Origin of the sequence: Streptomyces sp. NPDC059679, assembly GCF_042734105.1 — a bacterium.
GTDB lineage: Bacteria > Actinomycetota > Actinomycetes > Streptomycetales > Streptomycetaceae > Streptomyces.
The window spans coordinates 1-50,228 of record NZ_JBHWES010000080.1 but is presented as its reverse complement, the minus strand read 5'-3'; the positions used below and the strand labels follow the sequence as shown (position 1 = coordinate 50,228).

The following is a 50,228-nucleotide window of genomic DNA, read 5'->3' as shown; positions in this document are numbered from 1 at the left end:
CGCCTTGGCCGACCAGCGCAGCGTCAGCAGATCCGCGCCGGTCGTCCGGGCCCGCAGATCGCGGGCGTCGGCGAGGCCGGGCTTGGGGGTGAGCTCCGCCTGCGCGATCAGGGCGCGCACCGCCGCCTGCGCCAGAGCGTGGTCCATGGCATCCACGGACCGGGACGCTAGCCGGTGAACCTGTCGGGAAGGTGAGTCCTACCTGTGCACGGGCCGTGCGGGGGCGGCCCCGGCCGGATGGGTGCTGTCGGTGCTGTCAGTGGGAGCGTTGAGATCACGGTCGACCGTCTCCGGCGCCATCCGGGTGGCGATCAGGCTGACCGCGGCGACCAGTGACATATAGGCGGCCACCGGTATCCAGGACCCGGAGAAGGCGCTGACCAGCGCGGTGCAGATCAGGGGCGCGACCCCGCCGCCGATCACGGAGGAGAACTCCCGGCCGAGGGTGACCCCGGCGTAGCGGTAGCGGTTTCCGAACAACTCGGGGAAATAGCTCATCTGCACCCCGACGGCCCCCTGACAGGCCAGGATGAAGCCGATGACGACGGCCACGGTGATCGCGACCCTGGAACCGGAGTTCAGCGCGACGAAGGTGGGCGTCGGCAGCAGCACCAGGGCGCCGACGATCAGGGAGTACACCGGGCGCCGCCCGAAGCGGTCCGAGAGCGTGCCGAAGCAGACCGCGGCGACACCTCCGCACAGGGCGCCCAGCAGCAGCACTTCAGGGACGAAGTCCTTGTCGACGCCCACCGAGGACACCAGGTACGAGGCCATGAACACCTGGTAGGTGTACGACTGGGTGCTGATGCCGAAGTTCATGAAGAGCACCAGGAGCGTCGGCTTCCTGCCGTGCTTGAAGACCTCCTTCACCGGGGACGCGGGCCGCTCGTGCTGCTGCTTCAGCTCCTTGAAGACGGGGCTCTCGGTGAGCTTGCGCCGGAAGACCATGGCGACCACGGTGACCAGGAGGCTGCTGCCGAAGACCAGCCGCCAGCCCCAGCTCATCAGGGCGTCGTCGGACAGCCGCTGGGCGAGGATCCAGGCCACGGCCCCGAGGGCGGTGCCCAGCGCGGCGCCGGTCATCACGAGGGAGGCCAGTCTTCCGCGTCGCCCGGTGGCCGCCGTCTCGGTGAGCAGGGTGGCGCCTCCGGACTGTTCGGCGCCCGCGCCGAAGCCCTGGGCCATCCGGCAGAGCAGCAGCAGGATCGGGGCGAGCAGGCCCACTTGGCCGTACGTCGGCAGCAGACCGATGGCCAGCGTGGATCCGCCCATCAGCAGCAGCGTCGCGACCAGCACCCACTTGCGGCCGAGCCGGTCCCCGTAGCGGGAGAAGAAGAGCCCGCCCAGCGGCCGGGCGGCGAAGCCGACGGCGTAGGTGCTGAAGCTGGCGAGGATGCCGACGGAGGCCGAGACGTTGGGGAAGAAGAGATCGCTGAAGATCAGGGCCGAGGCCGTGCCGTAGATGACGAAGTCGTACTGTTCCAGCGCGGTGCCGATCAGACCGGCCCACGCGGCACGCCGTACCGCGCCCGGGTCGGCGGGCGGCTCCCCGGGCGGGGCGGTGGTGGTCGGGGTGGTCGGGGGCGCGGTGGTGCGCGCGGTGTTGTCCATGATCCATGCCTCCTTGAACGGATCGATTTCCGGAGCGGTTTCAGGGCAGGGCGGGGCGAGGTGAGGGGGGTGGGGACAGGGCGGGGCCGGGCGGGGACCCGGCTACCCGAGAAGGTGAGAGAGGACGGCCCTAGGCGCCGGGGCGGGCGGCCGTTTCGACAGGGGAGGTGGCCCCCAGGGCATCGGCCGCCGCGGCGGCCGGGCCGAAGCGCACGATGACGTCGATGAGTTCGGCGACCCGGGCCGCGAACGCGGGGTGTTCGGGCAGGCCGTCGCCGAGCAGCCCGCTGTCCAGAACGGCCTCGACGAAGGGCGCCCCGGATGAGGTACGGGGCCGGCCGGCGATCGCGGCGAGCGTGTCCCGGGCCGGATCCACCATCGCGGTGGCGTGCGGACCCGGCGAGAAACCGGGCAGGGGCGCCACACAGCACAGATACGCGGCCACGGTCAGCGCCAGATGGTGTGGCATCCGCCCGGCACGCAACTGGAGGAGGGCGGGTTCCGGCACCCGCTGCCGGAGCTTGACCGAACCGTCCGAGCCGACCTGCCGGGTGCGGTGGCCCAGCGCCGAGTTGGCCCAGCGGTCGAACAGCCGGCGGACGTAGTCGTCGAGGTCGATATCGGCGGGCACGGTGAGACTCGGCAGATACTCGTCGTGCAGCACGCTCCGCGCCGCCTCGGCGATGAAGGGCCGGGCGATCGCGTCCGGAATGGTGTCCCGCCCGTCCAGGGCGCCCAGATAGGCGATGAGCGAGTGGGTGCCGTTGAGCAGCCGGAGCTTGAGCAGTTCGTACGGCTCGACGTCTTCCGTGAACAGCGCCCCCGCCAGCTCCCAGCGCGGACGTCCGGCGGCGAAGCGGTCCTCCATCACCCACATGGAGAACGGTTCGGCCGGCACCGGTACGGCGTCCCGCACCCCGAGGTGGGCCGCCACCGCCTCGCGGTAGGCGTCCGTGGTGGCGGGGACGATCCGGTCCACCATGGAGCCCGGAAACGCCACCGAGCTCTCCAACCACGGCACCAGGCCGTCGCGTTCGGCCGCCGGAAGCGCCTCGGCGAACTCGCGCACCAGCCGCCTCGTCAGCTCACCGTTTCCGACCAGGTTGTCGCAGCTCAGGACGGTCACCGGCCGGGCATGGGCTCGGCTGCGGCGCTGCAGCCCGCGCACGATCCGCCCGATGGTGGTGCGCGGCGGCGCGTCGCCGCGCAGATCGGCCCGTACCGCGGGCGCGTCCAGGTCCAGGCCGTGGGTGCGCGGGGAGAAGGTGTACCCGTGCTCGGTGACCGTCAGGGTGATGACGGCCGTACCGGGCGCGGCCAGCGCGTCGAGCACGGCGTCCGGCTGCTCCGCGGCCACCAGCGCCCCGGTGTGCACGGCGGGGACGGTGACCCGGGTGCGGCCGGGGGAGATCTCCACGACCGCGTAGCGCAGATCCTGGTCGCGCATCGCCCGGACCACGCCGGTGGAACGGCCGGCGACCCCGAGGATGCCCCAGGGGCCGTCGGCGCGGGCCAGCGCCGCCGCGGTGTGCACGGCCTGGTGGGCGCGGTGGAAGTTGCCGAGGCCGAGGTGCACGATGCCGGTCTCGGCGGGTGGCCGCGCGAGGGTCAGCGCGGCCGGGGGAACGGTCGCGTGACCGAGGCGGGGAACGGTGGTCGCAGGCATCGTCACCAGTCCGTCATCGAGCCGTCGCGGCGCCGCGCGATGGGCAGATAGGCGGGCTCGTACGGGAACCGGGCGGCCAGCGTCTCGTCGACCTCGACCCCGAGCCCGGGCTGGTCGCCGGGGTGCAGATGTCCGTCGGCGTAGCTCCACGCATGCCGGAACACCTCGTGCACGAGCGGCTCATAGCCCATGTACTCCTGGATGGCGAAGTTCGGCGTCGCCAGGCCCACATGCAGCGATGCCGCGAGGGCCACCGGCGAGATGTCCGAGGGACCGTGCGGGCCGAGCCGCACCTGCCAGACCTCGGCGAGCGCCGCGATCCGCCGCAGATGGCTGATCCCGCCCGCGTGGGTCACACAGGTCCGTACGAAGTCGATCAGCTGCTCGGTGATCAGCGTCTGGCACTCCCAGACGGTGTTGAACACCTCGCCGATCGCCAGCGGAACGGTGGTGTGGTGCCGGACGTGCCGCAGCACCTCCTGGTTCTCCGCAGGGGTGACATCCTCCAGCCAGTAGAGGTCCACCTCCTCCAGCGCGCGGCCGAGCCGGGCCGCCTGGCCTGGGGTGAGCCGGTGGTGGGCGTCGTGCAGCAACTTCAGCTCGGGGCCCACGTGTTCGCGTACCGCCGCGAGAACACGCGGGGCGTGCCGCAGATACGAGTCGGTGTCCCAGACCTCCACCGCAGGGGCCGCGCCACGGTCGGCCGGCTCGTACCCCGCTTCGCCGCTGCTCACCCCGTACACCGTGTCCAGACCGGGGATGCCGCTCTGCGCACGCACCGCGAGAAAGCCCTGTTCGCGCCGCTCGTCGACCGCGTCGAGCAGTTGGGGGATCTCCCAGCCGGAGGCGTGGGCGTACGTCAGGATCCGGTCGCGCACCGCGCCGCCCAGCAGCTGGTACACCGGCTGGCCGGTGGCCTTCCCCTTGATGTCCCACAGCGCGAGGTCCACCGCGCCGATGGACGTCATCGTCACCGGACCGCGCCGCCAGTACGCCCCGCGGTAGAGGAACTGCCAGGTGTCCTCGATCCGCGCCGGGTCCCGGCCGATCAGCAGCGGCGCCACATGGTCGCGCAGATACGACGCGACGGCGAGCTCACGGCCGTTGAGCGTGGCGTCGCCCCAGCCGACCAGGCCCTGTCCGGTGGTGATCTTGAGCGCGACGAAGTTGCGGCCCGGGCTGGTCACCAGCACATCGACCGCGACGATGGTGTCGGTCGTGGGTGCCGGCCGGCTCATGGGGCCACCGCCACGACGTTGTGCAGCGGCTCGCCCGCGACCAGTCGGCCGATGTTGGCGGCGATGTCATCGGCCCGGCGCGCGAAGGTCTCGCGGGTCAGGCCCGAGGAGTGGGGTGTCATCAGTACGTTGTCCAGCGTCTCGAAGGGATGGTTGCCGGGGGCCGCGGAGTGTCCGCCGACCGGGTAGCGGTACCAGACGTCGAGCGCGGCCCCGCCGATCGCGCGCTCGCTCAAGGCCCGGTAGAGCGCGTCCTCGTCCACGACCGGGCCACGGCCGACGTTGACCAGTACCGCCGACGGGCGCATCCGGGACAGCTCGGCCGCGCCGATCAGCCCCGTGGTCTCGGGGGCCAGCGGGGCCGACACCACCACCACATCGGAGCTCTCCAGCAGCGAGCCGAGGTCGGCGATGGTCCCGGACCAGGCCAGCCCCTCGGCCGCCGCGTTCACCTCACCGCGCCTGGTGACCGCCACGCCCTGCGCGCCGAACGCCCGGAACCGCTGCCAGCAGCGGGCGCCGATATGCCCGAAGCCGACGAACCCGACCGTCGCCGCGCCCAGCGTGTCGACCCACGGGGAGCCCGGGTCGTACGCGGGGGAGTGCCACTGCCCACGGCGCAGCGCGTCGTGCTGCCGCAGAAAGCCGCGCCGCAGCAGAATGGCCGCTGACACGGCGTACTCGGCGATCGAATCCTCGTGGTGGAAGGTGTTGGCCACCTGGGTTCCGGAGGCCAGCGAGGCGATGTCGATCCCGTCCGTGCCGGCACCGGCCGCGTGGACCAGCCGGAGCCGGGTGGCGATCGCGGCCATCCGGGCGTCGCACTTCCCCGACACCAGCACATCCGCCCCTTTCATGGCGGCCTCGACCGCCGCGGTGTCCCGGGCGTCCGGCCAGCTGACGGACACTCCGTCCGGCAGCGCGGCCTCGAACTCGGCACGCAGCGGGTCGAGATTGGCGTCGATGACCACCACGGTCGATGTGTCGGCCCTCATGACCCGCCCTTTCCGGCCATGGGGCCGTCAGTCGTGGCGCCGTGTCCGGCGGGGCGGGTACGGGCCGCGCCGGTCGAGCCGCGCACGATGAGCTGGGTCGGCAGCCGGAGCGTCCGCGGGGTCTGCCGCTCACCCCCGATGGCCTTCCCCAGCAGCTCCAGGCTGAGCGCACCGGCCCGCACCATCGGCACCGAGATGCTCGTCAAGGACGGCTGTGACACCTCCGCGAACGGGATGTCGTCGACCCCCACCACGCTCAGATCCTCGGGGACACTCACCCCCAGCGCCCGCGCGCCTGAGATCACCCCGAGCGCCACCAGGTCGTTGTGCGCGATGACGGCGGATGCGCCCGAGGCCAGCACACCGGCCGCCGCCGCGGTCCCGCCCGCCACCGTCTCGGACTGCCAGCCCAGCAGCGTCAGCTCAAGACCGGCCCGCCCGGCCTCGGCGCGGATCAACTCCACGCGCTGGGCGTTGGACCAGGAGCGCTGCATGCCCTGGACATAGGCGATCCGCTGATGGCCGAGCGCGGCCAGATACTCGACGGCCTGGCGCATACCTTCGGCGGTGTCGGCGAGCACGCAGTCGGCGCCGGTCGTCTCGCGGTTGACCAGCACGGCGGGCGTACGGCCGCAGATGTCCAGGACCTCGTCCGCGTCGAGCCGGGGCGAGCACACGATCAGCCCGTCGGCCTGGTCGCGCAGATGGGCGAGGACTTCGCGCTCGTGGTCGGGGTCGAAGTCGGTGTCCGCGAGCACGACGGTCTGCCCGCGGCGCCAGCCCTCGCCCTGGGCGGCCTTGACGAAGGCGCCGAATACGGGGTTGGCGATATCGGGCACGACGACGGCGACCGTCGCGGTCCCCGCGCCGTCGGCCGGCTCGGCGGTGCGGACAGCGGACGATTCGTAGCCGAGCTCTTGCGCGACGGTCAGTACCTTGCGCAAGGTCTGCGGTCCGAGCCGGTTGGGGTCGCTGAACGCGCGAGAGGCGGTGGACAGCGCGACATTGGCGCGCTTGGCCACATCAGTGAGGGTGGGGGCCATGGGGGCTCCGCTCCTGGTGCGACGGAGTGGTGCAGATGAACGACATGTTTCATGGTCGTCACCCTTGCGCAACCTTGTCAACGCTTGCCAAAGCATTGGCAAGACCTTGGCCGGACGTTGTTCTCGACCTCTTCATCGGCGGTCTGCGCACACGACCGACCGGGAGCCGATCACCGGACTGACATGATGGCGCGCATGACCACACCACCTCTTACCGGCCCGCCGTCCGTCCCTCCGGGTGGGGGTGTGCCGCCCGCGCCCCAGGCCGTCGCCCGACCCGGAAACGGCCGGACCATGGTGGCCGTTGTGGTGTCGGTCCTGGTGCTCGTCGGCGGTGGCGTCACCGCCTGGTGGCTGACACGGGACGAGGACGGCTCCTCGCTGGCCGACCGGCCGCGGGTGACGGACGACGCGGCAGGAATCTCGTACGCGATACCCGAGGGCTGGCAGCGCAACAAGAAGGGCGACCTGGTGGACGCCTTCACCTCGTCGATCACCATGAAGTCCACCGGCGGCGAAGAAGGCGGCAGCGTCGTGCTGGCCGGGCGGAACGGGACCGTGCCCAAGTCCCAGCTGAAGGAGCAGACGGAGGACGCGGCCCGGTCGAATGCCGAGTACTTCTATCCGGACGGGCGCTCAACCCTCGAGGAGTCGCGAGCCACCACGGTGAGCGACCGCCCCGCGTACACGGTGGCGTTGAAGGTGAGCGACGGCGAAGGAGGCACGGGCCATCTGCGCCTGACCCTCATGACCGCGCGGGACGGCGGCTCGTCCTACCTCCTCGGGATCGCTCAGCCCACCGGGCCACAGGAGCAGCAGGAGGTCGACGCGGTGCTGGAGAGCGCATCGCTCAGCTGACCCCGGTATCGAGGCGGGGCCGGTTTCACACCCGGCACTCGACGGTGCAGCCGCGGAGTTCATAGCCGGCTATCTCGTCCTTGAAGCCGACCCCGGGCGGGGTCGCCATCCGGATGCCGGGCAGCGCGAACAGCCTGCTGAGGAAGATGTCGGTCTCCAGGATCGCGATATGGGCGCCGGGGCATTTGTGCGGGCCATCGCCGAAGGCCAGGCCGGCCGCCCCGGCGCCCTCGGCCAGGGGGCGGCCGGGGCGGATCAGCTCCGGCCGCTCGCCCACCGTACGGGCGTCGACGTTGGCGCTCTCCAGGTCCACATCGACCAGTGCCCCGGTCGGCACCGTCACCACACCGTCGTCGCCGGGCAGTTCCAGCGCGGCGGTGGTACGGCGGCGCAGTCGGCCGATGACCGGCTCCAGCCGCAGGATCTCGTGCAGGATCGCGATCCGGCCGGGCTCGTCCGCGGCCCGGTACCGCCCGAGCAGGGCGTCGTCGGTGAACAGATGCCAGGCCGCGACATTGACGAACTCCCGCGTGGTGACCATGCCCGCCGCGGCGAAGGTCAGACACTCGCCCAGGATCTCACCGGCCGAACACCCTTCGTCGAGCAGATGGGAGATCAGATCGTCCCGTCGCTGTCCGCGGCGAGCCCGCACGGCCGGGCGCACGTCGGCCAGATAGACCCGCAACCAGTTCACGTGTCGACGCAGCAGCCAGTGGATACCGTGCAGGCTGGTCAACCCCGGCGTCCCGAACTTCTCGGGGAAGAAGCGCTCCAGCCGGCGCCGGATGCCGGGCCGGCTCTCCGTCAGACCGATGACGGAGGCGGCCACCTCGATCGCCAGATGGAAACTCAGATCGGCCAGATGCGCCCGCCCCGCGGCGCGGGCCTTGTCGATCTGCGCTTCAGCGACCCGGACCATGACCTCGCGGTACCGCTCGTCGACGCGGCGAGGCGTGAAGAACCGGGCGGTCTGCCGCCGGTGTTCCCGGTGTTCGGGGCCGTCCCGGTACAGCACCGGCCGCCGGAGCCCCGACGGCAGCTTCTCCACGGTCTCGATGCCCAGGCCGGCCTGTACGGTGCCGGTGCTGCGCAGCACGGCGCGGGCCTCCGCGTATCCGCGCACCTGCCAGACCCCGTCGGGCCGCCGCCGTACCGGGCAGCCTTCCGGGGCCGCCGCTCGCTCGATCTTGCGTGCCCCGTATCCCATACGTATCCCGTCATGGCGCCGCATCGCGCGGTCTGGGCCCGTCCGTCAAGGACACTCGTCCCCCGCTCCGAACCGGACTAACCGGCTCTGTCTCCCGGCTTGCTGAGACGGGGCCTGACCCGCGTGGTGTCAGAAGCGGGCGCCGAGGGCCGAGCCGTCGCGGGGGACGAGGAAGGTCGAGGACGGGATCGAGCCGTCCGCCGCACGGGGTCCGGTGATCTTCGCCTGGTCGGTGCTCAGCACCGAGCCCTCGTTCCACACCCCGCCCAGGTCCCAGGAGTTGCCCTTTGAGGTGGAGCTGCCGAGCTGGACCGGCTCGGTGTCCAGTAGCGAGAGGTTCGCGGTGAGCGTGGCGCGCGACCGGTCCGTCCGGAAGCCGCTGCCGCCGTTGCGGTAGGTGGTGGTGCGGGAGATGGCGAGGGCGCCCGGGTTGCCGTTGTCCGTGATGCCGTGCGCCGCGTTGCCGAAGGCGAGGGCGTTGCGCAGCGAATGGTCGGCGGGCGGGTCCACATCGCCACCGCCGCCCATCTTGAAGCCGTTTCCGTCACCGGTGAAGTCGGGGAAGTTCCACCGGTTGAACCCGTTGCCGTACGCGATCGTGTTCTCGATGGCGATGGGGGAGGTGAACTCCCAGGCGTCGAAGCCGTCGTCCGCGTTGTTCCACAGCCTGGCCCCGCGGACCCGATTGCCCTCGCCCTGACCCTCCTTGATGGCCAGGCCGTCGGCGCTCTCGCCGTTTTTGCGCGGGTCGCGGTTGCCGTACGAGTCGAGGTTCGCGATCAGGTTGCGGCTGGAGGCGCCCTGGAGCTGGAAACCGGACTCGTAGTTGTCGCGCGTGGTCAGCCCGGTGAACTCGTTGTCGTTGCAGCCGGCGCAGTAGATCCCGTACGGCCCGTGGACGATCTCCAGACCCCGGATCCGCCAGTACGAGGCCTCCTGGTGGATGGCCCCGCGCTCGGCCCGGGGGATGGAGCCGCCGACCGGGGTGTGGCTGGCGGGCAGCCGTTCGCCGTCGATGACGACGTGCTCACCGGAGTAGTTGGTCAGCGTGATGGGGCTGCCCGCCTTACCGGAGGTGGCGATCGTGATGTTGTCGGTCAGCTCGTAGGTGCCGCCGCGGACCGCGATGGTGTCTCCGGGCCCGCTTCGGTCCACCGCCGCCTGGATGGTGGCCAGCGGGTCCTCCAGGGAGCCCGCGCCGGTGTCGTGCCCGCCCACGGCCACGACGATCTGCCGCGCCGCGGCGGCGGCGGGCGCCGCGGGTAATGCCCGCGGCGCGCCCACCGCCGCCAGGGACACCGCGCCGAGCAGCACCGTCACGGCTTTGTTGACCTTCACTGGGCCCATCCCTTCACCGGTCCGTCCTGGCCTCCGGCTCTACGTCGCCGCCCCGGCCCGATAGGTTGCCGCCTTCCGGAGAGACGGGCGCGCCGGCGCCGCCCGGGGCTTACAGGCCCTGCGAGAGCAGCAGCTCATGGGCCAGCCGGGCGCCGCGGGCCGCCGCCTCCGCCGCCGGTGCGTCGTCCTGCGTCGGAATGTTCTCCAGGCCCTGCGCCAGCGCCCGGACCGCGTCCGCCAGGGTCTGCACATGCGTCTCCAGCAGCCGCAGCCGCTCCTCCTCGCTGTGCGTGTCCAGGGTGCTCGGGCGGGTTCCGGCACCCTGCTCGGGGGTGTGGTTCGTCATCTCGGGGCTCTCCTCCCGGGTGCGTGGTCGCCAAGGAGTGGCGTCTCCTCTCAGCGTCGCACCTGGGGCGGCACGGCGGAACGCCGGTCCGGGCCCGCTCCGCCGTCCTCACGATCGCGGAGCGATCGGACCCGGCTCCGTGGCGTAGTCGAACCACGCCGAGATCATCCGCCGTCCGCCTCCATGTCCCGCAGGGCCGCCAGGAGATGCGGTGTCACACGCTGCTGGGTACGGGCCGACTCCTCGGGCGAATAGCCCCGGGGCACCGCCTCGACCAGCATGATCAGATAGAGATAGGCGCGGTAGAGCGCCAGGCGCAGCCGTACGGAATCGTCGAAGCGCGGCGGACCGGCGACCGCGGCGTATCCGGACAGGAAGTCCGCATCGTCCTCCACGTTTCCCAGCAGCGCCAGCGAGACGAAGTCGGCCACCGGATCGCCCCAGAACATCCGCTCGCCGTCGATGACGCCACTGAGCGTTCGGGCCCCGACCTCGCCGTCGAGCAGCAGGTTTCCGTCCCACAGGTCGAAATGCACCAGGGCGGGCGTGACCACGTCGTCGAGTACGCCCGCCACCGCGGCGAACAGCCCCCTGACGCGGGCCACTGGCACGGGCAGCGCGGCACGGTAGCGCTCGGCGTCGTCGAGTATCGCGTCCGTCATCCCCGTGAAGGCCTGCCGCCAGCTCGCCGCCGGCGGGCCGAAGGGCTCGGCGGGGTAGCCGAAGCCGGTTCCGGCCACGGTGTGGAGGCGGGCCACCAGCCGCCCGAGCTCTTCCCTGAGCCGACGGCGCTCGCCGTCCGGGATCGTCCCGGAGATCTCATGCCATGGTGTGCCGGGGCGCAGGGTGCTGATCAGATAGGGCCCGCCGGCCGCGTGCGGATCGAGTTCGCTGTGTACGACCTCGGGGACCGGGACGTCCGCCGCCGTGGCCGCCGAGGTGTAGAAGAGCACTTCGCCGCGCAGGAGTTCGTGCTCGTAGCCGAGCCGGGGGGTGTCCGTGGGCGGAGGGACCTTCACCACCCACTGCCGGTGGTTGTCGAGGTCGACGCGTACCACGGTGTTGTAGGTGCCGCCGGACAGGGGCGTGTAGCGCGCGGCGTCCGTGTCGGCGACGCCCGCGGCCTTGAGCGCCGCGGCGGCAGCGGCGACCTGGTCATCCTGCGGCTGTCGGCTCACGCGTGTTCCTCCTCGTCTCAGCCACGGGCCGCTCGCCCGGTGTGTGTGCTGCCCGGTGCGGGCCCACCGGGCGAGCGGGCGGCGCGCCGGGTGCGGGGCGCCGCGGGACGGCTTCCCGCGCCCGACGCCGGGCCGGACGGGTCAGACCGCCGAATCGTTGACGATCTTACGCAGTTGATGCCGGGCCATCGCCCCCGGTTCTCGGCCACCGTCAGATGGAGGAAGCGCCCAGGGTTCGCGGCCCGGCCGGGTCAGTGTGCTGCGGACCGCTCGGCGAGCCGGGCCATCTGGTGGCGCGCCAGTTCGGTGGTCCTGCGCATATGGCGCAGCAGCACGGCGAGATCGGCCTCGCTGTCCTCGTGGAACAGCTCCTCCCAGCCCGCGCCCAGCTCCCGCCACACGGCGCCGAACCGCTCCATCGCCCCGGGCACCACCTCCACCAGGACCCGCCGCCGGTCCTGCTCGTCCCGGCGGCGGGTGACCTGGCCCGCCTTCTCCAGCCGGTCGACCAGCCGGGTGGCCGAACCGCTGGTCAGCCCGGTCAGTTCGGCGATCCGCCCGGTGGTGACGGGACCGTCCTCGAGCGTGAGGAGGTTGAGACACTGCAGATCGGTGGGGTGCATCCCCAGGTGGTCCGCCACCGCCTGGTTGAACAGGATGTACGAGGCCATATAGCGCCGGGACGCCGACCCCAGCTCTGTCATCAGGTCTTCGCGTGCCATCGGCAGGGCCTCCCGCGCCTCTGTGTCGTTGTGCCGCGTCTCCGCGCGGTGCGTCTCCGTGCCGGGCGCGGCCGAAGTGCCCTGCGTCCGCTGCGCCACGCAGACATCTTAGTCACCGCCCTCGCCCGACGGTTCGGCGGATAAACATTTGCGTCACGCAGTCAATGTGCCGTACGTTATCTGCGTGACGCAGATGAATATCTCTCTCCCGGTGGCCGTGTCCGGCGCCACCGGTGCCCAAGGCGGCGCCGCGGCCCGCGCACTGCTTCAGCTCGGCCGTCCGGTCCGCGCGCTCACCCGCGACCCCGCCACACCCGCCGCCGCCGAATTGCGCGCTCTCGGCGCGGAGGTGGTCCGGGCCGACTTCGACGACGAGGCATCCCTGGCCACCGCGCTCGCCGACACCGGAGCGCTCTTCGCGATGTCCACGCCGTTCGGCAGCGACCTCTCCGCCGAGATCCGCCAGGGGACCGCCCTGCTGGACGCGGCGGTCGCCGTCGGGGTGCGGCACATCGTGTTCACCTCCGCCGCCAACGCCGACCGGTCCACGGGTATCCCGCACTTCGAGAGCAAGTGGCGGATCGAGCGACACCTGGCCACCCTCGATGTGACATGGACCGTGATCGGCCCCGGTGTCTTCATGGAGAACTATGCGAACGGCTGGACCATGGAATCGCTCCGCGAGGGTGTCTTCGCGCTGCCCATGCCCCCCGGGCGCCCGCTGCCGCTGATCGCCGCGAGGGACATCGGCGCCTTCGCGGCCCTGGCGCTGAGCCGCCCCGCGGAGTTCGGCGGGCGCCGGATCGACATCGCCGCGCAGTGGCGGACACCCGAGCAGATCGCCGCCGCGATCGGCGCCGCGAGCGGTCGCGAGATCCGCCACCGAGAGGTGCCGCTGACGGTCGCCGAGAGCTACTCCGGCGACCTGGCCGCCATGTTCCGCTACTTCCAGGAGACCGGGCTGGACGTGGACATCGACGGACTGCGCCGGGACTACCCCGAGGTCGGCTGGCACACCCTCGAGAAATGGGCCACCGACCGCGAGTGGAACCTCTGACACCTGCTCAGCCGCCCCGCGGCGGCGAAAGAAAGGGCGAGCCTCGACCACGGCCCCGCATGGCATGATTCGCGAGCATGGACACGACGAGTCAGGCCGAGGTCGCCGAGCGCCGCCGCTTCGGGGTGCTCAGGCAACGGGACTTCCGGCTGTTGTGGACGGGCGAGACCGCCAGTGGCCTCGGCAACAGCATCACCATGGTGGCGCTGCCCCTGATAGCGGTGGTGGTGCTACGGGCCGACACCTTCGCCGTCGGCCTGCTCACCGCGGCCGTCTGGCTGCCGTGGCTGGTGATCGGGCTACCGGCCGGCGCGTGGGTGGACCGGCTCCGCAAGCGGCCCGTCATGATCGCCTGCAATCTCGTCTCGGCCGTCATGTACGCGAGCGTCCCCCTCGCCGCCTGGCTGGACGCGCTCACCTATCCCCATCTGCTGGTGGTGGCCCTGGTGTGCGGAGTGGCCTCGGTGTTCTTCAGCACCGCGTACCACGCGTACATACCCGTCGTGCTCCACGGCCGCGACCTGCTCGAGGGAAACGCGAAACTCCAGGGCAGCGAGTCCGGCACCCAGGTGGTCGGCCGCGGAGCCGCCGGCCTGGTCGCGCAGGCATTCGGAGCCGTCCTCGGACTGCTGATCGACGCGATGACCTTCATCGTCTCCAGCGTGTGCCTGGCCCTGCTCCGGGTCCGTGAACCGGACCCGGAGGCCCCCGCCCCCGAAGTCACGCTGCGCCGGCAGATACGCGAGGGTTTCGGTTTCGTCGCCCGCGACCGCTATCTGCGGCCGATGGTGACGTTCGGGGCCGTGGCCAACCTGGCGTTGATGGGGTATCAGGCGGTCCAGGTCGCGTTCCTGGTGCGCACGGTCCACGCGACCCCCGCCACCGTCGGTGTTCTGATCATGGTCGGCAGCCTCGGTGGCATCCTGGGCGCCGCGCTGGCCGGCCCCGTCGGCCGACACTTCGGGACGGCCCGCGGGACGCTGGTCCTGCTGGCGCTCACCAGCCCCTTCGTACTGCTGCTGCCGCTGACCGCACCGGGGGCCGGTCTGCCGTTCTTCGCGATCGGCGCGTTCATGGTGGGGCTGGGGATCGTCGCGTGCAACGTGGTGGTGGGCAGCTTCCGGCAGAGCTACTGCCCGCCCCATCTGCTGGGGCGGGTCGTCGCGACGGCCATGGTCCTCAACCACTGCACCATTCCGCTCGGCTCCCTGCTCGGCGGACTCCTCGGCGACGTCGTCGGGCTCCGCCCCGCCATGTGGATCATGACGGCCCTGTTCGCGCCCAGCTGGCTGCTCCTCATGCTGGGCCCCATGCGCACCGAGCGCGACCTGCCCCGGACGGTGGCGGTCAGCCGGTGGGCCGCTGCGCCGCCCAGGAATCGAGCACCGTCAGCACGTCCTTGAGGGTGTGCGCGGTGGCATCCGGCGCCGCCGAGTCCGATCCGCGCTCTTCCTCGGGGATGGCGCTGTGGGGCACCCAGATGGTGCGCATACGGGCCTGCCGCGCACCGTAGATGTCCTCGAAGAGCCTGTCGCCGACGAACGCGCACGCGCCGGGGTCCTCGGCGCCCAGCCGCTCGGCGATCAGCTCGAAGATGAGCGGATTGGGCTTCGTCCAGGGCACTTCGCTGGAGTAGACCGCGGCGTCGATCAGGTCGTGGACGCCGTCCCGCTCGAAGATCTCATGGTGCCAGTCGGCCGACCACAGCGTGTTGGAGAGCACCCCGACCCCCAGATCCCGCTCACGCAGGGTGCGCAGCAGCTCCGCGCCCTCCGGGTCGAGGTAGGTGTGCTCCTCCCAGGCCCGTCGGTAGGTCGCGATCGCCGTGCCGTCCGGGACCACGTCCACGGCGCGGAACACCTCGTCGAGGGTGGCCGAGCACTGCGTGTCCCGGCAGCGGGCCATCAGCTCCCGCTCGGCCTGGAACAGCCGCTCGGCGAGGTCCGGCGCGCCGTCCGGGTCGATCTCGCGCGCGGTCTCCAGCCAGATTCCCGCCACGTCCACCGTGTGCCACGGAGTGAGTGTCCCCGCCCAGTCGAAGACGACGTACTTGATGGTCATGCTGCTCCTCGCCCCTCCCGCCCGAACCGGTCACGTCTGCTGTCCCCTGCCCACCGCGGCGCGCAGCAGCACGACGCCGACCGCGCACCCCACCAGCAGCGTCGGGCCCACCGCCCACCATCCGTCCGCCGCCGTGACGACCAGACCCACCAGTGGTGGTCCCGCGAGCGAACCGACGCTGCCGAGCTGGGCCACCAGACCGTTGGCCATGCCGACGTCGGCGCTAGTCCTCACCACGAGGGGGAGGGCCGCGAAGACGGTGGCGACGACCAACTCGTTGGTGACCGCGATCAGCACCGCGCTGGTCATCGAGATGCCCAGCCCGCCCGTCGAACCGAACGCCGCGAAGGCGCCGACCGGCATCAACAGGGCAGCCGTGAAAAGGTACTTCATGCGCGCCCCGCGGCGCAGCAGCACACTCGCCGCGAAGCCCCCCGCGACCCCGGCGAAGGACACGCTTCCGGTGAGCGTTCCGGCCGCCGCGGTGGGCACGTCGAACTCGTCGTGCAGATACGTGGGGTACAGCGCGACGAAGGTGACGATCGTGGCGCTGATGGTGGCGAAGCCGGCGCCGAGCGCGACCGGGCGGGCCAGCCTGCGGGCGCGTGCCCAGCGACCACCGGGGCCGTCTCCATCCCCAGCACGGGATTCCGTTGCCACCGCCCCGTCGGCCGGCCCTTCCGGCTCCGGTCCGGCCTGCCGGGCGCCGGTCCCGGGGAGGTACAGCGCCGCACCGGCCACCGCGAGGGTGGCCGCCGCGGCGACCACCAGCGAGGTTCGCCAGCCGAACCCCGCGGACAGCAGCCCGCCGCCGAACGCGCCCAGCGCGAGCCCCACCGGCATGAAGGTGCCCCAGACCGCCAGCGCCACCGTGCGGCGCTCGTCGTCGCCGAGCCCCAGGATCAGCACCGGGGCCGCGATCACGACGACCACATAGCCCATGCTCTCCACCAGCCGTCCGCCGAGCAGCAGCGGAAACCCGTCGGCCCGGGAGACCAGCAGCCCCGCGAGTCCCATCACCACCAGGCCACCGATCAGCGTCCGTCTCGGGTCCAGGGGGCGCAGCGCGACGCTCACCGCCAGCCCGAGCACGGCGGCCACCGCGGTGACCGAGGAGGCGACCAGGCCGACTTGTCCCAGGGAGAGCCCCAAGTCGTTCTCGAGGTCAACGGATACGGGGGTGATTCTGCCGATGCTGGTGGCAGCCATGACGCCCGACAGGTAAATTAAAGCGAAATACCACCAATATGCGTGGCTCATTTGCTCATCGGATTCCGGAATCCCTGCTTCTGCGGTATCAGTGGTGTCGCTCTTCCTGCCCATGGGTCAAAAACCTTTCCTTACGGGTCAACCGGTCAACGGCTGAACGGGTCAACGGGTCGGCCAACGACATACATCGTGCGGAAACTCAGGGGGTATCGCTCGACATGGTGGCAGCAGATGCCGGGTCCGTGCCGCGCTCCGGCATTCTTGTGCTCGGTTCCCTGGTGATGGACCGTAAGTTTTTCGCCGCGGGGCTGCTCGAACGCGGAGCGGGCCGCGGCGAAACGGTGTGGTCCATGGAGCGGCACCACGGCGGCGTCGGCCGGAATGTCGCCACGAACGTGGCCCGGCTCGGCCACCCGGTCACCTTCACCGGCCTGTCCGGTTTCGGCGCGGACGCGGCGGAGCTGGAGGGCGCCCTGACCCGGCTGGGCGTCGCCCTCCACGTACGGCGCGTCGCCGACGGCGTCGGACGGTTCGACGTCACGCTGGACGCCCACGGATCGCAGATCTCCTCGCGTATCGCCCTCCCCGACCCGGCCCTGGGGAAGGCGCTGTGCGGTCCGGAGCTGGCCGCGCGCATCGCCACGGCGGGGGCGGTGGTGATGGAGGGCGGGCTCGACGAGGGGCTGTTGGTGTGGGTGTCGCAGCAGGCCAGGCGGCACGCGGTCCCGGTGTGCTGCCTGCCCACCCGGCAGGCCGACTTCGGGCCGCGCGCCCATCTGCTGCCCCGCTACGACGTACTGGTCCTCAACACCGGGGAGGCGGGCGCGCTGCTGGGACAGGACCCCGGCGCGCCGACCGGGCCCGCCGAGCAGGCCGAGCTGCTGATGCGCCGGGGCCCCGGGGTGGTCGTGGTCACCGACGCAGCCCGCGGGGCTGCCCTGGCGTCCGCGGCCGCCCCCGGGCCGGTGCACCTCCCGGCCGAGCCGGGCGTATGCACCGATGACACGGGCGCAGGCGACGCGCTGGCCTCGGCCTTCGTCGCCGCCCTGGTGGCCGGTCGGACGCCGCGGGATGCCCTGGCCCAGGGGCTGCGCGCGGCCCGGGTGACCATCGCATGCCCGCAGAGCACCTGTCACGCCCTGTCTTCGGCCCTCGTCCGCGCGGCGAGCGTCACCCGGACGTGACGGTCGAATCCACCCGGTGCGCACGCATGGTGATGCCGTCCTCGGCGAGGGCGCGCGCGATGACCTCGTGGTCGTACGACGCGAGCCCGGCGTCGGTGAGGATCTTCAGATCCGTGGAGTGCATCGGGAAGTCGTCGACGCTGCCCTGCCGGACCTCGCCCACGTTGTGCCCCGAGAAGCCCTCGGGCAGCTCGTACGCGCGATCGGCGAGGCAGGCGAACATCAGCAAGTGGTAGTTGCCCTGATCCCACTTGCCGGTGAACTCATAGACGGCGAAGAGCGAGCAGGAGTCCACGAGGATGCCGGTCTCCTCGTGAGCCTCCCGCCGCGCCGCCTCCTCCGCCGCCTCACCCGGCTCGATGCCCCCGCCCGGCAGCAGCCAGCTCCCGGCGTACGGCCCCTTGAGCTGGTGGACGAAGGTCACGGTACGGCCGGGCCCCGGCACCACCAACAGGGCGGCGGGCAGCACACGGTCGAAACGGCTCATGCTGATGTCCTCATTCAGTACTCGGTGGGCCGCCCTTCGGGCGGAATGACCAAGGCCAGGCCCACGCGCTCCCCCTCCACCTTCCCCTTGCGGCGGTACGGTTCCGTCCGCGTGGTGAATCCGTAGGTGGCCAGCGCCTGCCCGGGGTTCGACAGGTCCGGGCCACAGATGATCACCTTTGAGCGCACATCGAACGCCATCGCCTCCGTGACGAGCTCCTGGCTGGGCTCGTCGGACTCGATGTACGCCACGAACTCCCCCCTGGCCTTGAGCGAGTAGCGTACCGACCGCACATGGTGACCTTGACCACGCAGGTGCGCGTACATCAGATACTCGTTCTGGAAGCTCATCAGGGTCAGACCCGAGGTGGCCCCCGCCACGATGGTGGGAAACGGCGCCCCGGGCAGGGCGGTGACCTTGCCGACGGTCATCACATTGCTGCGCCGGGCCTCCGCGTAATAGCCCTTGAACTCGCCGAACGGTCCCTCGACTTCATCCCTGGCCAGGACGTGTCCCTCGATGACATGGGTGGCGTCGTCCGGCACCGGAGGGCTGCCGCCGAGCCCGAGCGGGCGCCCCAGCAGTCGGGAGGCGATCTCGTAGTCGTCGCCCTCGGCGGGCAGCCGTGAGGCCGCCACCACGCTGATGGCCGGATCCGCGCCCAGGAACACGGAGATGGGCATCGGCTGCCCGGTCTTCAGCCAGGCCAGCAGATTGCGGTGGCCGTCGGTGCGCGGATCCAGGAAGATCCGGACCTCGTCGGGGGCCACCACCTGGATCCGGTAGAAGCCGAGGTTGACGCCGCGGCCGTCGGGCCGGGTGGTCACCCCCACGCCCGCGGTGATGTACGGGCCGGCGTCGCCGGGGCGGTGCTGGAGGATCGGCAGGGCGTACAGCAGATCGCCCAACTCCTCGCGAGGACTGCCTCCTTGGGCCTCATGCGGCGGGTGTGCGGGGCCCGCCAGCCGGTCGGACATCTCCGCCAGGCGCTTCTCCTCGGTGGTGCCGAGCGCGGCGAGCAGCACCGCCCGCGGATACGGGTGGCCGAGCACCCGGCCGCCCGGGCGCTCCACGACATTGGTGAACACCGTCGTCGGACGCGTCCCCAGCGACTGCTCGAACTCCGCGAGGGTGCGCGCCACCTCCACTCGACTGCTGAGCGGGGCGTCACAGGTGTAGAGGTCCACCGCGTCGTAACAGGCGGGGAGGGACAGCTCGGCCGCGCTGTCCACCGGGACGAGACCGCGGCCGGGCAGTCCCCGCGGCCCGCCGGCCGTCATGGGCGCGCCTCCCGTGCGGTGGCGGGGAACGGCCGGCAGTCCGCGGTGGACTCCCGGTCGGTCTCCCATGGGAAGACGATCCAGTCGTCGATCACCGCGGGACAGTAGTCGGGCACATAGCCCGACTGGTGGTTGCGGACCACCGAGACGAAGCGCACATCGGACCGGGCCACCCCGGCGTCCGCCAGATAGGCCAGCACCACTTCGGCCGTGGAGCCGGTGCCGACGATGTCGTCCACCACCAGCACCCGGTCTCCCGGGCCCAGCGCGGGCGGTGCGCCCATGTCGATGACCGGCGCCTGTTTCGCGGCGTAACGGGTGTCGTCCGCGGTCCTGCGCACGCGGATGGTGTGGTGGACGGGCACATCGAGGGCGCAGGTGAGGAAGCCGGCCGGGGTGAGCCCGCCACGGGCCACCGCCAGCACCGCGTCCGGCCGGAAGTCCTCGTCCCGGAGCTGTGCGGCGATGTCCCCGACCAGCTCCCCGAAGGAGACCCAGTCCAGGAGGTAGGGCCCTTGCCGGGACCACATACCGGGCCGCTCACCGGCCACCGTGGGGCGCGCCGTGTTGCCGGAGTCAGTCATTGCCCACCGCCCGGGTGACATGGTCGATATCGATCTGCTCCGAGCGCTCGCGCGCGTGCGGACGGTTCTCCGCCCGGCCCGCGGAGGTGACCCGGATGAACTCGGCGCGCTCCCGGAAAGCGGTGACGTCCCGCGCCCCCGAATAGCTCATCGCCGACTGCACCCCGCCCATGAGCTGGCGGAGCGTTCTGGCCAGCGGGCCGGTGGCGGGGAAGGTCGCCTCGGTGCCCTCCGGAACATAGTCGTCGACCTCCTCCCGGGTGATCTTCTCGCCGGCCGCATGGCGCAGCGTCAGCTTCATGCCCAGGGAGACGAACCCGTTGCTGACCTTGTACGAGCGTCCGTCCCGGGTCACCGGGCTGGCCGCGCTCTCATCGGCCCCCGCCAGCGCGGAGCCCAGCATGACCGCGTGTGCCCCGGCCGCCAGCGACTTGGCGATATCGCCCGACTGCCGGATGCCGCCGTCCGCGATGACCCGCACCCCGCGCTCGGCCGCCGCGGCGGCGCAGTCCATGACCGCGGTGAGCTGGGGGACCCCGGTCCCGGCCACCAGCCGCGTCGTACACACCCCGCCGGGGCCGATGCCCACCTTCACCACATCGGCGCCGGCCTCTGCGAGGTCTGTGACCCCCGCGGCCGTTGCCACGTTTCCCGCGGCCAGCGGCAGCCGCGGGTAGGCGGCCCGCAGCTTCGCCACCGCGTCGATCACCTGGTCGCTGTGGCCGTGGGCGACGTCCACGAAGAGGATGTCCACCGCGTGTTCGACCAGGCGCTCGGCGCGTTCCCGCCAGCCGCCCGAGACGCCCACCGCGGCGCCGACCAGCAGTCGGCCGTCGGCGGCGAGGGTCGCCCGGTCAGCCGAACCCTCCTCCGGCCGGTGGGCCTTGACCGCGTCCAGGTGCTCCAGTTGCTGCTCCACCGTCTGCATGCGGTGGAGCACGCCCAGGCCACCGTTCAACGCCATGGCCACGGCCATCCGGTCGCCCGTGCACCATTGGGTGTTCGCCGAGATGACGGGCGTGCGCAGGACGACGCCCGGCAGCAGCTCCGAGGCGGTGTCGGCCTGGCGACGGCTGGCCAGCGGGGTGCGCTGGGGCACCAGCAGCACATCGTCGAAGCTCAGCCCGGTCCGCGGAGGTTCACTTACGCGCATCGGGATATCTGCTCCTCTCAAAGGGTGGCGAGGCTCAGAAGCCGACGCCGCGGAACGATTCGCTGGTGAGGGTGAGCAACTCGGTGCGCAGGGCGCCGTCCTGGAGCGCGCCGCGCCACACGGCCGTTGTCATGGTGGCGGGGGTGCGGATGCCGCGCATGGCCATGCACAGATGCTCGCCCTTGCCGATCACGGCGACGTCCGGCGATCCGGTGAGCTTTTCGATGTCGTCCGCGACGTCCTGCGAGAACTGCTCCTGCGACTGCAGCCGGTGGGCGTGCTGATGGGCGATCCGGGCGAACTTGCTGAGGCCGAGCACCTGCCCGCGGGGGAGGTAGCCGATGGTCACCCGGCACGAGAACGGTAAGAGGTGGTGTTCGCACAGCGACCACACATGGATACCCGAGACGGCCACCAGATCACCGCTGCAGCTGGACTCGAAGACGGTGTCGGTCGAGCCGGGAGCGTACTGGGTGAACTCGCGCCACCAACGCGCGTAGCGTGCCGGAGTGTCGCGCAGCCCTTCCCGTTCGGGATCCTCACCGATCTCCACAAGGAGCTGCCGGGCGAGTATTTCCAGGGGATCCTGTGGCGCCACGCTCGGTGCGATCTGCTCGTCCCCCGGCAATTCGTCAATTCCACTGCTCATCAAACACCTCGTTTGCTGCCCCATATGGTCACGTGCAGCCGCCCGGACAGATTCCACTTCCGGCCGACGACCTCGTCCGCGAGTGTGCGGATGCCCTCGTCGATCTCCTCGGGGGACTGTCCGCGCGGCATGATCCAAATGTTCTTCAGCGAGTGTCGCGCCACCAGCGCGTCCACCTCTTCCAGGTCGGACGCGGTCGCACAGACGAACTTGAAGGCCGTGCCGGGAAGCCGGGTGAACTCGCCGAGCACCGCCGGGACGATTCGGCGCTTCTCGGCGATCCCCGAGTGAGCGAGCTTCGGCGACACATTGAACCGGATTCCCGCCGCGGCCAGCGCGGCCTGCGGGGCCACCGTCCCATTGGTCTCGATCTCCACCGCGATCCCCGCCTCGCGCAGCGCGCGGATCACGGGCTCCAGCCTGGCCTGCTGGTTGAGCGGTTCCCCGCCGGAAATGACGATCAGCCCGACGCCGAAGGCCAGCAGCCGCCGGGCCACATCGGCCGGGTCCATCGCGTGCAGTTCCTCGGCCGGACGGTAGGCGATCCCGGTGTCCGAGACGCCCTTCCAGTCCCAGGTGTACGGAGTGTCGCACCAGCGGCAGTCCAGATTGCAGCCGCCCAGCCGCAGAAAGGCGCAGGACGTGCCCGTTGAGGGTCCTTCTCCCTGTACGGCCCTAGGTGGGCCCGAAGATCTCGTTGACCACGAGCTTCGGTGCCGTCATGTTCACCACCCCCTCTCGTGTCCTCCATCAAGGACCGGACCCCGGTCCGCGGTCACCCGGGCGTGTTCTCTCCGCCCAGGGAAGGGCGGTATGTCGCCCAGGTCTTGGGGGTCTCCGACACGCGTACGGCGGTGAGTTCGGGGAACTCCTTGACCCACCTCTCGTGGAGCCACATGGCGATGTTCTCGGCCGAGGGATTCACCCCGTCCAGCACATCGTTGAGATGCCGGTGGTCCAGTGTCTCGTCCACCCACTTCCCGAAGGCGGAGAGGTCGCCGTAGTCCCGTACGAAACCCGGAAGTGTCAGATCCTCCGGTGCCGCGGACAGTTCCAGGACGACCACATAGTTATGGCCGTGCAGTCGGCCACATGGATGGCCGGATCGTAAATGATCCAGCTGATGGCTTGCGGAGAAGCGAAACTCTTTGGTGATGGTGAGCATGATGAACCCTTCACCTCGCTCAAGTGAACAGGGAGCAGAAAAATCTCTACTCCGCTTTCCTGCTTAACACCCTGACGAGCATTCCCGAGCGTACGCAGGATCACAAGAGGGCATCCGGACCTTTACGCTTGACCCGCCGTTGACCGACTGTCGTGAACATGAGAATGTGGGGCCGGCTGCCACCGACCCCACATTCGCTGGTTTCACACTGCTGCCGGAGACTCAGGCACCCTTCGACGCCTTGAAGTTACGGAAGAGCAAGTAGGTGTCGAGGATGTCCGACGAGGCGCTTTCGACCGACCGATAGATGCCCCACTTGGGCCGGACATAGTCGTCCTGATCCGGGATCTTCACATTGGACATACTGCCCTGGACCGCCACCGGAGCGCTGGAGCCGGTGCCATTGCGGGCCACGAATCCCGCCTTGCCACTCGATCCGATGGTGAAGGTCCATTCGATGGTGATCCACTTGTTGCGCAGCGGCGACAGATTGGTCGAGGCGATATCCGGCGACCCGGAGTTGGCGTAGGCGCGGGCCCGCAGGGTTTCCGTGCTGCCGCTGCGGCCCAGATCCAGGACGACGTACGGGCCCCCGTTGTCCACCGGCGTCTTGGTCTGGAAGATATGCGTGAACTTGCTGGTGCCGTGCAGCGAGGTCGGCATGAACATCTCGTAGCTGATGCTCCAGGTCTCGCCGTCACGCATCTTCAGCTTGGTGCCGCCCTGCACCATGCCCTTGGACTCGGTGCGCTGACGGTCCCCGTCGCCGGTGGTGTCCCGGTCGTCCTTCCAGATGTTGAAGCGGTAGTGGTCACCGCCCTCGACAACGACATAGTCCCGATCGGGGTGGGCGTTCCCGCGGTCGGCCTCGATGCCTTCGAATGCCTTGAGTCCATCGCCGGCCGGGTCCGGGTGCCAGAGCAACTGCGGCGCGCGGGGCGTCGCCAGCGCCCTGGGCGCCGCCGAGGCCGTCTGGCCGATGGCGAGCGAAGAGCCGACGGCGGCCGCGGTCATGGAGCCGAGTACCGCCCGACGGCTGAAATGGCGTGGAGCGTGTTCGGTCATGTTCGTTGGTTTCCTTCTGAGGATGTCAACCGATGACACACGCGGTGCGGACGGACCGCGATGAAGGGGCCAGGGCGGTCCTGCGTGAAGGTGCGTGGCATGCGGCGGGGCGCGGTTCGCTCCCGCCCCCGGGGCACGCCGGAACGCCTCTCACCATGGACTGGACCAATACGCCCGTCAAGGCTCCGAACGCTCTTTCATCCGACCTTTACTGAGGGCCGCTTGGTCTCTTCGGTCGAGCAAAAGCTCTGAGCTGGGGTCCGGTTATCAACTTGCTCTGTTATTACGGAATACCGTAATCTCTGTCCTATGGCTGATGAGTCCCTGGAGCGACGGCTCGCCGCGCTCGAAGAGCGGGTGTCGCGGCTGGAAGCCGAGCCGCAGACGCAGCGGGACGAAGTGTTCTGGGCCCTCGAAGGGCTGCGCCGCCGCCTCACCGGGCCCGGCCAGGTGCTGTTCACCGGCGCGCTGAACCTGCCGACGGGCGAGCGATGCGAATGGCAGCAAGGCGCGGAGACGGACCGGCTGTTGGGGGCGGCCTGGCCGGAGGCGGCCGCGCCGCTGGCCGCGCTGGGTCACCCCGTCCGGCTGACCCTGCTGCGCGCCGTGCTGTGCGGCACCCGGTCCGCGGCGGAGCTCCAGGAGGCCGCGGGCCTGCACACCACCGGCCAGCTGTACCACCACCTCAAACAACTCACCGCCACCGGCTGGCTTCAGGCCGAGGGGCGCGGCCACTACCAGGTCCCCGCGGGCAAGGTGGTGCCGCTGCTCGTCGTGCTGTCCGCGGTGGTACCGACAAGCAACCGAACGACAGGGGAGTAACCCATGCAGCGGAGGAAGTTCCTCACCGTGGCGACGACGGCGGCGGGGGCGTCATTACTGCCCGGCAACGCCGCGGCGGCCGACGACCTGCCCGCCCTGGTGCGTCGGTATGTGAGCCGTGCGCTGGACGCCGGCAGCCCGAGCGTGGTCTGCGGGGTCATCCACGGCACCCGCACCCATGTCGCGGGCGGGGGAGAGGGCCCCGGCGCCTCGGCGCCGGACGGCAGGACCGTCTTCCAACTCGGCTCGATCACCAAGACGCTCACCGCCACGGCCCTGGCCCGCGCCGTATGCGCGGGCACCACCCGCCTGGACGCGCCGCTGGCGCTGCCCGCCGGGTTCCCCGTACCGCACCGGGGGCCGCGGCGGATCACCCTGGCCGATCTGGCCACCCACAGCTCCGGCCTGCCCTCGCTGCCGCCGAATCTGCTCGCCGGCGCCGATCCTGACGACCCGTATGCCCGCTACACGCTGGACGACCTGGCGAGCGGCCTCGGCGAGACCACGCTCGCCACCGAGCCGGGCAGCACCTACGCGTACTCGAACCTCGGATTCGGCCTCCTCGGCCAGGCACTGGCCTTCGACGCCGTGGATTCGATGCTGCGACGCCGGGTGACCGACCCGCTCCGGCTGACGGACACCACCACGACGCTGCGGCCGGACATGGCATCCCGCAAGGTCGTCGGACATATGGCCGGACAGCCCGTCCCCGACTGGCACGACCATGTCCTCAGCGCGGCCGGTACCTCGATGTACAGCACCGCCGACGACATGGTGCGCTTCCTCGGCGCCCAACTGCGCCCGGAGCGCTCCCCGCTGCGAGCCGCCATCGAGCTGACCCAGCGGCCTCACTTCACGGCCGATGACAATCTGCGGCTGGGCCTCGGCTGGCACCTCAGCCGGCTGTCCAGCGGCCGGACCGTGACCTGGCACAACGGCGGCACCGGCGGATTCAGCACCTGTGCGGCGTTCAGCCGGGAGAGCGCCTGTGCGGCCGTGATGATGGTGAACACCTACAGCGAGCAGACCGCGACCGACCCCCGGCCGGTCGACGCCCTGTCCTTCGCACTGCTCGGCGAGCTCGACGCGGCGTGACGTTCCTCGTCTGTCAGTGGTCGTCCGGGTCGATGCGCTCGGTCCAGACCATGGTTTCCGCGATCCCCGCACCGGGCCCGATGTCATGGTTGGCCTTGTCCTGCCAGCTCTGGTAGCCGGGCAGGGCCGACTCCATGTCGGTGTCGTTGTTCAGCGTGTACTGCACGATGAGTTTGCCGTCGGGGTCGGTGCCCTTGACGACGTAGTTGACTGCGTAGGAACCGAGCAGGGACTGCGCCTCGTTGGTGTCGCCGCCCCACAGATTGTCGAGGCCGGACAGGCCGGCCATGTCCTTCGCGTACGTGCCCACCTGCTCGGGGAGCGACATGCCCGAGATCTGGTACCTGGCCGTGCCCTCCCCTTGGCCGGCCTTCCACCCGTCCAGGGTCTGCTTGCGGATCCCGTCCATGCTCTCGCTCTTGCGGAGCTGTTCGACGAACGGGTCGTGCTGGGAGAACGAGTAGTGGTCGTCGCCCGTCCCGGCCGCCCAGTTGGTCAGCAGGGTGCGCGGCGTCAGATGGTTGGTCGACGGGAAGGGATCGAGGCCGCCCATGTCCCGGCCGAGCGCGTCGTAGCGGTCCGTACTGATGCCGCTGGTGTGGTTGACGTCCGTGCGGACCTGCCCGGCGTTGAACCACAGCTCCAGGCCGACGTTCTCCATCAGCGTGATCGACAGGTTCTGGTCGGCCTCGAACGCCTCCCGCAGGATCCCGTTGAGTCTGGTCTGGGCGGCGTTCACCTTCTTCACGTCGTCCGCGTCGTAATTCTCCGGGGTGCAGTCCGCGGACAGGACCACCTGGGCCTTCTCGGGGTTGATGTACATCCCCTGCTCGCCGAACTCCCGCACCGCCTCGTTCAGCCGCTTCTGGGCGGCCCTCAGCTCCCCGGCCCCGTCCTCGACGGCCCTGCGCACCCCGTCGGCCACTTTGGCCGCGGCGGTCACCTGGCGCTGGATGTCGTCGATCTGCGTCCAGGCGTACGGGGCGGCCATGCCCTCCCAGTACCCCTTGTCCTTGAGGGGCCTCAGCACCTCGTCACGGATCTTGTCGTCCAGGTCCTTGATCTTGTCGTGGACGCCCTTCCACTTCGTGGCCAGCGTGTCGAGCCCACCGAAGTCGGCCGATCGGAACTCCTGGTAGAAGGTGGCCATCAGTACCTCGAGATCGACGAGAACGACGGGTCGCCGGCCGGATACGAGAGACCTGGTTGGCTGCCGTCGTACAGCGGGGGCTGGTCCTTCTGGCCGAACGAGTACCCCGTGTCCAGGTCCTGCTTCACATGGATATCGGCCGCCGCCCGCAGGCTCTCGGAGATATGGGCGAGCCAGGCGGTGACCGTGCCCGCCTGCTCCTCCCAGTGCTTGTGCGACCGCCTCAGCGCGCTTTCGACCTGGAGGCCGTGCACACCCTTGACCGCTGTGGAGGTCGGCTCCTCCAGCGACGCCGCCTGCTTGTGGAGGGTGTCGTAGACCTCGTCCGCCTTGCCCGCCGCTCCGCGCAGCACACCGGGGGCGATGGCGAGGTTCTGCGGCACCGGGCCCTGGACGCCGGGGGCGAGGGGGCGCCTGGGCGCGGGCGCGTTGGGGTCGTAGATGTTGGGCTTCCCCGGCTGGGCCGACAGAGGCGGCGGGGCGATGAGCCCGCCCTCCGAGCCCGGCGGCAGCGGGAGTTGGTCGTCCTTGGGCTCCGGCAGATCGTTGTCGCTCATGACACCCCCGTTGTGTGCACGACAGCGTACGTAGATTAGCGCCGTGAGCGCTCCGTCACCGGTAAACATGCATTCGAATGCCGCTCCTTGGCGGAGCACATTAACTAATATTTAATATCTGCCTCTGGACTCTCCTCGAACCGGGAGCGCTTCCTTGATCATCACCCGTGTGGAGACCTTCGCCATCCCCCCGCGCTGGCTGCTGTGCCGCGTGGAGACCGACGAAGGGATCGTCGGCTGGGGCGAGCCGGTCGTCGAGGGGCGCGCCGCCACGGTGCGCACCGCGGTCCATGAGCTGTCCGAACTCGTCATCGGCAAGGAAGCCCTGCGCGTCGAGGACCACTGGCAGATCATGACCAAGGGGTCGTTCTACCGGGGCGGTCCGGTGCTCTCCAGCGCGGTGGCCGGGCTCGACCAGGCCCTGTGGGACATCGCCGGCAAGGCCCTGGGCGTGCCCGTGCACGTCCTGCTCGGCGGCCCCGTACGGGATCGGGTCCGTGCCTACAGCTGGGTCGGCGGCGATGAGCCCGACCGGCTCGGGGAGGCGGTGGCCGCCCAGGTCGAGGCGGGCTTCACGGCGGTGAAGATGAACGCCTCGGGGCGGATGGCCCGGCTGGCCACCGTCCGTGACATCGACGCCGTCGTGGGCCGGGCCGCCGCCGCGCGGGAGGCGCTGGGCCCCGACCGCGACTTCGCCGTCGACTTCCACGGCCGCTTCACCGCCGCCAACGCCCGCAAGGTGCTGCCTCATCTGGCGCCCTTCAACCCGCTGTTCGCCGAGGAACCCGTCCTCCCCGAGTACACCCATCTGCTCGGCGACCTGGTCGCCTGCTCGCCCGTGCCCATCGCCACCGGTGAGCGGCTGTACTCGCGCACCGATGTGTTGCCCGCCCTCCGGGCCGGCGTGGCCGTCCTGCAGCCCGATCTGTCCCACGCCGGAGGGATCTCCGAGGTCCGGCGCATCGCCTCGCTCGCCGAGACCTTCGACATCCCGATCGCGCCGCACTGCCCGCTCGGCCCGGTCTCGCTCGCGGCCGGCCTCCAGATCGCCTTCGCCACGCCGAACTTCCTGATCCAGGAGCAGAGCATCGGCATCCACTACAACGACGGCGCGGAACTGCTGGACTACGTCGTCGATCGCGAGGTGTTCCGCTTCCACGACGGACACCTGGCTCGCCCCACCGCCCCGGGCCTCGGTATCGAGGTCGACGAGCGGGCCGTACGCGCCGCCGACGGCAGCGCCCCCGATTGGCGCGGCCCGATCTGGCGGCACCAGGACGGCTCGTTCGCCGAGTGGTGAGCGTGTGGCGGACCGGGCCGGTCGCGGCGCGGTTCAGCCGAGCAGCAGGGCGTTGCACTCCCGCTGCAGTGTGACGTCCTGCCACATCGGGTGGTGCGGCGCGGCGTTGGAGCATACGACCGTGCCCCAGGCGCCGACCCGCGAGGACTCGGCCACCGCGCGGCGGCAGAACGCGGCCCCGACCGGGCCTTCCTCGAAGGTGCCGTGCAACGGGGTGTAGCCGATCCAGCCCTCGCCGAAGACCAGGGGGACCCCGGCCCCGGCCGCCCAGTCGGCGGCGGCCTCGATCCAGGTGACCAGCCGCTGCTCCATCGCGAACCGGTACATGGCGTAGCGCTCGTACAGCCAGGCGTCCCACTTGGCCGGATCGCACCAGTCGTGTGCATAGATCTCGCGGCCGACGAGGGTGGCCTCGAGCCGCCACCGCTCGTCGGCCGGCGGCGCCCAGTCGGCGAAGTCCGGGGCGTCGGGGCGGAGCAGGTGCTGCCGGGCGAAGTCCTGCGGGAAGGGGCGGGAGCGGTCGCGCAGGGCGAAGGCGTCGATGAGGTCGTCGAGCACGCCGTACACATACGGATGGAAGACGGCCACGTCGATGTCGCGCGGGACGCCGCGCAGCGAACCGACCGGCACCTTGGCGTAGTTGACGGTGACCGGCCGGCCGGGGTGGCGCTCGCGGAACCGGGCGAGGCCGCGCTCCAGGCGCGGCCGCAGGGCTACCACGGTGTCCGGGCCGGTCAGCCCCTGGGTGAGCCGGCCGCCCTGGACCTCGTTGTGCAGTTCGGTGAAGGCGATCCGGTCGTCAAGACCGTCCGCGGCGAGAAAGTCGATCAGGTCGGCCAGCGCGTCGGCGAGGGCTTCGGCGCGCCGCTCGGGATCGACGGCCATCAGGGCGTCGTACCAGGAGCGGTCGTCGCCGAACGACGGGCTCTGCTGGTACTCCCAACTGGAGAGGATGATGAAGCAGTCGTGCCGGCGGGCCGCCTCGAACAGTGCGCGCAAGTGGGCGCGGCCGTCGATCTCGGTGCTGCCGCCCACGTCGTACCAGCGGGTGCGCTGCCCGTATCCGCCGCCCAGGGGGCCCAGCCTGAGTTTGCCGGTGTCGAGTCCGGAGCCGAAGAGCAGATAGGGCATGGCGCAGATGCGCACGGTGTTGTATCCGCGCGCCACGGCCTCCGCGAAGGCCCGGTCGAGGTCGGCGAAGGGCTCCCCGGGGCCGGTACGGGTGTACCAGCTGAAGTCCCACAGGGAGATGGTCAGTTTCTCCGGCAGGTGGTCGGGCGGCGCGACGGGCACGGGGAACCGGCCTTTCGGTAGGAGTCCGGCCCATGGTCGGCGGGCACCGGAGGGGTGTCAAGATGTATTCATAATTAACCCTCACGGTGCGGTGAGGGCTTCGTCCGCCGTCGCCCCGGCCGTCCTGGAGTCACCGTCCTGGAATCACAAGGAGGAAACCCATGTCGTCCTATGCCGGCCGAGGCGTGCACGGTCAGGTGGTGCGGCAGATGGGTGCCCGTATCGTCGGCGGCGACTTCGCCGGGGGCGAGATCCTGGACGTCCGGGCCCTCGGCGCCGAACTCGACGTCAGCCTCACCGTGATGCGCGAATCCCTGAAGGTCCTCGCCGGCAAGGGGCTGATCGACGCCCGCCAGAAGCGCGGCACCTTTGTGCGCCCCCGCGCCGCCTGGAACCTCCTGGACTCCGATGTCATCCGCTGGCGCGTGGAGACGGGGGACGGGGAGCGGCTGATGCGCGACCTCGCCGACGTCCGCTCCCTCGTGGAGCCCGCCGCCGCCCACCGCGCGGCGCGGCGCCGCACCGAGGCCGACCTCGTCGCGCTGGGCGCCGCGCTCGCCGCCATGGCGGACGCCCGTGGGGACACCGCAGCCGAGGCGGAGGCCGACGCCTCGTTCCACCGCGCGCTGCTCGCCGCCACCGGCAATGAACTCCTCGCCCGCCTCGACCTGTTGCTGGAGCCCGGGCTGCGCGAGCGGGACCGGCTGGTGCACGCGCGCGGCGGGGCCGACGACCCCGTGCCCAGCCATCGCGCGGTGCTGGACGCGTTACGGGACCAGGACGCCCCGCGCGCGGAACTGGCCATGCTGGACCTGCTCGCCAAGGCGGCCGAAGACCTCGACCATGTGTCGGCCACGCGGGCTGACGCGGGCTGACGCGGGCCGGATCGGGGCGGCCGGGCGGTCGGGTGGGCGGTCGGCTCAGCGTGTTCGGTCCGGGTGACTGATCGCCTCCCAGGGGGCCAGGTGCCACGGGCTCTCGGTGTTCGCGGGGTCCAGCAGCCGCCGGAGGTGTTCGTCGGAGACGCTTTGCGGCGCCGGGAAGCTCTCGCTCTCGGTGCCGCGCAGCAGGTCCATCCAGACCAGACGGCCCATCAGATAGCCCTGGGCGTACTGCGCCCAGGAGCCGTACGCCCCCCTGGCCTGCGGAACGATCTGGTGCAGCAGCCGCCAGGCGTCCGCCTCCTCCAGATGGCCGGCCGCGAAGCCGTTGCGGACCACGTCCACGTACAGCGCGATGTCCCATGCCAGCGGGGAGACGTCGAAGCGCTGCTCGGCCTGGGCCCGGTAGCCGACCCGGGCGAGGTCGTCGAGTCGGTCGAGCAGCGCGGGCCGCGTGGAGATCTCCCACTCCTCGGTCAGCCATTTACGGGCGCGCCCGTCGTTGACGCGCTTGTACGGGTAGAGCGTGAGCCGGGAGGCACTGGCCTCCCGGCTCACGGGTGCGCACAGCGACACCATCCACAGCTGATGCAGAGTCAGTGGGACGGGATACTTTCGCTCGACGGAGACTCCTCGCAGCATGGTTCGGAACACTACGCCGCCCGCCGGACGGCCGGCCCAGGGGGTGTCGCCCGGCGGGCTCAGCCCTTCGTCGCCGCCACCGGTGCGGGTCTGGACCCGCCGGTCCGCAGCTCGGCCAGGTCGACGGCGTCGGCCATCGCCTGGAGCCCCGCGTCGTTGAAGTGCAGATGGTCGCCCGTGTCGTAGGCGGGGAGGATGCGGTGCGGATCCGCGGGGTCGCGGACCACGGCGTCGAAGTCCACCACCGCGTCGAAGGTGCCGCTGTTCCTGATGAAGTCGTTCACGGCCTGCCGTACGCTCTCGCGGGCCTCGGTGTAGCCGCCGTTGCCGCCGTACGGGGTGATCGTGCCGCCGATGACGCGGATGCCGCGCGCGTGGGCCTGTTCGGCGATGCGGCGGTAGGCGTCCGCGAAGGCCGCGGGGTCGGTCTGGTTGGGGTTGCCCTTGATGTCGTTGATGCCCTCCATCACGATCAGGGCGCGCACGTTGCCGCGGGAGAACACGTCCGCGTCGAGTCGGGACAGGGCGCTGGGCCCGGTGCCGTCCAGTAGCACGCGGTTGCCCGAGATGCCGGCGTTGAGCACGCCCAACTGCCGGCCCGGGGGCAGTTCGCGCAGCCGCGTGGCCAGCCTGTCGGGCCAGCGGCGATTTGCGCTCGCCGTCGACCCCGACCCGTCGGTGATGGAGTCGCCGAGCGTGACCACGCTGCCCGGGGTGCGCGGGCTGAACACGTCCACACCGGTCACGTAGTACCAGGAGCTCGTGGTGGCGGTGAACGCGGCGCCGTCCTCGTCGGCGGTGTGGTCGCCGTCGGGGGCGAGGAACGAGGTCTGCAGGGCGGAGCGGTGGTACGTCGCGGGCCCGGAGTCGTTCGGGGTGAACAGGGTGATCAGCAGGTTGGTGTCCGCGGGGACGCGCAGCGGCACCGGGTCACTGACCACGTCCTCGCCGACGGGCACGGTGACCGAGGTCCGGCCGTGGAAGGTGGCCGGGCGGGCCGTCCCGGCGATGGCGTTCGGGCTCTTCGGCGCCCCGGCCTCCTGGAGCGCCACGGTGGCCGCGCCGAGTTCGAGCGGGGCCGTGCCGAGCCGGTTGGACACCCGGATCCGGGCGGCGTGGCCCCCGACGCTGGTGTGCACCACATTGCGGATCGAGTTGCCGGGCAGACCGGGCACGGTGCCCGACGCGGCAGCCTCCCAGGTGCCGACCCAGCCTCGGTCGGAGTGTCCGGAGGCCGGTCCGGCACCCGGTCCGGTGTCCGCCCACGCGGGCGTCGCCGCGGTCAGCGGCACCAAGGCGAGGGTCAGTGTGACGGCGAGAGTCGAGAGAACGTGCCGGATCGAGACCATATGGTGCTGCCCTTCCAGGTGAGAGCCAGCCGGATGAGGTCACATGCGGAACACGACGTAGGCAATCATCACCGAAACATCGGATGCGTCAAGGTGTTTAGCGGAATATCCGAGGGGTGGCTGAAGAATTCTGGGCCTATACACCCGATGTATCGGTGGTCTGCTGGAGACCGCTACAGCGGCGCGACAAGGGCTGACACCTGCACGGACGTACGGGTGCCGCGCCCGCACGGCGCGGCACCCGTATGGCGATGGCCGCTGGGCCCACCGTCAGAAGTAGGTGGGCTGACGAGGGGTGTAGTGCTTTTCGAGCGCCGTGACCTCGTCGTCCGTGAGTTCGACGTCGAGCGCCGCCACGGCGTCGGCCAGGTGGTGCGGTTTCGTGGCGCCGACGATCGGGGCGCTGACGACGGGGTTGTTCAGCACCCAGGCCATGGCCACCGTGGCCATCGACACGCCGCGCTCCTCGGCGATCCGCTGGACCTCGTCCACGATCGCCTTGTCGCTGTCGAGGAAGAGCGGCCGCCCCTGCTGGTCGGTGGTCGGGTTGCTGTGAGCGCGGCTCGTGCTCTTCTCGCCCCACGGGCGGGCCACCAGCCCCGCGGCCAGCGGGCTCCACGGCAGGCTGCCGACGCCCTGGTCGGCGAGCAGGCCGAACATCTCGCGCTCCTCCTCGCGCTGCACCAGGTTGTACTGGTCCTGCATGGACACGAACCGGGTCCACCCGTTGGTCTCCGCCACGTGCTGCATCGTGGCGAACTGCCACGCCCACATCGACGAGGCGCCGATGTAGCGGACCTTGCCCGCCTTCACCACGTCGTGCAGCGCCTCCATCGTCTCCGCCACCGGCGTCTCGGGGTCGAAGCGGTGGATCTGGTAGAGGTCGATGTAGTCGGTGCCAAGGCGGCTCAGCGAGGCGTCGACCTGCTCCATGATCGCCTTGCGGGAGAGCCCCGAACCGCCGGGGCCCTGGTGCAGCGGGAAGAACACCTTGGTGGCCAGGACGATGTCGTCGCGGCGCGTGTACTTCTTCAGGGCGCGCCCGACGACGTCCTCCGAGCTGCCCATCCCGTAGATGTTGGCCGTGTCCCAGAAGGTGATGCCGAGGTCGAGCGCCTGCCGGAAGATCGGCTCGGCTCCCTCGTCGTCGAGTGTCCACGCCCGCTGCTGCTCGGAGGGCGCGCCGAAGCTCATACAGCCCAGTGCGATGCGGCTGACCTTCAGGCCCGATGTTCCCAGGCGGGTGTACTGCATTTCGCTGTCTCCTTGCTCGCCGCTGTCACCTCCAGCCTGCGGGCCTGAGGCGCCGAGTGGCAGGCCGCGCCGTTCGGGGGTGTGATACGGCCCCCCCACACTCCTGGGGGCGCCCGTCCGGTCCGGCCCACCGCGTTTCGAGGACGAGGGTCACGACGACGAGAGCCAGGAGGATGAGAGCCACCAGTACCGCGGTACCGGTCCCGGGCCGGATTGGGTCCCGCGGTGCCGGGGGTGAGCGGAAAACCGCTCCTGGGTTGAGGCCGGGGTCGATCAAGCCTTCGCTCTCGAACCCGGTGCTCAACGCCGACTGGTCCGATCCCGACGCGATCCGCGTGGGCGCGTACTTCTATCTGGTCGCCTCCACCTACAACCGCGTCCTGACCGAACTGGAGCCCAAGGACCACTTCAGCCAGCCGAGACACGGCGAAGGGGTGTGGGCGCCGGCCCTGCGCTCGGCGCGCCGTTCCAGGCGACGGCGGGCAAACGGATCGGGGCGACGGTGGGGCTCTTCGCCACACGGACGGAGACCTCCGGCACGGGCGGCCCGACGGAAGCGGCGGAAACGGCAGCGGCGGAATTCGACTGTTCCGGGTCGGCCCGGGCCGATGAGCCGGACGACCGTGTCCGGCCCCGCTCCGGGCCGGGCCGGGCGCGGAAGCCTCCCTCACACCGGGGCGTCCTGTCTGCGGAGTTGGGCCGTGGTGAGGCGGCACACCGCGTAGGCGGTCCTGGTGAGATCGTCGGCGGCGTGGCGCAGAGCGGTGTCGAGATCGCGGGGACCGGCGCCGATGGGCAGCACCGCGGCGGCGCCACGCCCATAGAGGCGGTCGGCCTCCGGGGTGATCGTCCCGCCGAGTACGACACACGGAACGGCGGCGTCCGCGCAGGCGCTCACCACCGCCGCGACGGTCTTGCCCGCGTCCGTCCCGGCATCCACCTTCCCCTCCGCCGTGAGGCAGAGGTCCGCCGTGGCCAGCCGCTCGTCAAAGCGGGTCAGCCGTCGGACCAGCTCCGCGCCCGGCTCCGGTTCGGCCCCCAGCGCGAGCAGCGCGGCCCCGAGGCCGCCGGCGGCGCCACCGCCCGCGGCCGACCCGGCTCCGAGCAGAGGGGCCAGCCGGCGTAGTCCGTCGTCGAGGAGTTCGACCGCGGCCGGCGTGGCGCCCTTCTGTGGGCCGAAGACATGGGCGGCGCCATCGGGCCCGAAGAGAGGGCTGAGGACATCGGCCGCGGCGACCAGTTCGACACCGGCGAGTGCGCGGCGCGCCGGGGCGAGGTCCACCGAGTGGATACGGCCCAGGTCGGCGCCGCTGCCCGCAAGCGGTTTCCCGTCGGCGTCGAGGATCCGGGCCCCGAGGGAGGCGAGCATTCCCGTGCCGCCGTCCATGGTCACGGTTCCGCCCAGGAACACGACGATCCGCCGCGCTCCCTGCCGTACCGCCGCGAGGATCGGGGCGGCCAGGCCGGCGCTGGAGGCGCGCATCACATCGTGCTCCGCGGCGTCCGGCGCATCCCACCCGATCGCCTCGGCCGCCTCGACGACAGCGGTTCCGTCGTCCAGGCGGCCGAAGCGCGTCGTCGCGGGGCGGCCGAGGGCGTCGACGGAGTCGACGTCGACGACCGCCCCGCCGCACGCGGTCTGCACGGTGTGCCGTGAGCCCTCGCCACCGTCGGCGAGCGGGTGCTCGACGGGCGTACCGCCGGCCGCCCGTACGCCGGCGGCGAGGGCGGCGGCCGCTTGCGCGGCGTCCAGTGAGCCGCGCAGCTTGTCCGGGGCGCAGACAACGCGCATGGTGGTTCCCTTCGTTGCGGTGTTCTCGTTGCCGTGTTCTCGTTGTGGTTCCGCGGTCAGACGGTCATCCAGCCCAGGACCGGAGTCGACTGCAGATAGATGAGGAGTGCGAACCCGGCGAGGAGCCCGAGGCTCCAGCCGATCACCTTGCGGAAGATCGTGCCCTCACTGCCGGCCATGCCGATCGCCGCGGCGGCGACGGCCAGGTTCTGCGGCGACAGCATCTTTCCGAGTACGCCGCCGGTGGAGTTGGCCGCGGCGAGGAGCACGGGGTCAAGCCCGGTCTTCTGCGCCGCGGTCACCTGGAGCACTCCGAACAGCGAGTTGGCCGAGGTGTCGGACCCGGTCACCGCGACGCCCAGCCACCCCACGATGGGGGAGAACAGGGCGAAGGCGGCGCCGGTCTGGGCCAGCGCGGTGCCCAGGGTCGCGGTCTGGCCGGAGAGGTTCATGACCCAGGCCAGCGCGAGCACCGACGTCACCGTGACGACGGTCCAGCGGAGTTGGCGCAGCGTGGCTCCGTACGCCCGCACCGCACGGCCGGGCCCGACCCGGTAGAGCGCCATGGTGAGCAGACCGGCGGCCAGCAGGATGGTGCCCGCCGCCTTGAGGTGTTCCAGTTTGAAGGTCATGGCCGCGGCGGGTTCGCCACCGGGGGACTCGACGTCCAGACCGGGCCAGGTGAACTGGGCGACGCCGTGCTCGGCCAACCACTCCTTGACGGGCCCGACCTGGGTGAGCGCGAAGAGCGCACAGATGATGAGGTACGGGGCGAAAGACATAACGGCACTGCCACTGCCCTCGCGGTCCTCCGGATCGGCCTCGGCGGGCGCCTGTGAGTCCTGCCGCACCGTACGCGGCTGCCAGACCTGCATGAACCCGAGCACCGTCGCCAGGGTGACCACGCCCGCGATGATGTCGGTGGTCTCGACGCTGATGTAGTTGGCGGCGACGAACTGGGCGCAGCCGAAGGTCAGGCCCGCGATCACCGCCACCGGCCAGGTCTCCCGTACGCCGCGTCGGCCGTCGAGCAGAAACACCAGCAGCAGCGGGATGGACGCGGCGATCAGCGGCGTCTGCCGGCCCGCCATCGCGCCGAGGTCGTCGAGCGGCAGACCGGTCACCCCGGCGAGCGTGGTCAGCGGCACCGCCATGCTGCCGAACGCGACCGGTGCCGTATTGGCCACCAGCGCCACGGTCGCCGCCTTGATGGGAGCGATGCCGACGGCGATCAGCATGACCGCGGTGATCGCCACGGGGGTGCCGAAGCCGGCCAGCGCCTCGATCAGCGCTCCGAAGCAGAAGGCGATCACGATGCCCTGGATGCGCTGATCGGAGGAGATGGTGCGGAAGGACCGCCGCAGCACGGCGAACCATCCGGTGATCTCGGTCATGCGATAGATCCACAGCGCGTTCACCAGGATCCACATGATGGGAAAGAGACCGTAGAAGCCGCCTTCGACGGCCCCGGACAAGGCCTGGGGTAACGGCATGCCCCACACCGCGACGGCGAGGGCCAGCGAGATGACCAGCGAGGTCAGCGCCGCTATCTGGGCTCTGACCTGGAAGACGCCGAGCAGTACGAACAGGGCGAGCAGGGGCACCGCCGCACAGAGCGCGGACCAGGACAAAGAGCCGGCCAGTGGGTCAAGGACTTGTCGGTACATCGAACCTCCCGGTGCGGCGAGCGGCGCCGCCTGGAGCATCAAGGCCATGGCGAGCCCCTAACTTGTAAGACAAGTACTCCAAGCAGTCAAGAATTCGCGTGTGGTAATTTGAAGATGGTCTGGTTGAGCCCAAGTGATCCCACAGGAGGCGTGATGGCGAGTCGCCTGAAGGCGACATCCCTGATCGACGCGCTCGTCGTCGAGTTGCGCGAGCAGATCCTCGACGGGCGGATCGCCGGCGGCACGGCGCTCACCGAGACCGAGGTCGCCAAGCAGTACGAGGTGGCACGCCCCACCGCCAAAGCGGCCATCGAGCGGCTGACCGCCGAGGGCCTGCTGCGTCGAGACGCCCATAAGAGCGCCCGGGTGCCGGTCTTCGACGCCGACGACATCGCCGACCTCTACTTCACCCGCGCCTGTGTGGAACGCCAGGTCATGCGCGAGCTGGCGGGACGGCGTTCGGTGCCCTCCGCCGCCACCTCCGCCCAGGTGGAGATCCGCAAACTGGCGGAGGCGGACGACTCCACGATCGCCGCGGTCGAGCCCGACGTACGCTTCCACCGCTCGCTCGTCGACGAGCTCGGCAGCCCGCGCCTCAGCCGTCTCCACGCCTCCGTCATGGCCGAGATGCGCCTGTGCATGGCCCAGGTCCAGACGTACAAGCTGCTGCGCATCGCCGAGATCGCCGATGAGCACCAAGGCATCCTGGACGCCATCGCCGACGGCGACGCCGAGCGGGCGGACCAGGCTCTCGCCGTCCACCTCAACCGGGCCTGCGAACAACTTCGCGCGCGAATCGGCTGATCCGGGCGGCGGAGGGCGGGCCCGCGACATTCGGCCGGACACCGCCGGGCGTCATTGCCGGGTGCCCCGTCGCCGGTGCACCCTGAAAGTCCTATGAAGACAGAGACGTTGACCGTGCCCGATTTCGCCCAGGCGCTGCGCGCCACTTTCGAGGGCTGAGTCGGCGTCCTCGGCGGCCCATATAGCGTTATGGGGCGATCCCCCAGGTCAGCGCACTCGTCAGGCAGGGAGAATGGATGAACAGTTACGACTACGTCGTCGTCGGCGCCGGATCCGCGGGCTGTGTGCTGGCGGCGCGGCTGACGGAAGACCCCGATGTCCGGGTGGCGGTGATCGAGGCCGGCGGCCCCGACACCGCGCAGGAGATCCATATCCCGGCAGCCTTTCCGCAGCTCTTCAAGACCGAGTTCGACTGGGACCTCGACTCCGGCCCGGAGCCGGGGATCGGGGACCGGCGGACCTATCTGCCGCGGGGCAAGGTGCTCGGGGGCTCCAGCTCGATCAACGCGATGATCTATATACGCGGCAACCGCGCCGACTACGACGGCTGGGCCGCCGCCGGGGCCACCGGATGGTCGTACGACGAGGTGCTGCCGTACTTCCGGCGCTCGGAGGACAACCAGCGCGGCGAGGACGCGTTCCACTCGGTGGGCGGTCCGTTGACGGTCAGCGACAGCAGGTCCCAGCATCCGCTCGCCACGGCATTCGTCCAGGCCGCCGAGCAAGCGGGATACAAGCGCAACGAAGACTTCAACGGCGAGACGCAGTTCGGCGTGGGGCGGTTTCAGCTGACCCAGCGCCGCGGTATGCGCTGCAGCACGGCCGTCGCCTATCTGCACCCGGTCCTGGAGCGGCCGAACCTCACCGTGCTCAGCGCGGCCCGCGCCCACCGCGTGGTGATCGAGGACGGCCGGGCGGCGGGGGTGGAGGTGAACCGGGGCGGCACGGTCGAGGTGGCCCGCGCCGACCGTGAGGTGATCCTCTCCGCGGGCACCTACGAGTCCCCGAAGCTGCTGATGCTCTCCGGGATCGGGCCCGCCGCCACGTTGTCGGCCTTCGGTATCGACGTGGTGCGCGACCTCCCGGTGGGCCAGGGCCTGCAGGACCATTACATGGCGCTGCTGAACTTCCGCACCGGCCTCGAATCCCTGATGAGCGCGGCGAGCCCGGAGAACGCCCAACTGCTCGAGAGCGCCGGGCGCGGCCCGCTGACCTGCAACATAGGAGAGGCCGGCGGCTTCTTCGGCAGCCGCGACGGACTGGACGCGCCGGATGTGCAGTTCCACATGGCACCGGTGCTGTTCCACGAGGAAGGGCTCGGCCCCGTGACCGAACACGGCTTCGCGTTCGGCCCGTGCGTCCTCGCCCCGACCAGCCGCGGCCAGGTCACGCTGCGCTCCCCGCGCCCGGACGCCGCACCCCGGATCGTGCACAACTACCTGACCACGGCCGAGGACCGCGACTGCATCGTGGGCGGCATGCGCATCGCCCTGAGCATCGCGGCCCAGGACGCCCTGACCGAGGTGATCACCGCCCCCTTCGACGTACCGGACAGACACTCCGACGCGGAACTCCTCACCTTCGCCCAGCGGGTCGGGCAGACCCTCTACCACCCGACGTCGACCTGCGCCATCGGCGCGGTGGTCGACCCCGAGCTGCGCGTACTGGACGTGGCGGGCCTGCGGGTCGTCGACGCGTCGGTGTTCCCGACGGTGCCGAGGGGGAACACCAACGCGCCCGTCATCATGGCCGCGGAGAAGGCGGCGGATCTCATCAGGGGAGTCGCGTAGCACCAGGAGATCCGCCCCCACGACCTCACTTTCGAAGGGCCCGGTCAGCAGTACGGTGGCTGATCGGTCAGCGAAGCCGCCACCCGCATCCAGACACCGAAGAGCCGGTACAGGGCGGGCAGCGCGCCCTGCGCCTGGACAGTGCGCGTGTCCGTCGAGGTGACCCCGGGAATGCCCAACAGGGTGGCGGCCACCGAGGCCGACTGCCAGCGGACGGCGAGCGTGGACGGTTCCGCCGGCTCCGTCGCCGCCGACTGAGCCGTCCGCGGCGCGGAGAGAGCGGTGGCGACCGCCTCCTCGATCGCCGTACGCGCTTCGCCGGCCGGACGCAGATCCGCCGCGAAGCGGCCATGCGCGTACTTCACGGCAACGGTGGCGACGGACCCGTCCCACTCGGCCATCTCCGCGCACGCGCTGTCGTCCCCGGTGAGCACCGCCACCGGGACGCCGATGGCCGCCGCGGTGGCATGGGCCAGGCCGATCTCGCCCACGGGCCGGCCGTCCAGCCATATGTCTTCGATCTCGTGGCCCATAAAGCTGTGGCTCAGCACACCGGGTGCGCCGGCCCGCGAGTGGTAGCCGACGCAGACGACGGCGTCGTGCTCGGGGGTGAGGCCTTCGAGCATGCCCATCTGTTTGGTCCTGCCCCGGATGAGCCGGGCCGCCGGGTGCAGGGATTCGGGCAGCAGATTGCGCATGCGGCCGTGGGCGTCATTGACGATGATGTCGGTGGCGCCGGCGGCGATGGCGCCCCGGATGGCCGCGTTGACGTCCTCCGCCATCATCAGCCGTCCACGCTCGTAGTCCCGTCCGCCGGGCTGGACGTCGTCAGCGTCGACGAGCCCCGTGACGCCCTCCATGTCCACACTGAAGTAGATCCGCACGTTGCGCACTCCTCACGCTTGATCACGGGGGAGACGCCTGGCGCTCCTCCTCCGGTTCCCGGCCCGCCGGCGGTCGGATTTCTTCAAGACCTCCGGCGGGGCCGGTGCCAGCATGGCCAACGCATCGGGATCGGTCGGCACCACGTCGGAAGAGAGAGTGCAGACATGTCACGATCGAGCGTCGAAGGATTACGGGACTCGCTCAGCGATCAGGGATACGCGCTGGTCGAGCGCGTGGGAGGCCAGCGGCAGGCCGTCGAACTGCTCCAGGACCTCGGCCGGTTCGTGCCCCAGTACGGGGGCACCGTCGAGCACGAGGTCGTCTACCGGCCCGGCAACGACGGCCGGGCCTACTCGCAGAGCCGCAACGCCATCCGGCCGCATACCGAGGCACCCGGCTGGCGTCCCAGTCCACGCCATCTCGCCCTCTACTGCCACCGGCAGGCCCGTTGCGGTGGCGGCCATACCGATCTGCTGGACTGGAAGCTGCTGGAGAAGCTGCTCGGCCCGGACGATCTCGCGCTGGTGACCGGGCACCGGGTCAGGTTCCCCGGTCCGGACGGTGGCGCGGGCGTCGTGGCGGCCATGGTCGAGGAGGACGGCGACCGTGCCGTGCTGCGCTTCAGCCACAATCTGCTGACGGCGGCCGACTACGACCCGGTCCTGGACGCGGCCACCCCGGCGGAGGAACTTCCCCTGGGACGGGCCGGGGCCGAACTGGCCCTCCGGGTGGCCGAGTTGTTCGACCACTACCGGACGCAGGTGCTCATCCCCGACGACGCGCTGCTGGTGTGGGACAACCAGCGGATGATGCACGCCCGTTCACAGTACGAAGACACCGGCCGCCATCTGACCCGCTACTGGGTGGCCGTCTGACCTCAAGCCACCAGAAGGGCACTTTTGATGACCACGGTCGAAGAGCTCGGCTCCGCGACACGTACGGTCTCGGGCCGCCGCCTGGCCGCCCTCGTCCGCGAACGATGCCAAGACGCGAATCTGGCGCACGAGGTGGAAGTGGTCAGCCGGGTACTGCCGTTCAAGGTGAGCCACCATGTCATCGATCACCTCGTCGACTGGCAGAGCGCGCCCGACGATCCGCTGTACCGGCTGGTCTTCCCGCACCGCGACATGCTCGACCCCGGACACTTCGGCGCGGTCGAGCGGGCACTGGGCGATCCGCCCGCGCTGCGCGCGGTCGTGGCCGGGATCCGCGGGGAGCTCAATCCGCACCCGGGGGATCAGCTCACCCGGAACATCCCGCACCACGAGGGCGCCGAGCTGTCGGGCGTCCAGCACAAGTACGCGCAGACCGCGCTGGTCTTCCCACGGCACGGCCAGACCTGCCACGCCTACTGTTCCTACTGCTTCCGCTGGGCCCAGTTCGTCGGCGACCCCCAGCTGCGCATGGCCGACGACGGACCACAGCATGTCATCCGGTATCTGCGCGCCCACCCCGAGGTGACGGATGTGCTGTTCACCGGGGGCGATCCACTGGTCATGCACTCGGCGCGGCTCAAGCCGTACGTGGACGCGCTGCTCGAGCCCGGCCTGGAGCATGTCACCACCGTGCGCATCGGGACCAAGGCGCTGTCGTTCCACCCGGCCCGCCTGGTCACGGACCCGGACGCGGCGGAGATGCTGCGGCTGCTGGAGAGCGTCGTACGGGCCGGGCGCTCCCTGGCCGTGATGGTCCATGTCTCACATCCGAGGGAACTGCGGCCGGACGTCACCCGGCGCGCCGTGGCCGCGCTGCACGGCATCGGCGCCCAGCTGTGGTCGCAGGCCCCGGTGGTCCGGCATGTCAACGACGATCCGCGGGCGTGGGCGGACGCGTGGCGGGCCCAGCTCGTGCTCGGCATCCATCCGTACTACGTCTTCGTCGAGCGGGACACCGGCGCCAGGCGCTATTTCGGGCTGCCGCTGCGCCGTGTCCACGAGATCTACCGCGATGCCGTGGCCACCGTGTCCGGGCTCGGGCGCACCGCCCGGGGGCCGGTAATGTCCACGGCCGAGGGCAAGGTGGTCGTGGACGGGGTGGCCGAGCTGCCCGGTGGGCCGGCCTTCGTACTGCGCTTCCTCCAGGCCCGCGTCCCGGACCTGGTGGGCAGGCCCTTCCACGCCCGTTTCGACCCGACCGCACAGTGGTGGTCGGAGCTGGTGCCGTTCAGCCCGTACGACAGGGCCTTCTTCCCGGTCCGGGACGAACCGGGGGACGAGGGCGAGCGCCCCGCGGCCCAGGCGGGCCCGCGGTGACCGCGCTCCGGCCGACGGCCGGACCGGCCGCGGGCACCGCCCTGGCCGTGCTGTCCGCCTGTGCCTTCGGCACCGTGGGCACGGCCACCAAGGTCCTGTCCGCGGCCGGGCTGTCGGCGATGGAGATCGCCCAGGCCCGGCTGACCATCGCGGCGCTGCTGCTGCTCGCGTACACGGCCGTCACCCGGCCCAGCCAGCTGCGGGCCACGCGACGTCAGTGGTCGGTGATCGCCGCGCTGGGACTGTTCTCCTTCGCGGCGCTCCAGACGCTGTGCGGAGTGGCGGTGGCACGGATCCCGGTCGGGGTGTTCGTGGTGCTGCAGTTTCTGTCGCCCGTGGTGGTGCTGGTGTGGCTGCGCTGGGTCCGGCGGGTCCGGCAGCAGCGGCTGGCGTGGGCCGGCGTCGCCGTGGTGGTGGCCGGTCTGCTGCTGGTCGGCGAGGTGTGGTCACGGCTGCGGCTCGACGCCGTCGGCGTAGTGGCGGGACTGGGCACGGCGGCCGCGCTGTCCGTCCGGTTCCTGCTGGCGGGCCGCGCCCTGGAACACCGTGACCCGGTCGCCGTGACCGCACTGGGCATCGCCCTGGGCGCCCTCGCGCTCGACGTCCTGGCTCCGCCCACCGGCTTCCCGTACGCGGCGCTCGCCCGCTCGGTGCACTACGGGCAGGTGAGCGCGCCGGTGTGGGCGGTGGTCCTGTGGGCGGGCATCGTGGCCACCCTTCTCGCCTACCTCAGCGGAATCGCCGCCCAGCGACTGCTTGCCCCGTCCACGGCCAGCCTCCTCGCCACGCTGGAGGTGGTGACCGGGGCGGGTGTCGCCTTCGTGTTCCTCGGCGAGCGGCTGACCGCGGTGCAGTGCACGGGCGTGGTCACCGTGCTGGCGGGAGTCCTGATCGCCCGCCGCGCCATGCGTACGCAGACGGCCCCGGCCCGCACCCTCGCGGGGCGCGACGGTGCGACACCTGTGCGGGGAGAGCCGGTCCCCCAGAATCCGGGAGGAAACTGAACGATGGACGAGCGGTTCACCAGCAACGCCGAGGAAGACGCGCTGGGCAGCGAGCTGTTCAGCGCCGTGGACAACCCCGTGATCCAGCGGCTGGCGGTCAACTGGGCGCGCCGGGCCACGGTCAAGCGCGATGACCCCGGTCTGATCGACATGTTCGACCCCGCCGCGCCCGACTACCCCGAGAGCATCGTCCCGTTCGCCGACCACCCGACCTATCGCGAGCTTGCGCCGGAGCAGCGGCAGGCGGTGCTGACCTGGGCCATGATCGCCCTCAATCGGAACACCGAGTACTCCGAGACCCATGTGGTGAACCCGGCGTTCGACCTCATTCTGCGCGGTGAGTTCCCCGGACTGTGGGGGGAGGCGCTGGAGGTCTCCCTGATGCAGGCCCTGGTCGACGAGCGGTACCACATCCTGATGCACCGCATGGCCAGCGATGTCACCCGGGCCAGGCGCGGGGCGCACTACCGCGAGAAGGAGCTGCCGCTGCCGTACGTCTCCGAGGCGCATCGCGAGCTGACCGAGGGCGCCGAGGAGCGCTGGCAGCGCTCCCTGCTGACGCTGGCGTTCGCCATCACGACGGAGCTGTCCATCGGCGCGTACCTCGAACTCGTCGCCACCGCGTCGGAGATCCAGCCGATGAACATGGGGCTCGCGCGGCTGCACCGGCACGACGAGGTGTGCCACGGCTCCATCAGCGGCGAATTGCTCAAGACGCTGTATCCCCAACTGACCGGGGAGCAACAGCGTTTCCTGCTGGAGTCGTTGGGCGTCGCGCTCAGAGCGTACTCCGCCAACGACTACCGGGCCTGGGAGGCCATCATGCGGCTGGTCGGGGTGCGGGGCGGCGCGGAGATGCTGCGGGACTGCCAGGCCGCCGGCCGTACGGCCCTGCTGCGCGACTACAGCGGTCTGCACCGGGTGCTGAGCGACCTCGATGTGCTGGACGAGATGGACTTCGACTGGTCCGGTCTCAAGATGAGCGGTGAGCTGCCCTATGTCCTCTGAAAACGGAGGCGAGCAGGCCGACGGCGGCGAGTGGGCGGGCATCGCCCCGGAGACGGCGCGGACCGTCGCGGTGCGCGCGCTCACCGCGCACGGCGTCGACGACGACTCCGCGACGGTGGTCGCCGATGCCCTGGTGGAGACCTCGATGCGCGGCGTCGCCACCCATGGGCTGCGGCTGCTGCCGCGCTACCTCGACGATCTCGCCCGGGGGATCGCCAACGCCACCCCGCGTATCCGCGTGGTACGGCAGACGGGAGCCACGGCACTGGTCGACGCGGACGCCGCCCTCGGGGTCGTCGCCGGGATCGCGGGTGTCCGGGAGGCGGTGCGGCGGGCGGCCGAACACGGCGTGGCCACCGTGGTCGTACGCAACTCCAACCACTTCGGGGCCGCCTCGGTCTACAGCCGTGCCATGGCCGCGGCCGGGATGGTCGGCTGGGCGATGACCTCGGCGGCCTCCCGGGTCGCCCCGTGCCACGGGCGGACACCGCTGTTCGGGACCAATCCGATCAGCGTCGCCGCGGGCACCGACGGCGAGGAGTTCGCGCTCGACATCGCGACCAGCCAGGTGTGCCAGGGGGAGATCCAGGAGCGCGGGCGGCTGGGCCTTCCCCTGGAGCCGGGCTGGGCCACCGACGCCCGCGGGCACGGCACCCACGACGCGTCCGCCGCGGTGGCACTCTCCCCGCTCGGCGCGTCCGGCGCGGGCCACAAGGGACAGGGCCACAAGGGACAGAGCTACACGGGCCAGGGACACAAAGGGCAGGGCCTGGCCATGGCCGTGACCCTGATGACGGCGGTGCTCGCCGACGCCCCACTGGACTGGGAGCTCGACCACATCGGGCAGTCCCCCGATGGCCGGGGGCGCCGGGTCGCCCACTTCCTGCTGTGCCTGGATCCCGCCGCCTTCGCGGGGCCCGACCCGTTCCGGCGGCGCCTGGCCGACCTGGTCGCCACCACCCGCCGGGCGCCCGCCGCGGGCGCGGACCCGGTCCTCAGCCCCGGGGACCCGGAGCGGCGGCGGGCCGGCGAGGCCGCCCGGCACGGCATCCCGCTGGACCCCGACACCGCGCGGGCCCTGCGCGCGCTCGCCCTGCAGCACGGCGTCGACGCGCCCGTGTCCGCCGCCGACCAGAGGAGGGTTCCGTGACGGCCCTGACCGCGGGCGGCTCCATCTGGATGGACGGCCGCCTCGTTCCCTGGGATGCGGCCCAGGTCCATGTCCTCACCCAGTCCCTGCACTACGGCTGGGCCGTCTACGAGGGGATCCGGGTCCACGACACCGCGGACGGCCCGGCGGTCTTCCGGCTCCGCGACCATCTGGCCCGGCTGACCTGCTCGGCCCGGGTCTGTCTGATGGACATCCCCTATGCCGAGGAGGAGTTGGCGGCCGCCACGGTCGAGCTGGTCAGGGCCGGCGGCGCGGGCCCACGCTATGTGCGGCCGCTGGTCTATCTCGGGTACGGCAGCATGGGCGTGGCCCTGGACCTGTCCGAGGTCCGGGTGGCCATCGCCGCCTGGAGCTGGGAGGAACCGCCCGAGCGCGTCTGGCGCCTGGTCACGAGCGGCTGGCGGCGCAACCACCAGGACGCGATTCCGCCGCTGGCCAAAACCACGGGCGCCTATCTCAACTCCTGCCTCGCCAAGCTCGCCGCGAACCGCGGGGGATACGACGACGCGGTGCTGCTGACCGCCTCCGGCCATGTCTCCGAGTGCTCCGCGGCCAATATCTTCCTCGTGAAGTCCGGTGTGCTCCACACGCCCTCGGTCGAGCAGGGCATCCTGCCGGGGATCACTCGTGCGAGCGTCCTCGACCTGGCGCGCGGCGCGGGGATCACGGTGGTGGAGCGGCCGGTGGCGCACGCCGAGCTGTACACCGCGGACGAACTGTTCGTGACCGGCACCGCCACGGGCGTCGTCCCGGTCGAGTCGCTGGACGACCGTCCCACCACCGCGCGGGGCGCCGGCCCGGTCACCACCGTCCTGCGCGACGCCTACCGGCAAGCGGCCGCCGGTCGCCATCCGGCGGCGGCCGACTGGCTCACCCCCGTGGGCGGCTGACGAACGCCGCGGGAAAAGGGCCTTCGGGCCCGGGCGGATGATCCGCCCGGGCCCGAAGGCCGGTGCTCGGGCCGCGTTCATCGTCGCCCGTCCATGCGCCCGTCGGCTCATGCGTCCGTCGGCTCATGCGTCCGTCGGTCGGAAGCCGCGCAGCCGGAGGCTGTTGCCGACCACGAAGACGGAGGAGAAGGCCATGGCGGCTCCGGCGATCATCGGGTTGAGGAGTCCGGAGGCCGCGAGCGGGAGAGCGGCGACGTTGTAGGCGAAGGCCCAGAAGAGGTTGGACCTGATGGTGCCCAGGGTCTTGCGGGAGAGGCGTATCGCGTCCGCCGCCGCCCTGAGGTCGCCGCGTACCAGCGTCAGATCGCCCGCCTCGATGGCGGCGTCGGTGCCGGTGCCCATCGCCAGACCGAGGTCGGCCTGGGCGAGCGCGGCGGCGTCGTTGACGCCGTCGCCGACCATCGCCACCGAACGGCCCTCGCCCTGCAGGCGCTTCACCACGTCCACCTTGTCCTGCGGCATGACCTCGGCGATCACCTGCTCGGGCGCGATGCCCACCTCCGCGGCGACCGCCTCGGCGACGGTCGCGTTGTCGCCGGTCAGCAGGAAGGGGGTGAGACCGAGGGCGCGCAGCCGCCTGATCGCTTCCGGACTGGTGTCCTTGACGGCGTCCGCCACCTCCAGGACCGCGCGGGCCTCGCCGTCCCAGGCGACCGTGATGGCCGTACGCCCGGTCGCCTCGGCCGCGGCCTTGGCGCGCTCCAGCTCGGCGGGCAGGGAGATGGCCCATTCGGCCAGCAGCTTCTCGCGGCCGACCAGGACCGCGTGCCCCTCGACGATGCCCTGGACGCCGAGGCCGGGGACATTGGCGAAGTCCTCGGGGGTGGGCAGGGCGCCCACCCGGGCGCTTGCGCCGGCGGCGACGGCCTGGGCGATGGGGTGCTCCGAGGAGTGTTCCAGGGCGCCCGCGAGCCGCAGGGCGTCGGTGTCGCTCGTGCCCGTCGCGGTGTGCACGGCGAGCAGGGTCATCCGGCCGGTGGTGACGGTGCCGGTCTTGTCCAGGACGATGGTGTCGACCTTGCGCGTGGTCTCCAGGACCTCGGGGCCCTTGATCAGGATGCCGAGTTGGGCGCCGCGGCCGGTGCCGACCATGAGGGCGGTCGGGGTGGCCAGGCCCAGGGCGCAGGGGCAGGCGATGATGAGGACGGCGACGGCGGCGGTGAAGGCGGCGGTCAGGCCCGCGCCGTTGCCGAGCCAGAAGCCCAGCGTGCCGAGCGCGAGCGCGATGACGACCGGGACGAAGACGGCGGAGATCTTGTCGGCGAGCCGCTGGGCGGCGGCCTTGCCGTTCTGCGCGTCCTCCACCAGCTTGGCCATACGGGCGAGCTGGGTGTCGGCGCCGACCCGGGTGGCCTCGACGACCAGGCGGCCTCCGGCGTTCAGCGTGGCGCCGGTGACGCTGTCGCCCTCGCCGACCTCGACGGGCACTGACTCCCCGGTGAGCATGGAGGCGTCGACCGCGGACGAGCCCTCGACGACCGTGCCGTCGGTGGCGATCTTCTCCCCGGGCCGGACCAGGAACCGGTCGCCGGTCCTGAGCTCGCCGACCGGGATGAGCTCTTCGCGGCCGCCGCGCAGAACGGTGACCTCCTTGGCCCCGAGCTCCATGAGCGCCTTGAGCGCCGCGCCCGCCTTACGCTTCGACCGTGCCTCGAAGTAGCGCCCGGCCAGGATGAAGGCGGTGACGCCGGCCGCGGCCTCCAGATAGATGTTCCCGGCCCCGTCGGAGCGGGCGATGGTGAGCTCGAAGGGGTGGGTCATACCGGGCGTACCGGCCGTGCCGAAGAACAGGGCCCACACCGACCACAGGAACGCCGCGGCCGTGCCGACGGAGATCAGGGTGTCCATGGTGGCGGCGCCGTGCCGGGCGTTGGTCCAAGCCGCCTTGTGGAAGGGCCAGGCGGCGTAGGTCACCACGGGGGCCGCCAGCGTCAGGGACAGCCACTGCCAGTAGTCGAACTGGAGGGCCGGGACCATCGCCATCGCGATCACTGGGACGGCGAGCACGACCGCGGTGGTCAACCGCTCGCGCAGCGGCCGCAGTTCGTCGAGCGAAGCCTCGTCCGTGTCCTCGCCGGGCGCCGAACCGGCGCGCACGGGGTCGCGCTCGGGTTCCCGCGCGGTGTAGCCGGTGGCCTCGACGGTGGCGATCAGATCCTCGACGGCGATGTCGTCCCGGAAGGAGACCTTCGCCTTCTCGGTGGCGTAGTTGACGGTGGCCTCGACCCCGTCCATGCGGTTGAGCTTCTTCTCGATCCGGGCCGCGCACGAGGCGCAGGTCATACCGCCGATGGCGAGTTCGACCTCGGCGGCACCGGACGTGGTGGTGGTCATGTCTGCTCCTGGCAGCAGGGGGCGGGGGCGGGGGCGCGGGGGGGGGGGGCCCCCCCCGGGGGGGGCGGGGGAGGGGGTGGCGGGGGCCCCCCCGGCCGCGGCGCCCGAGACCCCCCACGCGGCGGGGGTGGG

At 71.2% G+C, this 50,228-nt stretch carries 46 protein-coding genes and 1 pseudogene; 17 read left to right on the top strand and 30 right to left on the bottom strand.

The window, feature by feature from the left end; genetic code table 11:
* Positions 1-198 precede the first annotated feature (198 nt).
* From ACFV2X_RS47875 to ACFV2X_RS47855, 5 genes are all read right to left on the bottom strand, one after another.
* Complete coding sequence (locus ACFV2X_RS47875) at positions 199-1,611, bottom strand: MFS transporter (RefSeq protein ID WP_385628762.1); 1,413 nt, start codon at positions 1,609-1,611, stop codon at positions 199-201.
* 130 nt (positions 1,612-1,741) lie between these two features.
* The gene (locus ACFV2X_RS47870; protein WP_385628761.1) at positions 1,742-3,277 is read right to left on the bottom strand and encodes a mannitol dehydrogenase family protein; all 1,536 of its coding nucleotides are present in this window, start codon (positions 3,275-3,277) and stop codon (positions 1,742-1,744) included.
* A gap of 2 nt (positions 3,278-3,279) precedes the next feature.
* Positions 3,280-4,515: a D-mannonate dehydratase ManD gene (gene manD / locus ACFV2X_RS47865; protein WP_385628758.1), complete on the bottom strand. Its 1,236-nt coding sequence runs from the start codon at positions 4,513-4,515 to the stop codon at positions 3,280-3,282.
* Positions 4,512-5,510, bottom strand: coding sequence for a 2-hydroxyacid dehydrogenase (locus ACFV2X_RS47860; protein ID WP_385628755.1), 999 nt, complete (start codon positions 5,508-5,510; stop codon positions 4,512-4,514). Before ACFV2X_RS47860 ends, manD begins: the two co-directional genes overlap by 4 nt.
* Complete coding sequence (locus ACFV2X_RS47855; protein WP_385628753.1) at positions 5,507-6,553, bottom strand: LacI family DNA-binding transcriptional regulator; 1,047 nt, start codon at positions 6,551-6,553, stop codon at positions 5,507-5,509. Before ACFV2X_RS47855 ends, ACFV2X_RS47860 begins: the two co-directional genes overlap by 4 nt.
* 195 nt (positions 6,554-6,748) lie before the next feature.
* Here ACFV2X_RS47855 and ACFV2X_RS47850 point away from each other — a divergent pair, with 195 nt between their 5' ends.
* Positions 6,749-7,411 (top strand): hypothetical protein, encoded by a 663-nt coding sequence (locus ACFV2X_RS47850; RefSeq protein ID WP_385628751.1) that lies wholly within the window; start codon positions 6,749-6,751, stop codon positions 7,409-7,411.
* Positions 7,412-7,436: 25 nt separating this feature from the next.
* Here the strand turns inward: ACFV2X_RS47850 and ACFV2X_RS47845 are convergent, their stop codons facing one another.
* The 5 genes from ACFV2X_RS47845 to ACFV2X_RS47825 all read right to left on the bottom strand — a co-directional run bounded on the left by ACFV2X_RS47845 (position 7,437) and on the right by ACFV2X_RS47825 (position 12,202).
* Positions 7,437-8,618 carry a cytochrome P450 gene (locus ACFV2X_RS47845; protein ID WP_385628748.1) on the bottom strand — a complete coding sequence of 394 codons (1,182 nt, stop codon included), beginning with the start codon at positions 8,616-8,618 and terminating at the stop codon, positions 7,437-7,439.
* A 129-nt stretch (positions 8,619-8,747) separates the two neighbouring features.
* Entirely contained in the window at positions 8,748-9,956 is a 1,209-nt protein-coding gene (locus ACFV2X_RS47840; protein ID WP_385628745.1) for a right-handed parallel beta-helix repeat-containing protein, read from the bottom strand.
* A 109-nt stretch (positions 9,957-10,065) separates the two neighbouring features.
* Positions 10,066-10,302, bottom strand: coding sequence for a hypothetical protein (locus ACFV2X_RS47835; protein ID WP_385628743.1), 237 nt, complete (start codon positions 10,300-10,302; stop codon positions 10,066-10,068).
* Positions 10,303-10,466: 164 nt separating this feature from the next.
* Positions 10,467-11,480 (bottom strand): phosphotransferase family protein, encoded by a 1,014-nt coding sequence (locus ACFV2X_RS47830; protein ID WP_385628742.1) that lies wholly within the window; start codon positions 11,478-11,480, stop codon positions 10,467-10,469.
* 251 nt (positions 11,481-11,731) lie between these two features.
* The gene (locus tag ACFV2X_RS47825; RefSeq protein ID WP_089513909.1) at positions 11,732-12,202 is read right to left on the bottom strand and encodes a MarR family winged helix-turn-helix transcriptional regulator; all 471 of its coding nucleotides are present in this window, start codon (positions 12,200-12,202) and stop codon (positions 11,732-11,734) included.
* 193 nt (positions 12,203-12,395) lie between these two features.
* Between ACFV2X_RS47825 and ACFV2X_RS47820 the strand changes: the two genes are divergently transcribed.
* Together ACFV2X_RS47820 and ACFV2X_RS47815 are read left to right on the top strand one after the other, a co-directional pair.
* Positions 12,396-13,259 carry an NmrA/HSCARG family protein gene (locus tag ACFV2X_RS47820; protein ID WP_385628768.1) on the top strand — a complete coding sequence of 288 codons (864 nt, stop codon included), beginning with the start codon at positions 12,396-12,398 and terminating at the stop codon, positions 13,257-13,259.
* Positions 13,260-13,336: 77 nt separating this feature from the next.
* Positions 13,337-14,662: an MFS transporter gene (locus tag ACFV2X_RS47815; RefSeq protein WP_385628739.1), complete on the top strand. Its 1,326-nt coding sequence runs from the start codon at positions 13,337-13,339 to the stop codon at positions 14,660-14,662.
* Here ACFV2X_RS47815 and ACFV2X_RS47810 read toward each other — a convergent pair.
* A complete protein-coding gene (locus tag ACFV2X_RS47810; RefSeq protein WP_385628736.1) occupies positions 14,607-15,320 on the bottom strand; it encodes an HAD family hydrolase in 714 nt (237 codons plus the stop codon). The genes ACFV2X_RS47815 and ACFV2X_RS47810 overlap by 56 nt on opposite strands.
* Before the next feature lie 30 nt (positions 15,321-15,350).
* A complete protein-coding gene (locus ACFV2X_RS47805) occupies positions 15,351-16,580 on the bottom strand; it encodes a CynX/NimT family MFS transporter (RefSeq protein WP_385628765.1) in 1,230 nt (409 codons plus the stop codon).
* A 167-nt stretch (positions 16,581-16,747) separates the two neighbouring features.
* On the opposite strand from ACFV2X_RS47805, the gene ACFV2X_RS47800 reads away from it, so the two are divergent.
* A complete protein-coding gene (locus ACFV2X_RS47800; RefSeq protein WP_385628733.1) occupies positions 16,748-17,713 on the top strand; it encodes a carbohydrate kinase family protein in 966 nt (321 codons plus the stop codon).
* Here the strand turns inward: ACFV2X_RS47800 and ACFV2X_RS47795 are convergent.
* The 8 genes from ACFV2X_RS47795 to ACFV2X_RS47760 form a co-directional block, all read right to left on the bottom strand.
* Positions 17,700-18,200, bottom strand: a complete 501-nt coding sequence (locus ACFV2X_RS47795; RefSeq protein ID WP_385628730.1) for an NUDIX hydrolase — start codon at positions 18,198-18,200, stop codon at positions 17,700-17,702. The two genes, ACFV2X_RS47800 and ACFV2X_RS47795, sit on opposite strands and share 14 nt — an antisense overlap.
* A gap of 14 nt (positions 18,201-18,214) precedes the next feature.
* Positions 18,215-19,480 (bottom strand): UbiD family decarboxylase, encoded by a 1,266-nt coding sequence (locus tag ACFV2X_RS47790; protein WP_385628728.1) that lies wholly within the window; start codon positions 19,478-19,480, stop codon positions 18,215-18,217.
* Positions 19,477-20,064 (bottom strand): phosphoribosyltransferase, encoded by a 588-nt coding sequence (locus tag ACFV2X_RS47785; RefSeq protein WP_385628725.1) that lies wholly within the window; start codon positions 20,062-20,064, stop codon positions 19,477-19,479. Before ACFV2X_RS47785 ends, ACFV2X_RS47790 begins: the two co-directional genes overlap by 4 nt.
* On the bottom strand, positions 20,057-21,217 hold the full coding sequence (locus tag ACFV2X_RS47780) for an IMP dehydrogenase (RefSeq protein WP_385628723.1): 1,161 nt from the start codon (positions 21,215-21,217) through the stop codon (positions 20,057-20,059). Before ACFV2X_RS47780 ends, ACFV2X_RS47785 begins: the two co-directional genes overlap by 8 nt.
* 34 nt (positions 21,218-21,251) lie before the next feature.
* A complete protein-coding gene (folE, locus tag ACFV2X_RS47775; RefSeq protein ID WP_385628721.1) occupies positions 21,252-21,866 on the bottom strand; it encodes a GTP cyclohydrolase I in 615 nt (204 codons plus the stop codon).
* Positions 21,866-22,474 (bottom strand): radical SAM protein, encoded by a 609-nt coding sequence (locus ACFV2X_RS47770; RefSeq protein WP_385628764.1) that lies wholly within the window; start codon positions 22,472-22,474, stop codon positions 21,866-21,868. Before ACFV2X_RS47770 ends, folE begins: the two co-directional genes overlap by 1 nt.
* Before the next feature lie 167 nt (positions 22,475-22,641).
* On the bottom strand, positions 22,642-23,031 hold the full coding sequence (locus ACFV2X_RS47765) for a 6-carboxytetrahydropterin synthase (RefSeq protein WP_089513937.1): 390 nt from the start codon (positions 23,029-23,031) through the stop codon (positions 22,642-22,644).
* A 222-nt stretch (positions 23,032-23,253) separates the two neighbouring features.
* Positions 23,254-24,096, bottom strand: a complete 843-nt coding sequence (locus ACFV2X_RS47760; protein ID WP_089513940.1) for a hypothetical protein — start codon at positions 24,094-24,096, stop codon at positions 23,254-23,256.
* 309 nt (positions 24,097-24,405) lie between these two features.
* Between ACFV2X_RS47760 and ACFV2X_RS47755 the strand changes: the two genes are divergently transcribed.
* Together ACFV2X_RS47755 and ACFV2X_RS47750 are read left to right on the top strand one after the other, a co-directional pair.
* On the top strand, positions 24,406-24,918 hold the full coding sequence (locus ACFV2X_RS47755) for an ArsR/SmtB family transcription factor (protein ID WP_385628719.1): 513 nt from the start codon (positions 24,406-24,408) through the stop codon (positions 24,916-24,918).
* A 3-nt stretch (positions 24,919-24,921) separates the two neighbouring features.
* Positions 24,922-26,013: a serine hydrolase domain-containing protein gene (locus ACFV2X_RS47750; RefSeq protein WP_385628718.1), complete on the top strand. Its 1,092-nt coding sequence runs from the start codon at positions 24,922-24,924 to the stop codon at positions 26,011-26,013.
* 13 nt (positions 26,014-26,026) lie between these two features.
* Here ACFV2X_RS47750 and ACFV2X_RS47745 read toward each other — a convergent pair whose 3' ends face one another.
* Positions 26,027-27,163, bottom strand: a complete 1,137-nt coding sequence (locus ACFV2X_RS47745; protein ID WP_385628717.1) for a hypothetical protein — start codon at positions 27,161-27,163, stop codon at positions 26,027-26,029.
* Positions 27,163-27,720, bottom strand: coding sequence for a hypothetical protein (locus tag ACFV2X_RS47740; RefSeq protein ID WP_385628714.1), 558 nt, complete (start codon positions 27,718-27,720; stop codon positions 27,163-27,165). Before ACFV2X_RS47740 ends, ACFV2X_RS47745 begins: the two co-directional genes overlap by 1 nt.
* Before the next feature lie 154 nt (positions 27,721-27,874).
* Here ACFV2X_RS47740 and dgoD point away from each other — a divergent pair, with 154 nt between their 5' ends.
* Positions 27,875-29,020: a galactonate dehydratase gene (dgoD, locus tag ACFV2X_RS47735; protein WP_385628711.1), complete on the top strand. Its 1,146-nt coding sequence runs from the start codon at positions 27,875-27,877 to the stop codon at positions 29,018-29,020.
* Positions 29,021-29,053: 33 nt separating this feature from the next.
* On the opposite strand, the gene ACFV2X_RS47730 is transcribed toward dgoD, so the two are convergent.
* The gene (locus ACFV2X_RS47730; RefSeq protein WP_385628709.1) at positions 29,054-30,313 is read right to left on the bottom strand and encodes a cellulase-like family protein; all 1,260 of its coding nucleotides are present in this window, start codon (positions 30,311-30,313) and stop codon (positions 29,054-29,056) included.
* Between the two features lie 161 nt (positions 30,314-30,474).
* Here ACFV2X_RS47730 and ACFV2X_RS47725 point away from each other — a divergent pair, with 161 nt between their 5' ends.
* Positions 30,475-31,188 (top strand): FadR/GntR family transcriptional regulator, encoded by a 714-nt coding sequence (locus ACFV2X_RS47725; RefSeq protein ID WP_385628707.1) that lies wholly within the window; start codon positions 30,475-30,477, stop codon positions 31,186-31,188.
* A 45-nt stretch (positions 31,189-31,233) separates the two neighbouring features.
* On the opposite strand, the gene ACFV2X_RS47720 is transcribed toward ACFV2X_RS47725, so the two are convergent.
* The 3 genes from ACFV2X_RS47720 to ACFV2X_RS47710 form a co-directional block, all read right to left on the bottom strand.
* Positions 31,234-31,836 carry a DUF1266 domain-containing protein gene (locus tag ACFV2X_RS47720; RefSeq protein WP_385628704.1) on the bottom strand — a complete coding sequence of 201 codons (603 nt, stop codon included), beginning with the start codon at positions 31,834-31,836 and terminating at the stop codon, positions 31,234-31,236.
* A gap of 59 nt (positions 31,837-31,895) precedes the next feature.
* Positions 31,896-33,185 (bottom strand): SGNH/GDSL hydrolase family protein, encoded by a 1,290-nt coding sequence (locus ACFV2X_RS47715; RefSeq protein WP_385628702.1) that lies wholly within the window; start codon positions 33,183-33,185, stop codon positions 31,896-31,898.
* A 270-nt stretch (positions 33,186-33,455) separates the two neighbouring features.
* Positions 33,456-34,439 carry an aldo/keto reductase gene (locus ACFV2X_RS47710; RefSeq protein WP_385628699.1) on the bottom strand — a complete coding sequence of 328 codons (984 nt, stop codon included), beginning with the start codon at positions 34,437-34,439 and terminating at the stop codon, positions 33,456-33,458.
* A gap of 173 nt (positions 34,440-34,612) precedes the next feature.
* On the opposite strand from ACFV2X_RS47710, the pseudogene ACFV2X_RS47705 reads away from it, so the two are divergent.
* Positions 34,613-34,894, top strand: a pseudogene (locus tag ACFV2X_RS47705) (glycoside hydrolase); the annotation flags it as partial.
* A 212-nt stretch (positions 34,895-35,106) separates the two neighbouring features.
* Here ACFV2X_RS47705 and ACFV2X_RS47700 read toward each other — a convergent pair.
* Together ACFV2X_RS47700 and ACFV2X_RS47695 are read right to left on the bottom strand one after the other, a co-directional pair.
* On the bottom strand, positions 35,107-36,231 hold the full coding sequence (locus ACFV2X_RS47700; protein ID WP_385628697.1) for a glycerate kinase: 1,125 nt from the start codon (positions 36,229-36,231) through the stop codon (positions 35,107-35,109).
* A 56-nt stretch (positions 36,232-36,287) separates the two neighbouring features.
* On the bottom strand, positions 36,288-37,898 hold the full coding sequence (locus ACFV2X_RS47695) for an L-lactate permease (RefSeq protein ID WP_385628694.1): 1,611 nt from the start codon (positions 37,896-37,898) through the stop codon (positions 36,288-36,290).
* Positions 37,899-38,051: 153 nt separating this feature from the next.
* Between ACFV2X_RS47695 and ACFV2X_RS47690 the strand changes: the two genes are divergently transcribed.
* Together ACFV2X_RS47690 and ACFV2X_RS47685 are read left to right on the top strand one after the other, a co-directional pair.
* The gene (locus ACFV2X_RS47690) at positions 38,052-38,702 is read left to right on the top strand and encodes a GntR family transcriptional regulator (protein ID WP_385628692.1); all 651 of its coding nucleotides are present in this window, start codon (positions 38,052-38,054) and stop codon (positions 38,700-38,702) included.
* Positions 38,703-38,938: 236 nt separating this feature from the next.
* On the top strand, positions 38,939-40,492 hold the full coding sequence (locus tag ACFV2X_RS47685; RefSeq protein ID WP_385628691.1) for a GMC family oxidoreductase: 1,554 nt from the start codon (positions 38,939-38,941) through the stop codon (positions 40,490-40,492).
* A 44-nt stretch (positions 40,493-40,536) separates the two neighbouring features.
* Here ACFV2X_RS47685 and ACFV2X_RS47680 read toward each other — a convergent pair whose 3' ends face one another.
* Positions 40,537-41,376 carry a M55 family metallopeptidase gene (locus tag ACFV2X_RS47680; protein WP_385628690.1) on the bottom strand — a complete coding sequence of 280 codons (840 nt, stop codon included), beginning with the start codon at positions 41,374-41,376 and terminating at the stop codon, positions 40,537-40,539.
* A gap of 165 nt (positions 41,377-41,541) precedes the next feature.
* Here ACFV2X_RS47680 and ACFV2X_RS47675 point away from each other — a divergent pair, with 165 nt between their 5' ends.
* The 6 genes from ACFV2X_RS47675 to ACFV2X_RS47650 are packed head-to-tail and all read left to right on the top strand — an operon-like array spanning position 41,542 to position 47,702.
* Positions 41,542-42,252 carry a TauD/TfdA family dioxygenase gene (locus ACFV2X_RS47675; protein WP_385628687.1) on the top strand — a complete coding sequence of 237 codons (711 nt, stop codon included), beginning with the start codon at positions 41,542-41,544 and terminating at the stop codon, positions 42,250-42,252.
* Between the two features lie 27 nt (positions 42,253-42,279).
* Positions 42,280-43,629 (top strand): KamA family radical SAM protein, encoded by a 1,350-nt coding sequence (locus tag ACFV2X_RS47670; RefSeq protein WP_385628684.1) that lies wholly within the window; start codon positions 42,280-42,282, stop codon positions 43,627-43,629.
* A complete protein-coding gene (locus ACFV2X_RS47665; protein ID WP_385628683.1) occupies positions 43,626-44,633 on the top strand; it encodes a DMT family transporter in 1,008 nt (335 codons plus the stop codon). Before ACFV2X_RS47670 ends, ACFV2X_RS47665 begins: the two co-directional genes overlap by 4 nt.
* A 3-nt stretch (positions 44,634-44,636) precedes the next feature.
* Complete coding sequence (locus ACFV2X_RS47660; protein WP_385628681.1) at positions 44,637-45,641, top strand: diiron oxygenase; 1,005 nt, start codon at positions 44,637-44,639, stop codon at positions 45,639-45,641.
* Positions 45,631-46,791 carry an Ldh family oxidoreductase gene (locus tag ACFV2X_RS47655; RefSeq protein WP_385628680.1) on the top strand — a complete coding sequence of 387 codons (1,161 nt, stop codon included), beginning with the start codon at positions 45,631-45,633 and terminating at the stop codon, positions 46,789-46,791. The genes ACFV2X_RS47660 and ACFV2X_RS47655 overlap by 11 nt, the downstream gene beginning before the upstream one ends.
* On the top strand, positions 46,788-47,702 hold the full coding sequence (locus tag ACFV2X_RS47650) for a branched-chain amino acid transaminase (RefSeq protein ID WP_385628677.1): 915 nt from the start codon (positions 46,788-46,790) through the stop codon (positions 47,700-47,702). Before ACFV2X_RS47655 ends, ACFV2X_RS47650 begins: the two co-directional genes overlap by 4 nt.
* Before the next feature lie 123 nt (positions 47,703-47,825).
* Here ACFV2X_RS47650 and ACFV2X_RS47645 read toward each other — a convergent pair whose 3' ends face one another.
* The gene (locus ACFV2X_RS47645; RefSeq protein WP_385628675.1) at positions 47,826-50,096 is read right to left on the bottom strand and encodes a heavy metal translocating P-type ATPase; all 2,271 of its coding nucleotides are present in this window, start codon (positions 50,094-50,096) and stop codon (positions 47,826-47,828) included.
* Between the last annotated feature and the right edge of the window lie 132 nt (positions 50,097-50,228).

Bases quoted from the DNA above. Each gene is read 5' to 3' on its own strand.
- ACFV2X_RS47740 (WP_385628714.1), bottom strand. From the start codon at position 27,720: ATGAGCGACAACGATCTGCCGGAGCCCAAGGACGACCAACTCCCGCTG.
- ACFV2X_RS47825 (WP_089513909.1), bottom strand. From the start codon at position 12,202: ATGGCACGCGAAGACCTGATGACAGAGCTGGGGTCGGCGTCCCGGCGC.
- manD (WP_385628758.1), bottom strand. From the start codon at position 4,515: ATGAGCCGGCCGGCACCCACGACCGACACCATCGTCGCGGTCGATGTG.
- ACFV2X_RS47685 (WP_385628691.1), top strand. From the start codon at position 38,939: ATGAACAGTTACGACTACGTCGTCGTCGGCGCCGGATCCGCGGGCTGT.
- ACFV2X_RS47725 (WP_385628707.1), top strand. From the start codon at position 30,475: ATGTCGTCCTATGCCGGCCGAGGCGTGCACGGTCAGGTGGTGCGGCAG.
- ACFV2X_RS47790 (WP_385628728.1), bottom strand. From the start codon at position 19,480: ATGACGGCCGGCGGGCCGCGGGGACTGCCCGGCCGCGGTCTCGTCCCG.
- ACFV2X_RS47670 (WP_385628684.1), top strand. From the start codon at position 42,280: ATGACCACGGTCGAAGAGCTCGGCTCCGCGACACGTACGGTCTCGGGC.
- ACFV2X_RS47800 (WP_385628733.1), top strand. From the start codon at position 16,748: ATGGTGGCAGCAGATGCCGGGTCCGTGCCGCGCTCCGGCATTCTTGTG.
- ACFV2X_RS47710 (WP_385628699.1), bottom strand. From the start codon at position 34,439: ATGCAGTACACCCGCCTGGGAACATCGGGCCTGAAGGTCAGCCGCATC.
- ACFV2X_RS47780 (WP_385628723.1), bottom strand. From the start codon at position 21,217: ATGCGCGTAAGTGAACCTCCGCGGACCGGGCTGAGCTTCGACGATGTG.
- ACFV2X_RS47765 (WP_089513937.1), bottom strand. From the start codon at position 23,031: ATGCTCACCATCACCAAAGAGTTTCGCTTCTCCGCAAGCCATCAGCTG.
- ACFV2X_RS47695 (WP_385628694.1), bottom strand. From the start codon at position 37,898: ATGTACCGACAAGTCCTTGACCCACTGGCCGGCTCTTTGTCCTGGTCC.
- ACFV2X_RS47810 (WP_385628736.1), bottom strand. From the start codon at position 15,320: ATGACCATCAAGTACGTCGTCTTCGACTGGGCGGGGACACTCACTCCG.
- ACFV2X_RS47660 (WP_385628681.1), top strand. From the start codon at position 44,637: ATGGACGAGCGGTTCACCAGCAACGCCGAGGAAGACGCGCTGGGCAGC.
- ACFV2X_RS47745 (WP_385628717.1), bottom strand. From the start codon at position 27,163: ATGGCCACCTTCTACCAGGAGTTCCGATCGGCCGACTTCGGTGGGCTC.
- ACFV2X_RS47700 (WP_385628697.1), bottom strand. From the start codon at position 36,231: ATGCGCGTTGTCTGCGCCCCGGACAAGCTGCGCGGCTCACTGGACGCC.
- ACFV2X_RS47690 (WP_385628692.1), top strand. From the start codon at position 38,052: ATGGCGAGTCGCCTGAAGGCGACATCCCTGATCGACGCGCTCGTCGTC.
- ACFV2X_RS47850 (WP_385628751.1), top strand. From the start codon at position 6,749: ATGACCACACCACCTCTTACCGGCCCGCCGTCCGTCCCTCCGGGTGGG.
- ACFV2X_RS47750 (WP_385628718.1), top strand. From the start codon at position 24,922: ATGCAGCGGAGGAAGTTCCTCACCGTGGCGACGACGGCGGCGGGGGCG.
- ACFV2X_RS47805 (WP_385628765.1), bottom strand. From the start codon at position 16,580: ATGAGCCACGCATATTGGTGGTATTTCGCTTTAATTTACCTGTCGGGC.
- ACFV2X_RS47820 (WP_385628768.1), top strand. From the start codon at position 12,396: ATGAATATCTCTCTCCCGGTGGCCGTGTCCGGCGCCACCGGTGCCCAA.
- ACFV2X_RS47715 (WP_385628702.1), bottom strand. From the start codon at position 33,185: ATGGTCTCGATCCGGCACGTTCTCTCGACTCTCGCCGTCACACTGACC.
- ACFV2X_RS47675 (WP_385628687.1), top strand. From the start codon at position 41,542: ATGTCACGATCGAGCGTCGAAGGATTACGGGACTCGCTCAGCGATCAG.
- ACFV2X_RS47645 (WP_385628675.1), bottom strand. From the start codon at position 50,096: ATGACCACCACCACGTCCGGTGCCGCCGAGGTCGAACTCGCCATCGGC.
- ACFV2X_RS47785 (WP_385628725.1), bottom strand. From the start codon at position 20,064: ATGACTGACTCCGGCAACACGGCGCGCCCCACGGTGGCCGGTGAGCGG.
- ACFV2X_RS47755 (WP_385628719.1), top strand. From the start codon at position 24,406: ATGGCTGATGAGTCCCTGGAGCGACGGCTCGCCGCGCTCGAAGAGCGG.
- ACFV2X_RS47855 (WP_385628753.1), bottom strand. From the start codon at position 6,553: ATGGCCCCCACCCTCACTGATGTGGCCAAGCGCGCCAATGTCGCGCTG.
- ACFV2X_RS47720 (WP_385628704.1), bottom strand. From the start codon at position 31,836: ATGCTGCGAGGAGTCTCCGTCGAGCGAAAGTATCCCGTCCCACTGACT.
- ACFV2X_RS47875 (WP_385628762.1), bottom strand. From the start codon at position 1,611: ATGGACAACACCGCGCGCACCACCGCGCCCCCGACCACCCCGACCACC.
- ACFV2X_RS47835 (WP_385628743.1), bottom strand. From the start codon at position 10,302: ATGACGAACCACACCCCCGAGCAGGGTGCCGGAACCCGCCCGAGCACC.
- ACFV2X_RS47860 (WP_385628755.1), bottom strand. From the start codon at position 5,510: ATGAGGGCCGACACATCGACCGTGGTGGTCATCGACGCCAATCTCGAC.
- ACFV2X_RS47760 (WP_089513940.1), bottom strand. From the start codon at position 24,096: ATGACCGAACACGCTCCACGCCATTTCAGCCGTCGGGCGGTACTCGGC.
- ACFV2X_RS47655 (WP_385628680.1), top strand. From the start codon at position 45,631: ATGTCCTCTGAAAACGGAGGCGAGCAGGCCGACGGCGGCGAGTGGGCG.
- ACFV2X_RS47795 (WP_385628730.1), bottom strand. From the start codon at position 18,200: ATGAGCCGTTTCGACCGTGTGCTGCCCGCCGCCCTGTTGGTGGTGCCG.
- folE (WP_385628721.1), bottom strand. From the start codon at position 21,866: ATGAGCAGTGGAATTGACGAATTGCCGGGGGACGAGCAGATCGCACCG.
- ACFV2X_RS47815 (WP_385628739.1), top strand. From the start codon at position 13,337: ATGGACACGACGAGTCAGGCCGAGGTCGCCGAGCGCCGCCGCTTCGGG.
- ACFV2X_RS47845 (WP_385628748.1), bottom strand. From the start codon at position 8,618: ATGGGATACGGGGCACGCAAGATCGAGCGAGCGGCGGCCCCGGAAGGC.
- ACFV2X_RS47870 (WP_385628761.1), bottom strand. From the start codon at position 3,277: ATGCCTGCGACCACCGTTCCCCGCCTCGGTCACGCGACCGTTCCCCCG.